Source organism: Ornithinibacillus halotolerans (assembly GCF_014637405.1).
Taxonomy (GTDB): Bacteria; Bacillota; Bacilli; order Bacillales; family Amphibacillaceae; genus Ornithinibacillus; species Ornithinibacillus halotolerans.
In genome coordinates this window covers 57,672-102,885 of sequence record NZ_BMEY01000012.1, presented here as the reverse complement: position 1 = coordinate 102,885, position 45,214 = coordinate 57,672, and the positions used below count along the sequence as shown (strand labels likewise).

Below are 45,214 nucleotides of genomic sequence, written 5' to 3'. Positions count from 1 at the left end.
ATATATTTATTACTACAATAACGAACGAATTAAAGCAAAATTAGCTGGTTTAAGTCCAGTACAATACCGAACTCAAACCAGCCAATCAGCTGCATAATAAAAACTCTAACTTTTGGGGGTCACCACCTATTTCCGGGGCTAATGTGGTGATTGTTCGTTTTTTATTCCCTTTGTTTTAGTTTTGTCCCCTATGTACTACAAATAAATATCTAGAAAACACTTACCTTTCTATCGATTTCTCTTCTCTCAAAGTAGTCAACCTGTTTATTCTTATATACAAAATGGTGTTCATAAATGTCTTCTTCTCTCAACATTATAGGAAGATAATAATGCAGATTGGCAACACCAGTATTTTCGGAATGAAAAATCCAGTCTAGCTTTTTCCAATCAAGGATACCTTCAACAGTTTTAATTGGTGTCTCCAACTCATATGCATCCGGAAGTTCACCAATAAAAGCATACATTCCATTATAGTCGCCACTAGTAGATACCCACGTGACTTTACCTTTATATTGCATGGAATGAAGGCTAATCCCCGTCTCCTCAAATACTTCCCTTGTAATACTCTCTAATGGTGTTTCACCTTTCTCTATTTTTCCACCGACCCCATTCCAACTACCCATCCAGGAAGGAGATTCTCGGTTTAATAACAGTATTTCGTCTGCTCGTTTAATAAAACCAATGGTGTATGTAAGCATGCTAATCCCCTTTTTCTATATAAAGATTTTTCCCCATAATAACGTAATCATCATCATTATTATTTGGTAGAAAATGATCTTGAATGACTTCCCAACCTAATGATACATATAGTGCACGTGCTGCATTATTTTCGTTTTGTGTTGTGAGGATTGCTGTTTTATTAGGTGCATCATCTACTAGTTGAGTTGCAAGTTTTGCACCTAGTTTATTCCTTCTGTATGAAGGATGCACAGCAAGCTCAACGAATTCAAAACAATCTCCTAACCAGTTAGTTTGATCTTTTGGGGAAAGAGCCTTTCGAAGTAGTTCATGATAATATTGGCCTTTTATCGATGAGTAACCATATGCAAAGCCAATGATATCTTGATCATGAACGGCAATAATTCCACGGAAGTTTGGATACGTTTCATGTCTTTTTATTCTGCTTACGAAATCTTCTGGACTAGCATTCCATATAGTCTCATACAAATTTGCTACTGCCTTTAGCTCTTGTTCATTAGTCCTTATTTTTCTAATGTTCAACGGTATCTACTCCCAACTCCTTAAGTCTTATTAATCCTAAATGGGCACATGATTCGATATAACCTATTATTTGCTGGAAAGTAAACACATTTAGTTCTGCATCTAGATGTTCCTTAGGATAATTCATATCTTCTAAAACGTATGGAACAAACGCTTCTACATCCGCTTTCTTCACCTCATCTAGATCTGGGATGTTATTAAAATCCAGGTTATTAAGTAGGCCATGATCAAGTTGATAGTAGTTAAGTAATTTCGCATTTAATACTCGAAAATCCCCATGGTACCTTTGGTAAAGCGTTTCATCCGCATTCATCCGATTTTTCAACCATCCAAAATAAAACCCATGAATCCATAAATGGTCTGCAATTAAATGAGTATAGTAGCCTAATAGATAATCTGTTTTCTCAGGATATTTCTTAAAGAATTTTTCAAATTCAATTTTTGTTGAAAAGTCTTTGTCACTTCCCTTATAAAAGTGAGAACGCACCTTTGGATGTACTGCATCAGGTGCAATGCCACCAAGGAGGAAGGTCTGTTTGTCTTGAATTTTTGTTTTTCCAGCAATTTGATTGGCAATAATCAGATGCATAATTCGAGATCCCATGTAGAAAGCTCCTTTAATCTAACATTCTATTTACTTCGTATACTGTAAAAACTTTTCTAAAATACTATTAAATATTTCCGGTTGCTGCCACTGTGGTAAGTGACCAGCAAATGGAATAACTGCTACATGAATATTTTTATTTTGCTTCGGATAAATCATCGCTCCAATTACTTCAGCCGGATTCTCCTCCCCAACTAAAAATAAAGTAGGCATAGATAATGAGGATAAGTCTTTCGTTTCCTCAAAAGGATACCAATTATTTTGTTGGGAGAATTTTAATAAGCCGACCCAATCCCCTTGATGTATTGTATTTAAATAATCTACTGTTTCCTTTTCTTCTATGACTTTATTTTGCACGGCAGTTTGCTCAGCTAGAAGTTGGTCCCAGTTCTCTGGTTGCTCGGGGAATATACCTGTTATTACTAAACTTTTTACCTTATTTGGGAATCTTTTAGCAAAGACTAATCCAACTAATGATCCAAGGGAACTACCAACGATATGCGCTTTCTCAATTTCTAAATAATTTAGAGTTTCGCTTAAATCAACTGCAGACTTTTCAAAGTAATCGTCAAAGTCATTCGTTACGGATTTACCATGCCCTCGTAAATCTACTTGAATGACTTGATATACTTTACTAAATGCTTCCCTTTGCTCCTGAAAATCTGTATCTCCTGTCTGTAACCCTTGATGTAATAATATGATTGGTTCACCAGTTCCAGTTGAAATACTATGTAAGATCATCCTTATCTCTCCTTTTTTGAATAAGTTATCCAAACTGTTTCTTTTGGAAATTGGAATTTATGTAATACTTCCATTGCATAAGGATCTGTTGTATCGAACTCACCTTCCAAATACTGATAATTGTTTTGCTTGGCGTAATTAATTTGCAAGGATACTAACGTATGTAGAGATTGAATATATGACTTACTTCGTGATCCTATCCACCCTAGTTCTACTTTGTTTTCTTCTTCTGATTTATGAAGGAATGAGTAGGATAGCACTTCATCATTATCATTAAGATAAATGAAACTTCCATCGAGAAGTAAATCCTCTGCAAAAATTAGTTCTTCCCATGTTTCTAAGTCAAATTCTGCTACTGGATTTACAAGATGGGTTTCTTCGTATACGTTCTTTACAAGTCGTGTCAGTTCGTTCACTAACAAATGGTTATGTCGAATTTCCCTAACAGTTTTAATATCATGGGTTTTAAAAGGTAACAATTCTACGTTTGATAATTTAATAGTTGGTAAATACGTTTCACGGATAATTTCAAAATTATTTTTCTGATAGTAATTGGATAAATCTTTTCCCCCATCTACTCCAGTTAAAAGAGGGTAATCTTTTTCCGTTAGACTATCTTCTAGTGCATCTAGTAATTGTATGAATGAATCATGATTTTCTGACTGAATAACGATTCTGAAATACGTACAATGGGGATGAAAACTACTTTTCCAAGCAACGATCCATCCTACTATTTCATCTTCCATATAGGACAAAAATGACGATACATAGTTTGGATTTTTAGGAATCTCTATTAAATCTATTTCTGAATTTGTAGATATAATTAATTGTTTAAGTTTTTGTTCATCTTTTTGGGTGTAAGTTTTTATCATGTTTACTCCTTCTGATTTTGGACTACCTTGTAGGTCCTGATACAATATGCCAATGTAAATGTTTCGACTCTTGATAACGACCTAAATTAGTTATTACTCGACATGCACCATACTTCTCTTCCACATCAGCTGCAACACGCTGTATGACTTCCATTAGTTCAAACAAAATTCCCTTATCGCTTTCCTCCATATTCGTAAGAGATGGAATATGTTTCTTCGGAATCGCCACAATATGAACTTCGTAAAATGGCCGTGTATGATAATAAGCTAGTACATTTTCTGTCTCATGGACGATATCAACTTTCGTTTTCCCACTTAGGACCTCATCACAATAAAAATCATTAGTCATTAATATCCCTCCAAAAAGTGACAATTTTATAAACATTATAACATTTACTATGATATGATAAAGTCAAAATTGCATCGTTTTAAGGGGGATTTTCATGGATGTATGGGAGTATCTAGTAGAAAATTGGACGTTATCCGTTCAATCTTCTAGTCGGGGGGAATTTGAAGCAGAGTTAAATGAATACGGAAAAGATGGTTGGGAATTAGTATCCATCGTTCCTCAATCAAATCCAAATGACTTTTCCTCAAATAGAAATCAGTTAGTTTTTAAGAGGAGAGTTGTTCCAGAATAGATTGAAAGAAAACAATAAAAGGAGCAACGGTAACATTTATGCTCCTTTTATATTGATAAACTATTTCTTTCTATTTTAAATCCATCATTAGAATTATTAACCACAATATCAAAGTTTTCATGATAATGATGCATGAAAAGCTCGTATTGTATTCTTCGTTGTTTGTGGGAATCGTTTAGGAAGGAAATGTTTGCCCCGCGCTCTTCCACATCACGAACAGTACGCCTTGAAAATTCTGTATCTCCATCCGTGTACAAGAATATTTTTAAATCAAAAAGGCTTGGATCCACAAAAGCTACGGACATTCCTTCAATGATAATTACGTTTCTGCTTGCCGATATCAATTCACTTTCCCTGTAGTGTGTGCCAATCGTATACATATCTAATCCATCTCGTAGCATTGTTATATCTCTTGCCAATGCTAATGTATGATGTGCACCTGGGTGACAGGCAGTCATTTTATAAAGGTACGATTCACCCTCATATTCATATTCAATTTTAGAATACTTTCTTATCGTTGTATCAATGTATGGGTCTGTGTTCATATAGGTTACATCTTGTTCTAATAATTCCATCAGCTTGGTCGCAAATGTTGTTTTACCTGAAGCCCCATGACCAGATATGCCAATAATTAATTTTTCGTTATGTTTCCTAATGTATTTTACTAGTTGTTGTAATAATTCTTCCAACCGTCCATCTTCCTCTCAAAGGGGGACTGTCCCCCTATAAAGTTGCTAAATATAGTGCTAATTCTCTAATTCTCTCATCCGTTTCATCCATTATTTGATCTGCATGTTCATCTCGCTGGTAGAAAGTTTCTCCTTGAATAATATGATCCGATAAATTTAACAAACCAATTGCTTTTCTATTAAAATACTTGGAAATCGCAAATGTAGTCGCTGTTTCCATATCTACTCCGAGATGTCCATCTTCTGACCAATTTCGTACAATGTCAGTTGTTTCCATATACATAGCACTAGTCGACATAACAGAGCCAGTAACATAGGAATAGCCTCTTTGCTCACAGAAATCGATTGCAGCTTCTACTAAACGTTGATCCGCATGGACGAATGTATCCTGTGGTAAATACCACTGGGAAACCCCATCCTCCATATAAGCACCTGTCACAATTAGAATATCACCATAGTTTACTTCATGTGATAATCCACCAAAATAGCCTGTCTGTATAAACTTTTCAGTACCAAGAATACCAAATCTGTGAGCAATTACTGATGCTTGTGGACCCCCAAATACATTGGAAAAACCGATTCTTTTATTTTTGAAGTTTCCTATCACAGTGTTCCATACTGGCAACCACTGATTTTCAGTTAACAAATTTCTCCAGTCTGTTAAATTTTCTTGATGTTCCCATTCTCCATGGAGAATCATTGTATTTGGTATATTTTTTTCTTCTATTTTCAGTGCTTCTAGCCAGTCTTCCCTTGTAAAGTCACCATATAACTTCATGGTTATGCACCTCTTCGCTTTATAATTTTTGTAAACTGAAAAATAGCAATTCCCAAACTGAACATACTTAGAATCCAACTTACGCCAGCCATTCCGATAAGAAAGGAATGCTCCTCAGATGCCATCGGCTGTGGTGGATTAGTTGTGATTGCCTGATAACCATAATAAAAAGTGACCGTTAATAGAATAAAATGTATGATTACCCAAATAAAAGCAGGAGTGACTTTTCGATTCCAAAGAAATAAGGTAAACAAGGTTAAGCCAGTTATTATCGTTACAAATCCTGCGATAAGAAATCCTGGAATAGCTTCTTCTAATGGCATATTATACCTCCTTTAGTCGGCTCATTAAATAAGATTTAACCATGTAATAAGCACTAACCGTAAATAATTGATTAATTTTCCCTGTAGCAATAAGATTCTCCATCTGATCAATGTCGATGATGTGAATATCTATAATCTCTGTTGGATCCAACGCTTGTGTATATTCCTGAAATGCATCGAGGATAAGGTATGAAATTACTTTATTCGTTTGTGTTGCTGGATTGACAAAGAACTCTCCTAACTTTATCGGCCTTTGCTCTGATGTGAATCCTGTTTCTTCTTCCACCTCGCGAAGTATTGCTTCTTCATAAGTCTCGCCCTTCTCTACTTTCCCTGCAGGTATTTCAAGAAAACAATCTCCAGCTGCATGACGATATTGCTGCACTAAGACAATTTTTCGTTCTTTTGTTAATACAACTGCATTCACCCAATCGTCATACTCATTCACATAATAATTGTTAATCTTATGTCCATCCGGTAGTTCTACACAATCTTTGCGATGATTACCAAATGGCGATTTGTACATATATTCTGATGATAATGTCTTCCATTTCTGCATCCATACCACCCCTTATGTCGCTAATATTCTATTAATTCGACAACCTTTACTAGTTTTCCTTTATTTTTTTCCGACTTTGCCCACACCCCTACTTCCTATGACACATAAAATAATACAGGGCTGAAGGGAGGTTAGAAACCAATGAAGAAGTATGAACTGATCACCCTGATTAGTTTAATTATTGTAGTCACAATCCCTATAATCCTCCTCTCTATACTGAATTCATCTAAACCAGGAGATGCAGTAAATGATACCAATTCAGAAGAGCAACAGAATGATGATCAGAATACAAACGATAATGCTAACAAGGATAAAGATAAGGATAATGGTAATGGGAACAAGGATAATGGAAATGATGGAGACAAGAATAACGGAAACAAGGATAACGAGGATGAAGGAAGTAAGAATAATGAGGGATCAGAGAACAATGATGATGCTAATAAAGAGGACAAAAGTGATGAGATTCATTGGGGTGTTGATTCTGCAACCTACACAGATGAGGATTTCCTCGGTTGTGTAGTAGACAATTACGGTCAGCCTGCTATTTGGGGACGGTACCTTGGTGATAAAGAAGATGTGTCTTTCGGACTTGATAAAGAAGAGGTAGAATTGCTTCACGACAATGATATTAAAATTCTCGTAATCTACAATCATGTAGAAGATGCCCGCGGATATGATAACGGAGTTGCCCACGCTGAAGAAGCAATTGCTATGGCGAGTGATTTAGGTATCCCTGAAGGTGTAGCAATTTTCGTTGACATTGAGCCTGACTATCCAGTAGATGCTGAATTTATGGAAGGATGGTATGATGCAATGTCCGATTCTGATTACGAGCCTGGTGTCTATGGTGTCTTCAGTGAAGAGAATGATATTTTTGCAGCATATGAATCTATGAAAAATGAAGCCCAAGAAAACACTATCGTTTGGACTGCCTTTCCACAAGCGGAAATAACTACGAAAGAAGACGCACCAGAATTTGATCCAACCGGACCAGAAAAATCAAAACTTTACGGTTGGCAATATGCCATTGACGGGGAAACCTGTAATATAGATACGAATTTATTTAACGGGAATATGATGGAATTCTTATGGTAATGAGAAGAAGAGCAGACTTTGGGGTCTGCTCTTTTTGGGTTGGGCTTTTTTTGGCTGTATGGGTGGTAGAATTTGGTGTGGACTGCCTATTATGAAGGTGGATTTGCCTGTTTTGCGCTAAAAAATGGTTGGTTGACATAATCTTTAGCTAGAATTGAGGAAACTTTAGCAACTTTGTAGTTAACTTTAGCAAGTTTAAGAGAATCTTTAGCAACTTTCCACTAATCTTTAGCATCTCACCAAAACATCAAAAAAAGTAGGGGCATACGCACCTACTTTTTTTAGACTAATCTGCATTAAAATCAAAATCTAGCAAATATTTTCTTGCGCTCGTTACCCCGCTTTGTTTAAACCCACTCTTTTTCATCAGGTGTTTAGCAACATGAATAGAATCTACCTTTAAAAATTCTCTAATTTCTCGGTTCCCAATCTCCTTACTAACCAATAATGCATAATCCTTCAACGCTGTTATGTGTGCATCTTTTGAAGTAAACCCACAATCGAGGCATTTCCAAGCTCCATATATCCGAATCATGATAGCCGCGTTACATTTTTCACAAAATACACCTTTGATCAATTGCTCTTTTGTAATCTCATATTTTTCGAGTATGTTTACACTCTTTGGAGTATGGGCAACCAATAAACGTTTAATAATCCGGTTTAATTGTCTGGTTGTTAAGCTAGCTTCTTCATATTTACTTTCAAGCCTTGCTAATTTAGAAAATAATCTATCTTCATGAATGACAATATTAGAGAGAGATTTTTCATTGGTGAGATTTCTAAGGATTGTACCGCTATTACTAAAGACGACAAAACGCTCTATCGGAAATAAGGGCAAGCGCATCTCCTTCAGCCACTTTTTCAGCCGATATTCCTGTTTTCCAACTTGTTCAATCGGATTACGGAAACCTTCCTCTTCCTCACCAATACTGCGGATCATTTGCCCCATATTATCAAAGGTTACTGTTCCATATATATTTTTCACTTCAGATAATACAGCATAGTGACAGTTAATAATCATATTATCAATCTGGAAATAGCCATATGAATCAGGGATTCGTAAATTATGAAGGATTTTGATAGATGGATTATCAATTAATGAAAGGGTGAAGGATAAGGTCCTTTCGCCATTGTAGCCTGCTCGGAGGATTCGAGCATCATTTTGTACAGTATCTTTCATCTTGTGGTTTGGAGGTAACCTTTTGTTAAGTGCTTCTGTTTGGAGGAGTATTAGCTGGGGTTTTAATGGTTTTACAATCAAAATATCATCCACCTTTCTATTCTTACATGTTAATATACTAGATTTGTTGGGAAAATCCTTCTTTTTTGGAGAAAATTTTGAGTACATTTTATGAGTTGACATAATCTTTAGCTAGTTCATGTAAAACTTTAGCCACTTTGCTGTCATCTTTAGCCAGTTAAGGTGAAACTTTAGCCACATTACGCAAAACTTTAGCTTCTAACCAAAACCACCTAAAATAAGCAACAAAAAACCAGCCTCACGACAAGACTGGTTTATTCCATCACTTTATTCCGCTGCAAAGATGGTGGACAAGCAAAATTATATGCTTTAATCTTTTCATTTATTTCTTGCACCAATTCTTTTCTAGCTTCACCGGCCAGACTAGGTAACTTTTCCTTCATTGCATCAATTTCATTTGCAAGTTCGATCCAATCTGGTAGGACATGATTATCTTTCAATGTTTTGTACAATTGGGCTTCGGAAGGATTGACATAGCTTGGGCCGAGGTCGAGTGGTTTCCCTTTTCCTGCAAGCTGATCAAAGTCTCCTGCTTTTTCCGAGCGCTTGACTATCTCGGTTAGATGATCCCTGTACACTACTGGAGCATCGTCTTCATATCTTCTTCGTCTCCATTCTGGCTTTAACAAAGATAATACATTAGCATCATGTGACTGGTCACGTTGGAATAAGTATCCCCGCAAAATTCCTTCTTGTGTAAAACCTATCTTCTCTAATAATCGGTTTGAAGCTTCATTAGCAGGAAAAGTAATCGCACCAATTCGGTGGACACCAAGGTCGACAAAGCCATATTCTAGAACATTATTAAGTGCTTCGCTCAAATAGCCTTTTCTCCAATGTGAAGGATGAATCTCAAATCCTACTTCTGCTCTCTTCATAGTCGGAATATAGTTATGAAAACCAATTGTTCCTATTAATTCATTTGTTTTCTTAAGTTTAATTCCCCATCGAATGCCACGGCCACTTTGAAATAGCATTTGAAAATGACCTATTAATTCCGCTGCCTCGTCCATGGATTCCATCGGTTCTCTACCATAATACTTCATCACTTCATGCCGAGACATCGTATCAAAAATCGCATCCCGGTGTTCTTCATTAATCTCTATCAGCTGAAGTCTAGTAGTAAATCGTACTGGAAATAATTTCACAGTCATCGCCTCTCCTATCCATAAGATCACTGCTTCACTAAACGATAGTTTTCAGGTAGCTTTACTAATAAATTCATCCAATTCTAGTTCTGGAATGATCAATATCTACTATATTCGCGATATTTCAAGAAAATCCTGCATCACTTTACGAATTCCAATAATCAGGGTCAGACATACGTAACTCTTCGCCCATCTCATCTAAATCAAAAGGAGTAATCAAATAAATAGGATAATCTTTTGATGCACGTTTTGCCTCTTCATAGAAAAACTTATTGCTTCCTGGGTATTCTTCATCAAGTAATAATAAACAGCCGTCACTTTTTTCAACTAGCCACTTATTCTTTGCTCTAAACTGATATGGTCCTTTATACTCCCCTTTGTAAAGTGGTTGGTAAAAGTCTGCAACCATCTTTAATTCCTCATACTTAAACTTTAAATCTTCTGGCCAGCGTTCATCCTGATTTTCGAATGGGGGTATGATAGCAATTTGAATGTCATATTCTTCTTTTAAATCTAAGGCTACTTCTGCTGCCCAAAGTTCGACCCCCATTTGTCCTGAAATAAGAATCCATTCTAATCCTTCTTCTATAAATCCTATTAATTTCTTTTGTAACGCCGCTTTGATAATTGCTATTTTCGGGTCATTCTCTTTAAATATATTAATTTCACGAGGTTTATATCCTGTTATCGTTAAAACTTTCATATGTAACACTTCCTTAATTGATTCTTTCAATCTAGATAAAACTACTACACTAATCTTACCATGAAGAATACAATATCCTAAAAAAAGAAAAAGAGCTAGCTATTACGCCAGCTCCTTGCAAGATTAGCACCATTTCTTAGGAGGCTTTTGGCCCATACCTGGTCCCATTTGACCCATGCCTGGATCAGTTGCTCCTGCTACTTGAGTCGGTGAACACATGTTGCCTTGACCTGGACCTGCCATACCTGGTCCCATTTGTCCTGGCCCCATCATACCCGGACCCATGCCTGGTCCCATTGGTCCCATACCCGGATCCATTGCTCCTGCTACTTGAGTCGGTGTTCCTGGTCCCATCATGCCAGGCCCCATTCCCATTCCTGGTCCAGCTGGTACATTAAATGATGGCCCCATTATGTCAACGCTATTTACTGTATTTTGAACGGAAGTAGAATGTGGGAATACGTGCTGGTTCTTAATTAAATGATGATTCATAACCGTTGTATGGGACGGATGAACATGTTGGATTGTTTCTTCTGTACAGTGATGCACTACATTATGCTTTGTCGGATAAACAACGCATTTTGGGCATCCACAATTTCTAGGATGTCTCATAATTTTTCCCCTTTCTTGTGTTAGATACACTATTAACCTATGACAGGTGACTGATACTTGTATCAGACAGTAACCTATTTTAAAGGAAAAAGTTTGATATTTAACCTATTTTTGCGTCCACCTCAATAAATGCTTGCCTATATCCAGCTAATAAAAATGGTATTAGCTTCTACAGCCAATACCATTTTTATTAATAATGTGCAAGTAATCCTTTTTGCATTGCAAATCGCTCACAACGTAGGAATACAAACAATCCTATTCCAAAATAAAATACTGCATTAAATACTAAAATTAATATATCTGCCAGTGCAAATTGACTTAGTGTCATTCCATTTATCATAATTCCTCGTACCATATCTATCCCTTTCACGAACGGGAAAAATGCAAGGAATGGTGCAACTGATAATGGTACAAAAGTTAAGCCAGCAAGAAGAAACTGTAAGATTTGTAAGAATGCTTGAATTTGCTTCAAAATCATAGTGAATCCTGCAATAATAAGTCCTAATCCAAACATACTAATAAGCGTTAAAATGAGAATCGGTAATATAGAAAGTACATCCACATTTAACCATTGACCTGCTGTAAACATACTTAAGTATAGTAATCCGATGATAATAATAAATTCTATAAGTGTTGTGGAAAGCAATCGTGAAAGCATAATTTTCCAAATACCCATTGGTGACATCCCTAATTGCTCCAGCGTTCCTTGTGTTGCTTCATTCGTAATTTGCCAACCAATGTCATTGACGACAACCATAGCTAAAAACCAAAAGATGTAATTGACGATGACATATTGAATATTAGTATCTTGTGTACTTGGATCCCCAATCAACGAAATTCCAGCAAACATTCCTAAAAATAATACATAAAACGTAATTAACATAGCAATTGTGTTTGGTAAATACCGTTTCAATAAGATATATTCTCTACGAATATTAGCATTAAGCACGTTGAGAAACTGCAACTTTATCCCTCCCATTAACAATTTTCAAAAATACTTGTTCAAAATTAATCGTTTTACGATCAATTGTATCTACTGGAATTTGTTCCAATTTTAAGATATCAAACAGTTCATAAATGTCCTGACTTTGAGTTAGATCAACTTCTAAGATGGAATGTACTGTATCCGGTTTATATTCTAAAAGTGGAAACTTCTCTAACAATAATTGATGCTGTTCCTCACTCAAGTGGCCTTCCAGTTTTATTGCATAAGCACGGACTTCAAACAACTTCAACAAGTTCTCCACTCGATCGTTTGTAACAACTTTTCCATTATTAATAATGACTGTCCGTTCACATAGATCTTGAATTACATCCATATCATGAGATGTAATAATGATTGTCTTTTGCTCATTTCTCACGATTTCTCGGAGAAGCTCCCTCACTTCATATCCCGTTTCGATATCAAGACCGAGCGTTGGTTCATCTAGTAAAATAACATCACTACCAGCAAGCATCGCTACTGCAATGGCAAGCTTTTGCTGCATTCCACGTGAAAGTCGATTAACCATTTCATTTTCTTTATCTTTTAATCGGAACTGTTGTAATAACTCATCAATTCGACTAGCAACTTCTTTTCTCGACTTCCCGCGGTTCCCGGCAAAATACTCCATGTTCTCTCTTACCGTTAATCGCCAATATAAATTACGATTTCCTTCTAAAACAGCACTAATATGTTCTTGTGCTTGTAATCTCTTCTGTTGGTTATCAATTCCACTAATTGAAACAGACCCACTGTCTGGTCGTACTAAACCACAAATCATTTTTATCGTAGTCGTTTTCCCAGCACCATTAGGACCAAGCAGTCCAAGAATTTCACCCTTGTTAACTGTAAAAGAAATATCATTTACAGCTGTAATCCATTCTTTTGTTTTCCTTTTCTTATAAGACTTTTTCAAGTTCTGCACTTCAATGATTGGTGTTGTCACATCTTCACTCTCCCTATTCATTATTAACTAACTATAGTTTATAAGAATTTTCTTATAGTTCCTACGGGCTGGGGGTCTATTAAGTTTCAGACTTTAGACGGAGGGGATTTATCAAACACATTTAAACAGAATTTTATCTTTAAATAAACTTGAGATTACTTATCAAGCTCATTTCCATTGAATTTTATTTCAAAATAAACTTGAGATCGCTTATCAAGCTCATTTCCATTGAATTTTAATTCAAAATCAACTTGAGACCGCTTATCAAACTCTTTTTCATTGAATTTTAATTCAAAATAAACTTGAGACCGCTTATCAAGCTCTTTTCCATTGAATTTTAATTCAAAATCAACTTGAGACCGCTTATCAAACTCATTTCCATTGAATTTTAATTCAAAATCAACTTGAGACCGCTTATCAAGCTCATTTCCATTGAATTTTAATTCAAAATCAACTTGAGACCGCTTATCAAACTCTTTTCCATTGAATTTTAATTCAAAATAAACTTGAGACCGCTTATCAAGCTCATTTCCATTGAATTTTAATTCAAAATTAACTTGATAACGATTATCAAGCTCACATCATCCATTTTCCACTCCAAAATCAACTCGACAATCTCCTAAAGTCCAATTCCATTAATTCCGTCCCAATAAAAAAGGTAGCCTAGACTAAAATCCAGCTACCATTAAAAAAATACACTATTAAATTAATTTTCTTTAAAACTGTATACTAAATGATTTAAATTGATGTACCCCAGTTCCATGTCTGACTACATCTTTACGGCGTAGTTCATATACTGCATCTTGCACTTCCCATAGTATGCTTGGGTCAATCCCTACAGTATTATGGGCACCGAAGATTCGTGATACTTGTAATAAAGAGATACGCTCTAATGAGTTTAATAATGCTTCCGGATCTGTTGTTGGATAAAAGGCGTAAATTGGGGTACCTACATAAAATAAGTCACCAGTAAATAAATACTCGCGGTCATTATCCAAAATACATATATGGCCTGGTGAATGGCCTGGCGTATGAAAAATGGATAATAAACGGTCACCTAAATCGATTAAATCCCCATCAGATAGTAATGCAGTTGGTTTGCCAGTAAATGGTGTATAAGTTGACGGGTCAAAACTTGCTGGTGTTGGTTTCGTGATGTCTCTTCCAATATCTTTTCGAATTTGTTCAATTGATAACTTTTTAATCCCATTTACAAGCCAATCTTCCTCTGCTTGATGAACTAAAATAGTATCATACAGGCCGTGACCTCCGATATGATCAGCATGCACATGCGTAGTTATCACTACAATCGGCAAGTCGGTTAGCTGGTCAGTAATGCGCTTTATATTATCAATACCGAGTCCCGTATCAATAAGTGCCGCTTTTTCTTTTCCTATTAATAAAAACGAATGAACCTTTTCCCAATGCCCATATTCACTGATAGCAAATGTCGTTGAATCAATTTCTTCCATCGTAAACCATGGATCATTTATCTGCTTCATCCTTCTTCCCCCTGTTACATTTACATTTTTTTATTTTGTTCTAATAACAGATCGCGAATTTCCGTTAACAGTTTCTCTTGTGGATCAATTTTTGGCGCTTCTTCTTTTACTTCTTCTACTTTCTTTTTACGCTTCAATCTTGCTAGTAATCGGATAAAAATAAATATAGATAGTGCTATAACAAAGAAATCAAATACGGATTGGATGAAGACTCCATATTGAATTTCTACTCCTCGGATTAACCACACTTCATTTTTAAAATCTACCCCATTAAATAGAATTCCAACTAAAGGGGTTATAATATTTGCTACTAATGAGTTAACAATTGCGCTAAATGCTGTACCAATTACTACCGCAACGGCTAAGTCCAGGACATTCCCTTTGAGTGCAAATACTTTAAACTCTTCCCAAAACTTTTTCATAAACATTCCCTCTCTATTCTATTATCTTTTCAATCATAGGGTAAATGAAATAAAATCGCAATTAATCCATAACTTTCAATTAAAAATTAGGAGGAAATGCCCAGTTTAGAAACTAGACAGTCCTCCTATTAATTACATACCGTGATGTGGGTTATGTTTTTGTCTTGAATGATTTTTGTTCTTCACTTTCTTTGAACCATCTAACCCTTCTCCTAATGGTAAATCAGGTGATTTAGGAAGATTAGGTTGTTTCTGTTGTTTCGGTCCTTTTGGATTTGGGGCCATTATTTCTCCTCCTTTCTATGTACGTAGTTAGTTTTATAGTGTACGTATGTTTTTATTCATAAAGTAAAAAACGTAGTGCCTATCACGATGATAGGCACTACCTTTTCTATAGAAAGAGGGAATTAAAATTGTAGGACCAAATATCTACTTAAGTCAATGCCGAAACTAGGGCAATTAATAGGATAATTGGTGTGAAGATGATGAACCAAAAAAATAGAAGTAATAACGCTCCAATCATTAACGAACACCCCCTAATATCTACTTTGAGGCCTCACATTAATAAACTATGTCATCTAAATTTTTAAGGTTGGACGAAATGACCCCTCTATTAAAAAATGGTTATATTGAGTAGGTTTCTTATCCGTTTTTTTCCTTTTCTAGTAGGCAAGCATGTATTTAAATAGCAAAAATAGACTCGCGCACTTACCAACCTTTCCTATATCGCGTACGTTGTAACGTAAGGTAAAAACAAAGGTGGTGAATTATATGAGTTATAATCAGTACTGTAAAAAAGGTGTTGGACAATACCGACATCAGACAACGGCCAACCATCCTTCCTATCGATCTGCTTCCATGTCAATCCCTACTCAAAGTAGCCCTTCTCAAACTAGTGAAAATAATAGCACATTACCTACCTCGAATAATTTATTGGAACAGATCCGTACAGAGTGGCGTCAAAAAAATATAAACACAGAGGAACTAGATAAGTTAGAAGGTGTTTGGAATGCGCTCAGAAGTGAAGTGGGTAGAGAACAGATTACTAATGTTATTAACCGCATAAAACCTATAGTCGAAAAAATACCATTAAGAGGGGTGATGAATGCCATGTCAAACAATGATAAGCTTAATGAATTATTAAATAACCTCAGTTCTGATGCAACTAATTCAGATGTATTACAAAATATGCTGAAGGATCCAAACTTAAGAAAAACTGCATTGGATATGATGCAAAACATCATGAGTGATGAAAAAAAGATAGCAGAGATGACAGAATTGATGTCTAAAATGCTTAATTCAGATAATAAATAATTTCAGTTAACCTATTTTCTATCTCATTTAATAGAAGTTGGATAAACACACGAACATTCTCTACCTTCTTTCATAATCTATTTAGTAGAAAGGAGGTAAAATGTTGCAAGATTTAAGAGAAAGTTTAACTAACTAAATGAATCAGGCAAGTGGTAATCTTAGCCAAAATTTGGAGGAATTTCGTTCTCTAGTTAATTCATCTACTAATGTTAATTTATCTTCTGCACAGCAAAGTCTTCAAGAAGTTATTAACCGCTAGACACTTATGCTATCTCTCCTATTGGAAAAGCTTTGAGATGTACTCAAAGCTTTTTTTGTTTGATGAGGAGAAATTACATAGAAAGTTGTATTTCATTTTTCATTTCTTAGAGAAATCTGATACTAAATGATGAATGGGCGCCACTCATTTATCAACTCTTAGGGAAATACATGGCAAAATGACGGATGGGAGCAGCTCATTTAACATTTTGAAGACAAAACAAACACAAAATGATGAATGGCTCCCCCACTTTGCAAAAAAAACCACCCTTAACCTAAGCCAAGGGTGATATTTACAATTTTAATTTTTTATTTTGTGAAAGCGTCTGTTAATGCTGTCACTATTTGCTTTTTACGAGAAACTACACCTTTTAATAGTGCTCGATTGTTAGCATCTAATTCCACATTAAACGCTTCGCCAACTTTTGCACTGCTTTCGCCACGTGCTAATACTTCCGAGTCGTTGTTTAAAATATCAGTTACAACGAATAGGAATAGATCAAGTCCTTTATCAGCGATTGCTTTATCCATTACCTCTTCTAGTTCAGCTTGAAGCTCGTACACTTTTGCTGCATCAACTGTATTTACTTGTGCTATTTCAACTTTTGCATCACCCATAGCGAATTCTTTTGCATCCATCGTAATTAATTCTTGAGGTGATTTATCACTTAAGTCTGCACCAGCTTGTAGCATATCTAGTCCGTATTTCTCTAGCTCAACTCCAGCGATTCCAGCAAGCTCATGTGCTGCTTCCACATCTTGCTCTGTACATGTTGGTGATTTTAATAATAAAGAATCCGAAATGATAGCAGAAAGTAGCAATCCTGCGATTTCTTTCGTAACTTCTACACCATTTTCTTTGTACATTTTATTTAAAATTGTAGCTGTACATCCTACTGGTTCTGCACGGAAGTACAGTGGCTCTTTTGTTTCAAAGTTGGATACACGGTGATGATCAATCACTTCCGTAATACGAACATCTTTAATGTTGCTTACACTCTGTTGGAATTCGTTATGGTCAACTAATATAACATCTTTTACTTCTGCAGGAACTTCCTCAATAAACTGAGGTGCATCTACTTTAAAATAATCTAATGCAAATTGCGTTTCCTTGTTCACCTCACCTAGGCGAGCAGGTTCTGCATTCACGCCTAGTTTATTTTTTAAATTTGCATAAGCAATTGCTGAACAAATTGTATCTGTATCTGGGTTCTTATGACCAAAAACTAAAGTTTTTTCCATCGTTATTCTATCTCCTTTTATGTAGTTTCTATTTGTAAAAGACCGTCTATAATCACGAATTTAGGTAGACCTAGTCTTAACATGAATATCCACATACAAGATTATCATAAATAATTGTTAGAATAAATTCTTTTACATAAGCAATTTTACTTTTCATGTAAAAATTTTTATAGTTAATTTATATCATAAATAAAGTAGGGATTAGAAATGAAACAATATATTGTTGTGGGAGCAGGAATATTAGGTGCAACTACTGCTTATAAACTAGCAAAATCAGGGACAAAAGTACTCATCATTGATAAACAAGGAATTGGACAAGCAACCGAAGCAGCCGCAGGGGTAATTTGCCCGTGGTTATCCCAACGGAGAAATAAAGCTTGGTACCATTTAGCTAAAAACGGAGCACGTATTTATCCAGAATTAATAAAAGAGCTTGAGGAAGACGGCATTACAGAAACAGGCTATGCCCAAGTAGGTGCGATCAGTTTGCATCAAGATGAAGGAAAAATTCTAGCTATGAAAGAGCGAGCACTCAAACGTAGAGAAGATGCACCCGAAATTGGGGAAATTACAATTTTAAATCCAGAAGAAACGAGAAACCTCGTTCCAATTATTGCAGAAGGATACGCAGCCGTACATATTAGTGGAGCTGGTCGAGTAGACGGCAGCCTTTTTCGTAATGCGTTAATACGAGCTGCTGAAAAACATGGGGCAAAATTTATCGAAGGAGAAGCTATTCTATCGCCAACGGGACAAGCAGTCACTGTTAATGGTGAAACATACGAAGCTGATAAAATTATTGCAGCATGTGGTGCATGGATGAATGAATTTCTAGCGCCACTTGGAATTGACTTTCAATCAACTGGACAAAAAGGACAACTTATTCATTTACAATTGCAAAACATGGATTCATCAACATGGCCTGTGATGATACCTCCAACAAGTCAATCCATTGTCCCTTTTGAGAATCATTTTGTAGTAGGAGCAACACATGAAGATGATGTTGGATTTGATCATAGAATTACTGCTGGCGGTGTTCATACAATTTTAACGAAAGCTATTGAAGTATTTCCCGAACTAGCTAACAGTACTTTCTTAGGGGCTAAGGTTGGATTTAGACCGTTCACTCCAGGATATCTTCCTGTAATTGGTGAACTACCAGCAAATGAACAAATACTTGTAGCTAATGGACTTGGTTCTTCTGGTTTAACAACAGGACCTTTTGTCGGTATTCAATTAGCAAAACTGGCATTAGGTAAAGAACTCGACATTTCATTAGAGGACTATGACATACTAGGAGCAATTAACTAATTATTGTATTTACATTCATAACAAGATTTGCTAGTCTAAAATTAGTATTTATGAGCGTAAAGGGATGGGATTTATGAAGGGGAAAGTTGCTGTACTAATTATGCTTGTTGCAACGATAGTAATGGTAGTTTTAGCTTTATATTTATTAAAGGTTTACTCTTAATAGATGCTTCGGAAGGTATATTCCTTCTGAAGTATCTTTTTTTCTAACAATTCGTTGGCATATTTTCCTTATCCAATTAATTTCTTCCAAATAAATAATAATTTTAAAATTTTTAAAAACTATGTTACACTCGAATTGACTACTTAATTCGACATTTTTTGACAGGTGAATGTATATGACAAAAATCAGCTTAAAAAGCATCCCAGTTACGCTCTGGATTATTGGTATTTTAATTCTTGGAATATCTGTCTCTATTGAAGTAATTGGTACAATTGAATTAACCGGTCTTCTTTGGACAGCAAATATTATTATGATTACCATTTTTTCATATTATAGTGGATTACTTGGTGGTCTCCTCTATTTACTTACATTTGCGGGATTACATCTATTCATAAATTTATTATTTTCACCAAGTGATTTATCGTTACAAAGTATATTTCCGTACATACTTGGCATCGTAATTGCACTTTGTGTAGGGGTGCTTGGTTGGAGGATTAGACGATATGAACATCATATGGAAAAGATACTAGAAAATAACGATATCTCATTTTGGGCATGGGATTTAGAAACAGATGAGTTAACATTTTCAGAAGGGTACGCAAGAATTTATGGAGTTTCAAGTGAATCAATCAAAGGATCACCTAATTTTTGGATTGATGTTGTTCACCCAGATGATAAACATATTGTGATAGATGCTAATAAACAACAAAAAGAAGGTAAAAAAACAAACATAACCTACCGCTTTTTCCATAGCAATGGAGAAATACGATGGCTGCAAGATCGAGCAACACCACATGTTAATAAATATGGAATTATTAGTCGTGTGGATGGAGTGATCTTTGATATCACGAATCAAATACAAGCAGAACAAAAAATGAATGAACTCATTCATTATGATTCCTTAACTGGACTGACAAATCGCCTTTGGTTTCAAAGTTTTTTAGACACTGCACTACAAACTGCTAATAAATTTAATCGCTCTATTGCAGTCATGTTTATTGATTTTGATAATTTTAAGCGAGTGAATGATACTCTTGGCCATAGTGCTGGTGATGAACTATTAATTCAAATTGCAAATCGATTACAACATTGCATCCGTAATAATGATATCGTTTCAAGACAAAGCGGAGATGAATTCCTTTTACTAGCAGAAAACAGAAGCATGGAAGAAATCGAGACATTAGCAAAAGACATCATCAATGTAATGAACAAGCCATTTTCTCTTCATGGGACTGAAATCATTTCAACACCGAGTATTGGAATTAGTGTCAATCATGACCTTGAAGATGATGCAGAAGCTTTGATAAAAAAAGCAGACTTTGCCATGTTTTTAGCAAAAGAAAACGGAAAAAACAATTACGAATTTTATAATGAAGAACTAAATCAACAATTAAAACGAAGAATGATTATTGAATCCTACTTACATAAAGCAATTGAAAACAATGAATTTAGCATTCATTATCAACCACAATTCAATATTCGTTCATTTGACATGACTGGTGCAGAAGCATTACTTCGATGGGATTGTGAATTAGGGAAAATTCCTCCCGACGAGTTCATATCCATTGCCGAGGAGACAGGATTAATTATCCCAATTGGAGAATGGGTATTAAGACAAGCATGTAAAGACATTCACCAATTTAAGGAACATGGACTAAAAGCATTTCCTATTTCCGTCAATATCTCAACAAGACAACTCATGACACCTAACTTTATTGAGCGTGTGAGAGCCATCATTACAGAAGAAAAAGTTGATGCCAAATTGATTACATTGGAAATTACGGAAAGTGCTTTCCTGTATTATGAAGATGCAAAAGATAATATTTCTGAACTTAAGAAGCTTGGTGTTCGAATATCATTAGATGACTTCGGAATTGGGTATTCTTCCTTAAGTATGATTCGAAATATTGAAATCGATGAATTAAAAATCGATCGTTCTTTCTTACATGATTCAATTACAAATGAACGAGTATATTCCTTACTCGATACAATTATTCAAATTGGAAAAAAACTCGATACAAAAGTCATTGTAGAAGGTATTGAAACAGAAGAACAAATTGGTATGTTATCCAACTACCATGTTTATGGTCAAGGATATGTATACAGTAAACCAATAGCTTTAGATCAATTATTTAAATGGTATAAACGTACATTTGAAAAAGCGAAGAGCATCTAACTCTTCGCTTTTACTCATTTTTCTTTCTTCCCAAGAGAGCTTCTCATCGTCTTCAATGATTCCAAGTACAACATCACCAATTACTGGTTCCCTTAATAATTTATCTGCCAACTGGAATTTAATATCATCCGCTTGAGCCAGTGTTAAACCTTTCACCAACTCCACTGTCACTTCCACATGATACGTTCTACCTTCCTGAATTACACGCATTTTATAAATATCAACAACCGTTTCTTCTGCTAACAAATCAGACGCAATTTTATTCTCCACATCGATAGGTGCTGCAACTCCAATTAGGCCAACCATATTATCATAACCGACTCGAAACGCAACATATAACATAAGAATTCCGATAATGATGGAAATATAGCCATCCGCTTGTAGGATATTATAATATTGAGCTAACAAAATTTCGATAATGGCAAGAATCGCACTAAGTGTAGCAACTAAGTCTTCGTAAAACACTAAGCGAGTGGCCGGAGCAGCTTTTCTTGCCCCTTTAAAAGCGGATACGAATAAATTACCTCCGTCTTCAATCTTAGATTCATGTTTAATTTCTTTCATTGCCTTCACTAATATAAACCCATCTACTAAAAACGCAGCTACTAAAATCCCTATATTTAGCCAAAGATTTGTTGATTCTTGCGGATGTTGAATTAAATGCCATCCTTCTTTAATTGTCTCATATGCCATCACGGTCACGACAATAACTGCAACCATACAGAATATGTTAATGACTCGTCCGAAACCAGTTGGAAACCGTTTGGAAGGTTTCATTTCAGACAACACACTTCCAAAGAAAACAAATCCCTGGTTCACCGCATCAGCGAACGAATGCATAGAAGAAGCAAACATCGTTCCACTTCCACTAATGCCAGCAGCAACTGCTTTAATAATTGCCAAAAACACATTCCCAATCGCGGCGATACCTGAAGATGTATTCCCTTTTTTTACTAGTTGGATAAAACTCATAGGATATTCCCCCCTTGTTCAAATGATTTTTAATTAATATTACAAAGTTTTGGTTTAAATTTACTTTCATTAATTGTATGAGTGACGTTTGCTTGGGACTTGGATTGCGATGGGCTTTTATTCGGTTAATTAGTGACTGTTGACTCTTGGTTTTTAGTCCTTAGGGCACTCATTCCCTTTATGAGTGACCGTTGACTCTTGGTTTTACTCCCTAACGGCACTCATTCGGCCTATGAGTGACCGTTGACTCTCATTTTTACTTCCTAACGGCACTCATTCGGCCTATGAGTGACCGTTGACTCTCATTTTTACTTCCTAACGGCACTCATTCGTTCTATGAGTGACCGTTGACTCTCATTTTTACTTCCTAACGGCACTCATTCGTTCTATGAGTGACTGTTGACTCTCATTTTTACTTCCTTACGGCACTCATTCGGCCTATGAGTGACCGTTGACTCTCATTTTTACTCCCTAACGTCACTCATGCACTCTATGAGTGACCGTTGGCTCGCGAATTTTAGTCCTAAGGGCACTCATGCACTCTATGAGTGACCGTTGGCTCTAAATATTACACACTAAGTCCGCTCATTTCCTCTATAAGTGACCTTAACCAACTTCTTAACAGCATTCATAAAATATTTATCACAATTAAACACAAAAATCCCTATAAAAATCCTATTTAAATCTTCATTTATTTTCCCCTCTGCCTTCCTTTTCATGTGCTTGAAATCTCAGTCGGAATTGCTAATTTATAACTCGAATCAAAAGCACTCCTAGCGCACAACGTAAGAACAAAGGGAGGGATTAAACTGATAAAAAGAACAACATTCATTATATTATTTCTTCTCCTTGTTGGTTGTACTACAGAACAAGGAGCGACTTTAGAAGAAGAACAAAAACAGCTGGAAGTACATTCTGGCGATCAAATAGATGGCATCAATCATATTGGACATAGTCCTACCGGAACATCCGAAGCTCCTGATAATTATGTACGAAAGATATCTCCTATCCATGACACAACGAAAGATAATTTTTCATTAAAGCATGCAGAAGAAAAACCTAAACCTCCAAAAACCGAAGTACAAAAGCCAGAAAAAGTTGATGTCAGAGGAATTTATTTAAATCGTACATCGATTACAGAAAACAACGTACAAAAATATATTGACCTCATTAAAGACAGCAACCTCAATGCAGCTGTTATCGATATAAAAGATGACCATGGAAAACTAACGTATGACTCCAATATTACACTTGCCAATAAAATTGGTGCTGATTCAAACCCTGCTACAAAAGATTTAAAATCACTTATCCAACAGTTTAAAGACGCTGGTATCTACACAATTGCACGAATTGTCGTATTTAAAGATCCATTCTTAGCCAAACAAAAAAATGAATATGCAATAAAACGTAAGGACGGATCTGTATGGCAAGATGCTTCAGGCACGAAATGGATTGACCCTCACAAAAAAGAAGTGTGGAACTATATTACCTCCATTGCCAAAGAGGCTAGTGACAGTGGATTTGATGAAATTCAGTACGATTATATTCGCTTTCCAGAACGCGCAAAACAAGTTGACAAAGAAGTACAGTATGACAATCCAAAAGGTCTTTCAAAATCAGAGAATATACTTTCTTTCCTAAAGTATTCAAAAAGTCAATTGAAAGAATACCCGGTTTATGTTTCAGCCGATGTATTTGGACTCGTTACGACCGCTTCCGATGATATGGGTATTGGTCAGATTTGGGAACAGATTTCGCCCAATGTCGATTATATTTCACCGATGACATACCCATCTCATTATGCACCTGGAACTTATGGTGTTACGAACCCAGACCGGGCACCTTATGAAATTATGCTCCAAGCAATGATTGATGCAAAAGAACGGAACGCAAAAATTAAAAAAGCTGGCAAGGATACTGCGATTATCCGACCATGGGTGCAGGACTTTGATTATAAAAGTAATTACACGGCTGACGATGTAAGAAAACAAATCCAAGCTTTAGATGAACAAGGTATCACACAATATTTAATATGGAATGCAGGTAATATTTATACTGTTGAAGCATTTAAATAATATGCAAAAAACCGCTGAATTATATCAGCGGTTTTTTCGTTAATTATGTACAGGCTCAAATCCATTTTGACCTACATTTTAATGTTAATGAATTTGAGAATATATATCGAGTTTATTCTAAGCTATTTTTTATTGCTAATAAACTTGAAAAGCCGTTTCAAGTTTATTTCAAGGGAATTTTTAGTGCTAATAAACTTGAGAACCCTTATCAAGTTCATTTTAACTGTATTTTTGTTCCTAATAAACTTGAGAACATACATCGATATCATATCAAGCAAATTTTTAATCCCTAATAAACTTAAGAACCTCTACCAAGTTCAATTCAAACTAAATTCTGCGGCAATAAAACTTGAATAATAACCCATAATTAATTCCACATAAGCTTCAACAATACATCCTTCTAAGAAGCATTTCCCAACTCACTCTGCCTCTTCTTGAACTTCAACTCACTCATCATCGTTGAGCCTAAAATAAAGACTCCTCCAACAATTTGTAACGCACCCATATTTTCATTTAGGAAAATGGCAGCCATTGCAACTGCTGAAATTGGATCAATGTAACTTAATACAGCAATTGTTTGGCCTTTTAATTTTTTCATGGATGAGAAATATAACAAATAGGCGATACCAGTATGGACAATACCAAATATAGCGATTAACAGAATAGACTTCATTCCTAAACTTGAATAATTCATTTCCTCTGTCATGAACACATATGGAAACATCACAATGGTGGCAATTGTTAATTGCAGAATGGTCGTTTCAAAATCAGCTAAATTTCGAATAAATTTATTAATTAGAATAACACTAGCATAAAGAGCTGCTGCAACTAATCCATATCCGATTCCAACAGGATGATTATACGCATCACCTAAAATTAATCCACCAGGCTGTACGACTAAAAATAATCCAATAAATGCTAATGCAATACTAATTGCTTTTTTAATTGTCCAATTTTCTTTTAATAAAAATGGCGCAAGCACCATAACAAATATTGGTGCAAAATAATAACTTAATGTCGCATTAGGGATGGTAGTGTATCGATAAGCTTCAAATAAAAATATCCAATTAAATCCCATTGCAGCACCAGATAATACGAGTAATATCAAATTCCGCTTCGATATTAATTTCAAATTCACTTTTTGTTTAATAAAAAAGCTAGCCCCAATTAAGAAGACACTTCCAATTGCCCCACGGAATAGAGCGATTTCGCTGGAAGAAAGATCGATATTTTTCACAAATAAACCTAAACTTCCAAATATAAGCATAACTAGTATAAATGTTGCTTTTGCCCCCATACGACGTCCCCCCTAATCTTTTGCTGTATATTTTCATATTACATACGATAATAGCACAAAATAATATATGGAAGGAGAATTTCAAGTGGACAATAACAAAAAAATAACCGTTGCTGGTACAGATATTGAAGAAGTAAAGCGTAAAAATGCACAGTCTGGACTTTCTTATAACGAGGTCAAAGCCCTACTTGCACAAACAGGTGGCTACGGGACAAGTAAATATAGTGACACAAATTCAGATGAAATAAGAAATCAACTTAAGAATTAAATAGGAGGTTCTCCTAATGTCTGAAAAAGATTTTGAACAGATTTATAATGAATACCGAAATCAATCCGAGAGTCAATCTACCCCATCTCAAGCAAATGCAGAAGGAAAAGAACAAATTGTAGCAGTTCGTAAAAACGATGATGGTGATCTAATTGCCTTTAAAACCGCTTCTGGACGTGAACTGGATTATATTACGGCACTGGAAGAGGCCAAAAATGGCAATTTAGCTCATGTAGATGTTTTCCATAAATATGGACGCGACATTATCCGAAGTGAACCAGATGGGATGAAAGAGAATAATTTAGATCAGTTGCCAGAGTTTTAATGAGAAGGATAGCGAATAATGCTATCCTTTTCTAATTACCTTCTCCCCTCCAATTAAATGCCACGGATCTACTACTTTATGTTAAAATTATCTTTGTATTTCTAAACAGCAAGGAGTATACAGATGGAATCACAATCCTATTTCTATCAATTTCTAAAACCAATCTCTAAGGAACTTGCCTTTGTCGCTCGTGAATTAGAGTTTAGTATATTTCAAAGTCCACGAACAATGTTAACCCATGCTCGTGTTTTTGTAGAAAATATTTTACAACATGTCATCGTATTAGAAAAACTACCACAAAGTGATTTTCCAACATTAAAGGAACAAATTAATACGTTATATGAACATGGAATTATTGAATCTGACATGCGAGATGCACTTCACCTAGTTCGAACATCAGGAAACAAAGCAGCACATGATGCACGGCTCTTTCGCTTCTCAGAAGCTTTATTATCATGGGAGGCCGTCTACAAAATTGTCAAATGGTATGTCGAAGTATATGGTCCTGTAGAACTGAAAGTACCGGACTACCAAGATCCGAAACCTCAAGAAACGGTATCCTACGATATAACCGAAGTTCAAGAAAGACTACGTGTCCTGGAAGAATTATTAATTGCTTCCATGAATTCTAACGATGTTCATCAAGCAGAAGATGAGGTTGCCAGTACAACTGACCCAGCAACTATGTTGGAAGAAACCATACCACCAGGATTCACTACCATTCGAAAACTTTTTTATAAAGATGAATCAATTGAAGTACCCCACTTTTTACGAGATTCCTTCTTATTACCACAGCGTTTTACGAAGTCAGAAACGTTCCTTATTCGTCTTGGAGCTAATCAACAAGCGCGAATTATGAGTGAACTACCAACGAACTTAGAAGGTTTGCATAAACATGTAAAACGGTACAATGATAAAAATGATGAAAATCTCTTTTACGAGTTGAAAGTATTTATAGAAGAAGAAAAGAAACGTAGACAAACTATACTTGAACGGCCTGGTGAAATTTTCCTATTTTATAAAACCGATTACGTAATCGTGACGGAAGAATTAGCAAATACAGAAATAACATCTGACATCTTCACAGGAATTCCAAGCTTAATTAGACAATTAAAAGAAGACCAAATTCAAACAGTTGGTCAACTACCAAAAGAGCTTGTGATTCTAGCAAAATATGAAAATGTTGGAATAGGGACTGTTGAGAACTTGTTTGAGCAGTTAAAGAATATACAAGGAAAAAGGTAGATTATAAAACTCTTGGATAATTAACATCCGAGGGTTTTTATTTTATGATAAGGTAGTAGTAGTAGGTACATAGGGGGAAGTCATGTATGCATAGAAAGAAAAAAACAGCGAAAGATTGGATTACATTTGCTATTATAACTTTTATCATAATAGGTGGAGCCGTATACTATGTTCTTTTTTTCACGCCAAAAAATTCATTAGAACTATACCAAGAACTACATTTTGCTGATAATTTTGAGGATGTTCAAAAGCATATGCTAGAAGGTTACGAGGATAATTTTTCAGAGGAAGACTTTAATTATATTCAAAATAATGTCGCTAAAAGTGTCAGTCAATACACTGTATTTGAATACAATCAAAAATCTTATATTATCATGACTTCACCAGGCACCGAGAGGCTTAAAATTCTCACAGTAGAAGAATTGCCCGAAGAAGTAAGACAGTTTTTCTTGGAATTATCAAGATAAGATAGGGTATTGTATCTTTGTTAATACATAGTAAAGAAGACCGAATCTAATAGGATCTCGGTCTTCTTTATTGGAAAATCTGAAGAACTTCCATTTCACTAAATTACGCTATTCCTTTCCATATCTTTGCATACTTCTTTTTATATTTTTCGTCCTCTTCCGTATCAATCAAGCGAAGTGCCAGCTCTTTAATTTCATTGTCCTTTGTCTCATCATATAGATATCTTAATCCTTGAATAATATCAAAACGAATAAGTGTATAATTTTTCTCGTTTGTACATTCTTTAAATCGATTAGCAAAGAACTCCTTCACTACTTCTCTCTGTTGTTCTCCACCCAGGCCTATTTTCCAGATGGATTGCAACGTATGTCTTGCTGTGACGAATTTTTCATCATAGGTAACTTCCCATACCGCTCCAAAATCGTTTAGAATTCGTTTATCAGTGTCACTTTTTGCTGCAAGACCACACAGGAATTGTGCAGCACGGGAACGCTCATGATTATTTTTATGCTCAAGTTTTTTTACAAGGTCGTCCCACACAACATAAGCCCAGTCCACCTCTTGCTCAATTGCTTCGATAATATTTTGATATGCTTCATATTGTTCCTCTTTATTTTCAGAATGGAGATTTTCAAAGTTACGTTTCATTACAGCATCCATTAGTTAACTCTCCTTATTTCTATATATCAATTATTTCCCTTTAGCTTGGAGTCAATATCTGATGTATCAACCTGTTCCCCAAACCATTTTTCCAGTTTCTCTCTTGCCTTAGCTTTGACTTCATCATCTACATAGACTGCTACTTGTAACAGTGCAGCTGTTAGAATGCCTAAATCGTCAATAAATCCCGCTCCAAATGCAACATCCGGAATAAGATCAATCGGTAAAATAAAATATCCTAATGCTCCAACTATCGTTGCCTTAACTTTTTTCGGAACTTCTGGTTTTTGTAATGTGTAATAAAGAATAAGTACGACATAAATTACCGATGAACCAGCTTTCTTAGCAAACTTCCCTATCTTGCTCCAAAGTTTGTCATCGGAATAATGTTCACTATGTTTTTCAATGTCTTCCTCTTTCATTTGCTCTACTTCCTCTTTTACTTTATCAATATGTGCCTTGTCTACCTTTTTCTTTTTCCATTTTTCAAACATATCAATCGCCTCAAATCGATTATTATTTATCCTACTTAAATCTTAGTAGTTTATTGAGTTATAGTAAAGCGAAGTTTGTCTAAATATGAAATAATACTTGCCAAGTTCTATTGTATTTTGTGGTTTTTTTCTTATAATATAGACAAGGAGGTGAAAACATGGAAGAAAAAACAGTACTAAATGAATTCGTTCACGTATTAAAAACTTTCTCACAAGAAGTAAACCAAAAGCTAGAACAAATAGATAAGCGGATTGAAAAAACATCTCAAAAGATGGATACTCGGTTTCGAGAAATGGATAAACGATTCCAAGATATAGATAAACGATTCCAAGATATAGATAAACGTTTTCTAGAAATGGATACGCGTTTTGATCGCCTTGAAACAAAAGTTGATGGAATTCGAATTGATTTAACAAATGTACAAAAAACTACAAACTTCCTACTTGAAAAAGTAGCAATCCACGACGCCAAGCTTCTAGAACTCACCAATCAGCAAAAGTAATTCCCATCGCTGTATATACCAGTAATAGATACCTTCACTCTTTTATATACTGGGTGAAGGTGTTAAAATAATTGTTTCGAAAAACCTCCATTCTAGATGCACCCTTTAGCCCTCTACTGTTTTCAATCAAACCCATAATGAGTGATGTTCTTACGTATAGTATAATAAGATTGCATAAAATAAGGGACTTAATACACCATCCATACAATTTTAAGCTAATCACTTTTATCCAATGCGCTTTTTGTTCATACTGTATACAAATAGTTAAAGAAATAAGGGGTGAAACCCATGCCAAAGTTAAGAACAATAATTTTTTTGTTACTACTGTTCTTTCTCTTTTCCCATTTTTACGGAGAAACGTTTAAGCAGTCTGGTGTTGTTGCGACGTTTAAAGAGATAAAAAGTGATGTAACAGATATTATCGAGCATCCAAACGTTTCAGCGTTTTTTGATTCTGTTAAGCAAGAAATTGAAATTTTATGGAATGATGTAAAAAAAGACGATAACAAGGAACAAACAAATCCAGCACCATCTCCTCCCACTTTAAATGAGCCAAAGAGTCAAACCTTCTCCATTCATAATATTGAAATTGGAGATACCCGAGAATCGGTAGAAGAAAAAATTGGTGAACCAAAACGAACTACCAAAAATGAGTACGGAGTAAATTGGCATACGTATCATGAGAATTACCATAACTTTGTTAAGGTAGCTTATGACCAGAACGATACGGTTGCAGCTATATATACGAACCAAGACTTATTATCTTCTAAACTCGGAATAACGTTTACTAGTTCAAGAGATGAAATACTAGAGACATTGGAAGATCCAATTGAAGCAATTCGGAAAGGAAATGTCCTCTATAAAGTGCAAAATAATGATGAGTATGACGTCTTTTTAATAGATAATAATTACATCACTATGTTCTATGATGTTCATGAAAGTAATACATTAACTGCCATTCAAATCATTACTGCAGATTTAGAGAAACAAAAGAAAGGGCATTTTGGTGTTCCTGACAAAGAGTTACAAGAAGGATTTGAATACCAATTATTTGATCTTACGAATGCGGCTAGAATAAACCATGGACTACCGATATTAACTTGGGAGGAGCCGTTGCTAAAAACTGCAAGAGACCATAGTTTAGATATGGCTGAAAATAATTACTTCAGCCATGATAACCTAGAAGGCCAATCTCCCTATGACCGAATGACTGAAGACGCCATCAGTTTCCGAACTGCAGGAGAAAATCTAGCTGCGGGTCAGTCTAGTAGTATATTCGCTCATGAAGGACTAATGAATTCACTTGGACATAGGAAAAATATACTCCAAACTTCTTTTGAATCTCTAGCAGTTGGTGTTGCATTTAATGAAGAGGATCAGCCTTATTTTACAGAGAATTTTATTACAAAATAAAACAAGTAGATTTTTAAAATGTAGTGTTATTTCAATTAACACTACATTTTTTGTTTACTCCCTAGTTACAAAAACTATTGATGATAACTAATTCTTATAGCTACCAATAGGATAATAGTATTTTAAATTATCAGAACTTAATATTATACTAAAATAACAATAAATAAAAATACACAAAGGAAGTGGATAAAATGGAAATTCAATTATTAACGCTGCAATCTAATAATTTGAGTAAAATGAGAACTTTTTACATAGAAACGTTAGGATTTCCTTTAATTGCCGAAGATGATCATAGTTTTCGAATTGGGGTTGGCTCCAGTCAACTAGAATTCACATCGAAAAATGTTAAAAGAAACCCATATTACCATTTCGCAATTAATATACCCTCTAATCTATTCCAAGAAGCTAAAGCATGGCTAAAAGGAAAGGTTAATCTCTTATTAGAAGATGATGATGATGAAGCATATTTTTCCTTTTGGCAAGCATATGCGTGTTATTTTGAAGATCCTTCAGGTAATATCGTTGAACTTATTACCCGGACTAAAGAGAATCCCAAAAGCAATTCTCCTTTTTCCATTCGTCACATGCTAAACATCAGTGAAATTGGTTTAGTAGTAAAAGATGCGCCAAAGGTTGGAGAATTATTAAAGGAATTCAACATCTATGAAAGAGATAATGATCCCATTACGAATTCTTCCTTAAGCTTTATGCAAGATCAAAAGAATGGTGTTTTTATTCTATTAACAGGAACTGGTAGAAGATGGTTATTCTCAGAAAAGAAATCTGAAATTTTTTCTATGAAAATAACTCTTGATACTAACATTACTTTAGGTGTAGATGATGAACTTGAATTTTTCGTGGCTAATAGTAATTACAAAGTTACTTGAGTACAAAATCTATTATATAAAGACAACATATCTAATTTGGATCACTTTCAATCCATTAAATCATACCATTGATTTTTGGTAGGGAAAAATGCAAGTCAAAATTCAGGGAAATATATTTTGAATAATCTTTATCTTTTTCCGAAACATTTTATAAACCTTAATCGTATGGATAAATATAACTAGAGAAAAAGGTTCAAAGGAGCAAATAATGACTTACTTCGATCGGTTAAAAGAAATCCAAAAACTACAGTGGGAATTATTTATTGATTATTGGTATGTACACATAGGACTAATTATAGTTGGATTAGTAATTGTTATTTGGTGGGTTTTAAGGAAGTGATGTACCACCTAACTAGCACAACAATTCTAGATTGGAGGCTTGTTATGGATCATATTTCACGAAATCATGTTAACCTTGGCATGCTCCTTGGTGTCCTGTTTGGAGTGAGCTTCGTTGCTGGGATTTACTACAAGTTTTTGCTCATCTTTACTGGTATATGTTTGATTTCCTACATCATATTAGATAAAAAGAAATTACGATGTCCTCATTGCCATAGCTTCGAGAATCTAGACCGCTTACATTATGCTAAAAACAATATTCACCACTGTAGAAGATGTGGGAATCGAATTGTCGTTCTTTAGGTACTGAATAAAAAGTGAGGTGGTTCAATTGTATTTTCCCTCTAAAAAAGATGTTTTATTTTTTATTATCATTTGGGGTTCTATCCTAGCTACTATATTTGTAGCCTTTTATAGAATAGAAGTTCCTAGTAGTGTGGGAAGTATTTTAGGAAAAATATTTCTACTTTTAATTACCGTTCTATTATTATGGACTTGGTTTAACACTGGTTATACAATTAAGGATTCTAAATTAACTATTCGTTCTGGTCCGTTTAAAAAGAAAATAAAAGTTGAAGATATCACGAAAATCACTAAAGTAAAGCATCCATTAGCAGCACCAGCTTTATCCATCGACCGATTAGAAATCATGTATAGCAATTATAACCTCATCCTCATATCTCCTAAGAATGAACAAGAATTAATAGATCAATTATTAACTGAAAATCCCCAAATAAGAATTGGGTAAAATTCCTTATCAATGAAAAAAGAGACTTGTCCAATAGTATCATCGTATGGAGTGGGCCGTTAAGCTAGTAACTGGCCATTCTTTAGTCTTCAGCTTTTCCCTACTCCGTGTGATATAATGAATGAAATTAGTAAAAGCTATATTGAAAAGTAATATACATAAAAGGAGAATTTAAACATGTCTATTGTAGGTGTAGAAATTGATTTTGTCGTCGAAGATAGCTTGAAAGCATTAAATCTATATGAAACGATTTTTGACAGCATTGAACGTGTCGAAGTTTCTGATCTTCCAAAAGGCACTAATGAAGCTGTGTTTACACTTTACGGTGTACGTTTACATATGTTAGATGAGAATCCAGAGTATCAGCTGATTGCACCAACTACTGATGATCCTAAAACAATGTGGTTTAACATCGCTGTTCCAGACATTAAAGAAACATACACAAAAGCAATCAATGCAGGTTGTACCGAAGTACAGCCGGTTACAGATATGCCTGACTACGGTATTTCCAATGCTATATTTATGGACCCCTTCGGCTACGTTTGGATGCTACATCAAATACATGAGGTAGTTAGCCATGAAGAGCGAATCCGCCTTTGGGAAGAAAGTAAGAATAAAGAATAAGAAGAAACATAATGATCCAAAAACAGCACCCTTCACCTAATATAGGAATGAAGGGTGTTTTTTGTTATTATTAGGTAGATACCTCTGCCCCTCTAATCCGATACAGACGATCAACCACATCCCGCTTCTCAATAAATTCCAAAATTCCCTCAGAAACGAGATTTTCTAACAACGTGCATACATCGGGAAATATCTTGTACCGACCACTCGAAAAACGCTCTGTAGATGCACCATGATTTTCAATCAGGTCTTTACATACATCACTTGCTAAAAACTCCGGATCCGTTAAATTTTCTAAAAATACAAAAGTAGCAACAATTAATTCCCGCTTAAGTGAACTAATGGAAGCAAGTTGTTGGGATTTATTTCTTAATTTCTCAACAACAAATTCTTTTTGTTTCGCATACACTAACTCCCTTTGTTCTTTATGAATCACCTCTTCGCGAAGAAGTTCCTCCACGCGCTTTCTCTTCTTTTCCTTCCAATAATCAGCAATTCTCTGTTTCACTCTATTAACTTGCCTATCTAATAACGGCAACTCTAAATTTAATTGTTCCCCGATATCTCTAGGAAGTTCTATCTCTTTTGGGATGGATACTAGTCCAACATCGGTAAGAGACCAACCATAAGAAAACTTCTGTAATATCTCATCAAGTTCATAATCAATTCGCTCAATACCTTTCACAATTTCTCTCGCTAACTGAGGCGAAATACCCGTATGCTCTTGAAAATGCGTCATCCCAAACCTCTTTATCTCGCCCGTTACATTATTTTGAACAACATATTGATAACGTAAAGGCCTTCCACATTCACAATAAAGCTGTGAATTTTGTTGCCAATTTGGACCAGCATCTAAATAATCCATAAGCTCCCATTGATCAGCAACTATCTCCATATTTCCATCAGCAAGTACTCCCGCCTTTTCCTTTGCTAATACATTTGCAAAAGCTGTTCTCTTACCCCTTTTTAACAACTCATGAACAAACTTTCGTTGCTCTTCATTTAATTGTGCTAATAAAGCATCCCTTTCTCTTTGTGTTAATGTATCATTAGGGCGTATCATATAATCCCTCCTATCTTCCAATAACAATTATTTCCTACTATGTTAATTCGCTAGAAAGTTGAAAAATCCTTTAATTTGCAGGGAAAACATCCTATCAACCATTTATACAAGTTTATTTCCTCGGAAATAATAGAATCATGTCGAATGAGTTTGTTGAGCAATTAGTAATTCAGAAGGAACTATGCAATTCTAGCAATAAATATGATATATTGAGAACAGATATTCGTTGGGGTATTATCATGAAAGTAGAAAAAAGCTTAAGAATTTGTGAACGAGGAAATAAGTATACAAAAGTAGTGATTGTCCTAGTTGCCCAACTTGTGATAAAGAAATTAAGCCAGAAAGTGGTTTTTTATCAAAATTAAGCTCACCCGCGAGAAATGCGGTAATCCAAAATGGTATTCATACGTTACAAAAGCTCTCTGAGCATACGGAAAAAGAAATATTAAAGATCCATGGTATTGGACCAGCATCCATACCAACAATGAAAAAATTATTAGAAGAAGAAGGGCTTTTATTTAGAAGTTAAGATTTAAAACTACCTAATGGGACAATGATTCTGTTCCCCCCTTCTGAATAGGTGATATGATGATAAATACTGTGAGAATCTCAGTTAGAAATTTAGTAGAATATGTGTATCGAAGTGGAAGTATTGAGTCTGGTTTTCGTACCGCTTCTACGATGACAGAAGGAACTAGAATTCATCAAGCAATCCAAAAAGGATATCGGGAACAAGATGAAAAAGAAGTATTCGTTGAGACGAAAATTCTATATGAAGATTTTGTCATTCGTGTAGACGGCCGATGTGATGGGCTCCTTAAAGATGGTGATTCTATCACTATAGATGAGATTAAGTCTACTGTTCATCCTATCGATGACATACATGAAGATACACATCCTGTTCACTGGGCACAGGCTATTTTTTATGGATATATTTACGCCTTAGACAACGATTTACAAGAAGTGACCATACAACTTACTTATGTACAAGTAAAAACAGAAGAACAAAAGCAATTTCAACGGGTAATGTCATTTGCTGAAATGAAGTCTTTCGTTGATCAAGTAGTTGAAGAATATGCTAGATTTTTAAAAGTATTGCTTAAACATAAAAACAAACGAAATGAAACGAGTAAAGCACTTGAATTCCCATTTTCAACCTATCGAGAAGGCCAACGTAAACTAGCGGGAACAGTCTATAAAACGATCGTCGATAAAAAAGTGTTGTTCGCTAACGCTTCTACTGGTATTGGGAAAACAATCTCCACTATTTTCCCTGCTGTAAAAGCTATAGGTGAAGGCAAATTGGATAAATTATTTTATTTAACGGCAAAAACGATTACAAGAACTGCTGCAGAGGATGCCTTTCGATTATTAATTGAACAAGGGCTTGATATTCATGTTCTAACATTAACTGCTAAGGATAAAATTTGCTTTCAAGAGAAACCGATTTGTACAAGTATTGATTGTCCATTTGCCAACGGGTTTTACGATCGGATTAATGATGCAATTATTGATATTTTAACGAATGAAAAGTTAATGAATCGAAGTGTCATTGAACTATATGCGAGAAAACATCGGGTTTGTCCATTTGAGTTTTCGATTGAATTAGCCTATGTCGCGGATGTCGTTATTTGTGATTATAATTATATTTTCGATCCGAGAGTATCTTTGAAGCGATTAATGGAAGAACAGAAAAGGAAAACCGCTATTCTAGTAGACGAGGCACATAACTTAGTAGACCGTGCTAGAGAAATGTATTCAGCTGAAATTTATAAATCAAACTTCTTACAAGTTAAGCGAGAGTTTAAAACAGGCTCCCTTGCAACAGCCGCTAAAGCAATTAATGATTACTTACTTACAGTAAAAAAATCGGAGGAATATTTACGAAAAGAATTAGATGAAGAAATAATCGATTTACTAGAAGTATTTATTACGGAAGCCGAAGTTGAACTTGTCCAACACGATAACGAATTATTGCTAGATACGTATTTTTCTGCTCAAACCTTTGTAAAGATTGCTAAATTTTACAATGAACAATTTGTAACTTATATCGAAGTACACAAGAGTGAAGTAAAGATGAAATTATTTTGCTTAGACCCTTCTGAGCAAATTATGAAGATGGGAAAAGGATTTAGAGCGAGAGTATTCTTTTCAGCAACATTAATTCCTGCTGATTATTATAAATCATTACTAGGAGGCCAAGATGACGACTATGGTATTTCCATCCCTTCCCCTTTTAAACGAGAACATGCAGAAGTTATTATCCGTCCGTTATCAACTAGATATCGTGATCGAGAAAACACACTGCTACCAATGGTACATTTCTTCAAAGATGTGTTAGACAAAAAAGATGGCAATTTCCTCATTTTCTTCCCTTCCTACCAATATATGCGTGATGCGTACGAACAATTTATGGAACATTACCCAGATGTTCGCACAATGATTCAAGATGTTGGTATGTCGGAAGAAGAAAGAGAAGAATTCTTAGCAGCATTTGAATCAAATCTACCGAATAGATTAGTAGGTTTTGCTGTACTCGGTGGAATTTTTTCCGAAGGTGTCGATTTAAAAGGAGACCGATTGGAAGGGGTTATCGTAGTAGGAGTTGGCATGCCCCAAATCGGTTTTGAAAGAAATATAATGAAAGACTACTTCCAATCAGTTGGTAAAAATGGATTTGATTATGCATATGTATATCCTGGCATGAATAAAGTACTTCAAGCTGGTGGAAGACTCATTCGTTCCGATACAGACACTGGCATCATCGCACTAGTGGATGATCGTTTTTTACAACAAAAGTACCAAGCATTACTACCATATGAATGGCAACATTACACGATTAAACGCGGGATAGAGAATTAGTTCTTTATCTCGCTGCTTTTTTTCTATTTCATGAAAGCAAGAATTTCCCCCTTATCAAAGATCCCACATATGTCGTCATCTTCACCGACTGCACTCATCCCTAATTTAAGGGTGCCAATATTTGCCCTCTATTCTAAATTACCCTTGACAATATTCGCTACTCTGTAATACTATATAGTGGTAATAAGTATTACAGAGTAGCATAAAATAAAATTGCATATACTAATCACCACAATACAAAATGGAGGAACAAACTTGGATAATATTACAGAAATGCTAAAAGGGGTGCTTGAAGGTTGTGTACTTGAAATAATTAGCCGCGGAGAAACGTATGGTTATGAAATTACACAACAATTGCGAGCACTTGGATTCACTGATGTAGTTGAAGGTACCGTATACACCATTACGATGCGTCTGGAGAAAAATAATTTAGTAAACATCGAGAAAAAACGTTCAAGTATGGGGCCACCGAGAAAATTTTACACACTTAATGCTGATGGTCAAAAAGAACTCGAACTCTTTTGGAAAAAATGGGAATTCGTTTCCAGCAAAATTAATGAACTCAAAACAAAAACGGAGAAAAAGGAGAATTAGTATGAGTATTTTTGAGAAATTAATAGGTAGCCTAGAGGAAAAGCGTGAATGGAAAGCAATGGAAGCACGTGCGAAGGAACTTCCAAGTGAATACAGCAATGCATATGATGCGATCAAAAAATATATGTGGACAACAAGTGGTCTTTCTGAATGGAAAGATATCAAGCGTATTTTCAGCAGTATTCTTGAACTGTTTGAGGAAGGTGCAGCCAGTGGCAAGAAAGTAACTGATCTAACAGGTGAAAATGTAGCTGCATTCTGTGACGAACTAGTTAAGGATACGAATACGTGGATGGATAAATACCGTGAGAAGTTAAACAATAAAATAAATTACAAGTAAATTATATTAATAGTATGAACATAAAGTGACTTAGTAATGGGTCACTTTTTTTGTTTTAGGGTGATTATTCAAATTTAGAAGAGGAGCTAGTGTTCCGGTTCTACCTATAATTATAGCTAAAGACTTCTCATGGGGGTGATGAGTGACTTTATTAATCTTTTAAATTAGGCTACGGGCGCTCATGTTTGGAATGAGTGACCGTTGCTACCTCAAATTCTCCGCTATGGGCATTCATCAAGGCGAGGAGTGACCGTTGCTACCTTAATTTCTCCGCTATGGGCACTCATCAAGGCGATGAGTGACCGTTACAGCCTTAAATACTCCGCTATGGGCACTCATCAAGGCAATGAGTGACCGTTGCTACCTTAATTTCTCCGCTATGGGCATTCATTAGGGAAATGAGTGACTGTTGCAACCTTAATTTCTCCGCTATGGGCATTCATTAGGGAAATGAGTGACTGTTGCAACCTTAATTTCTCCGCTATGGGCACTCATCAAGGCAATGAGTGACCGTTGCTACCTTAATTTCTTCGCTATGGGCATTCATCAGGGTGATGAGTGACCGTTACAGCCTTAAAATTTCCGCTACGGGCATTCATCAGCGCGATGAGTGACCGTTGCTACCTTAATTTCTTCGCAACCGTCATTCATCAGGGCGATGAGTGACCGTTGCTACCTTAATTTCTCCGCTATGGGCATTCATTAGGGAAATGAGTGACTGTTGCAACCTTAATTTCTCCGCTACAGTCACTCATCAAAGCGATGAGTGACCGTTGCTACCTTAATTTCTCCGCTAAGGGCATTCAGTCAGAGCAATGAGTGACTGTTGCAATCTCCAAAACTCCGCTAAGGGCATTCATTCCCTCATCCCCCACCTCCACTCCCCTTCCCTCCTTGACATATTTTCATAAAAGATATAATTTTAAGTAAAATCAAAAAAATAAGACGGAGAATCTATAAATGGTGCCTTTTCCACACATGTTCTTCCTTGGACAATGCTACCAGATGTTGTCGATATAAATGAATATCAAACAGGTGCACGGCGTGAAGGACTATATGCAGGGCTTATGACTTTCTTTATGAAAATAACAAACTCGATCGCTATCTTCCTTATTGGATTGATTCTAGAATTCTCAGGCTATGTTGCTAACGAGATTCAAAATGCAACTACAATGACAACGATACAATGGACAATGGCAGTCGCACCTGGCATCTTTGTCATTATTGCAATAATCGCTACAACACTTTATCCTTATTCAAAAGAAGATCATAGGAACATTCGCATGGAACTAGAAAGAACCGGGACGTAAAGATTTACATTGTAATTTATAGAAGTTGAGTGGACAAAGGAGGTAATTTATGCGACAAATCATTGCCATGGGTGGTGGTGGATTTTCTATGGAACCTGAGAACCCTTTACTAGATAGATATATTCTCTCCCAATCCAAAAATGAGAATCCCAAAATCTGCTTTATTCCAACAGCAAGTGGAGACTCCGATAATTACATCACGAGATTTTATGTATTCTTTCGGAAAGAGAACTGCCAACCATCTCACTTATCTCTATTTAAACCACCAACTAGAGACCTAGAGAGCTTTTTATTAGAAAAAGATATTATCTATGTCGGTGGTGGAAATACAAGGAATTTACTAGCTTTGTGGAAGGAATGGGGTGTTGATACGATCCTAAGAAAGGCTTGGGAGCAAGGCACAATATTAGCAGGAATAAGTGCAGGTTCCATTTGTTGGTTCGAAGAAGGTGTTACTGATTCATATGGCGATCGGTTAGAACCAATACATTGTTTAGGTTTCTTAAAAGGAAGTAATTGTCCTCATTATGATGGAGAGGTGATTCGCAGACCTGCTTTTCAGCAATTAATAGCTGATGGCTTGATTCAATCTGGATATGCTACTGACGATGGGGTTGCACTTCACTTTCACGATTTAGAATTGACCGAGATTGTTAGTTCAAGACCTAACGCCAAGGCTTATCACGTTTATTTTGACAATAAGGTAAAAGAGATTGAATTAGAGACAAAGTATTTAGAGATGTAGCATTGTTGTACTGGAGGTGATATTAATGGACATCCAAATATGGGTTTTGGCATTTATTATGATCTTTATGCTTCATAATTTAGAAGAAATTATTACGGTGGAAAGATGGATGAAAAAGACGTATCCACAGATAAGAAGTAAAATACCATCCTTCGCTCAATCAGAAATTGAAAAGAATAAAGATATTACATCTGCACAGTTTGCTGTCGTAGTGTTAGCACTCTCTGTTTTAGCGTCTGCCTTTTTATTAGTAGCAGTGTTAACAGAACAATATTATTTGTTTTTAGGAATAGCTCTAGTGTTTGCCGTAAATATCTTTAGCCATCCACTACAGTCCCTATTCTTACGATGCTACACTCCAGGAGTTGTGACATCTATTGTTCTAGTTATTCCCTTCTACAGTCTATTTTTCTATCAATTTTACAATACAGATTTATTTTCTATGAGCAATATAATTGGTGCTATTATTGTCATTATCATTTTTATCCCGGTATTTCTTATCAGTCATAAATTAGGAAAGATGTGGAAATAAAAGAATCAAAAAGGAGGGCTTTATATGGAGGAAAGTGTAAAAGCATTAAAAAGAGAAATGAGTAGTGAACTCATTCAATTACAACTAGAACAAAAAGCGTTTAAGCGACGTGTGAGTACGACTGCGAATTTATTTGTTCCAGGTATTGGGTTTATTCTTTACAATGGTTCGATATTAAAGGGATTGATAACATTATTACTTTTTGTATTATACAATTTTATCTACTTTAATAATGAAGTCTATAGTATGGGAGACTGGTTTTTAACCTTCGTATTTTACGTTCCAGCCATAGCTATTTGGCTTGTAAGTACCATTATGGTTGCTAGTTTAGATGATTAAGTGGTATGTGAAATCCCTCCTCCCTCCCACTATAGTTTTCAACAAATAGTATGGTAGTATTATTGTAGAATATTTAGCTAACGCATTTAGGAGTGATTAATTGTATACTATTAAATTTTGGCTTTTTTGGACGCTCGGTGTAGCTGCCGCTGCAATTATTTTAAGCCTCTTTAAAAACGAAGGAATTAACTGGGGATTAATAGCTACATTAAGCATTGCAGGTCTAATAGGTTCCATGATATCTGCACGTTTAAAGAAAGCTGCAAAAAAAGATGTAAACTGAGGATGATTAGTTGTATGATACATGTTCATGATCACCAAATCATTTCATATTCTGTCCATCTCGAAAAAAAAACGATAAATCTTCAAACCCAATCACAATCAGGTGGGAGCCTACATATTGTTTTTTCACACGTGTTAGCTCATTTGTTTGAAAACCATTTACCTGGAAGTATCATATTAGACATAGAGAAAAGTAACATCGAACTTTTTCTTCATGAAAATAAGGAATTATTAGAGGAGAACAAAGATTACTCTTGGCCGATAGATTATAATGAACTGAACGAATTAAAAGTTAGATTAATAGAGGAAGAGTATAATTATTACATACTCTCAGCTTCTTACGGAATGTCTGGTTGGGTATTGGCTAAAGACGTGGATCTTTTATAGATGAGGATACATAATTAAAAATAGCCTCTCTTATTCGGTTCTAAAAGGGGTAACTATGATGAATCTTTTACAAATACTTTCAGTGATTATTATAGTTGTTATTATTAAATCAATCTTAAATAAAAAAGGAATTTCGATAGGCAACTATAAGAAGAATTTCCCTTTAAAATTTTTCCTATTTCTCTTTTCACTTGGTATTTTCCTAAAAATTAATTCTATATATGTAGAGTATGAATACTTTTTAAAAGAAGTAATTGAACCAACTATAATTATCGTCTTTATCTATATTATCATCGCCCTTTTAAATCGGAAGAATTTACTTAATAAAATCCATATTAATGACATTACAGGAGCATTATTAATTACGTTAGGTGTCTTGAGTTTTATATTTTTTCTAATGATTTAGCGGGACTGAGACAAAAAGCTTTTCTGCATGGTAAAGTTCGGACTATATAGTTTGGGTGCAACTAACCCGCTCCGGAAATATACTTCGCTTTCCGCGGGCGGCTGGTGAGCCTCCTCGTGCTAACGCACTGTGGGGTCTCACCGATGCCTTGCTTCCCGCAGGAGTCTACGTATATTTCCGGAGCTAATAAATTTAATTGTTCGGCCCAAAATTTAGATATTTAGTTCAGTACCTGCCTCTCCTTTCTCTCCCTCAATCCTTCTTCACAGCATGTATATAATTAATAGTCTCAAACGCTGTTAAATAATCGGTTCTATTAGCAAAGAATAGCTCATTGATTCTAGTAGGTGTTAAATGTTCATAAATAAGTAAGCCTGCCTCTTCTAGCATTCTCTCTATTTCTTCATAAGTGAAGCATGCCTTCATCGGCTCACCACTCGCAGCAGCCAAGTTCACCATATTGGCGACTCGATTATACTTTCCTTTCTCACTAAAGAGTGTTTCGTCTGCATAATCAAAAACAATCGAGCTCCCCACTGGAACATTTACAAATAATTGTTTAATTAATGCTTCATTTTCCTCTTTCATTAAATAATAAGAGACACCTAGTAAACTAAAGAACGTCTTCTGATATGAAAATCCATTATCTACTAAATCTTGATTTGAAAACCTTTTGGTGAAGTCCATTGGTACGAAATGAAGATTAGTTGGGATAGAAAGATTCGCTTCCGCTATTTTTTTCTTTTTAAATGTTTGTGTCTGTGGATGATCCACTTCATATATTTCTAGTTTATGTTCTAACTCCGGATACCGAAAAGCAAATGTGTCTAACCCAGCCCCAAGAATTGCATACTGTTTTACCCCTAAAGTTAATTCGTTTTGTAACACACTTTCGCAATAAGCTGAACGAGCTAAAGGTGTTGGGGAAAGTTGAACTTGTGTTATCCATTTTAGTATTTCATCTGGGTTATCTTGATACCTTTGTGCGATTTCTGGATTAAAAAAATGGATTCCTTTTGTCATGTTCATGCTGACAGCCCTAAACTCTTTTTCTGTCATTAACCTATCTGCAATAAAATCATCAAATATTTTTGGTGAGTCATACCTACTATGATACGCTCGACCGAATGCCGATACTAAGGAAGTCATACTGGACTCATTTTGTTTCATAGCCTATTCCTCCCTATACAAAAATAAGATTCCCCTGGCCAGGAGAATCCTATTATAACCAATAAAATTATAACTGTAAATTGTAGCATAAATAAATTATTTTGTCAAGTTTTCAATCTATAAATACATAGTAATTTATATCCAATTTCATAAGGCATATCCTTTCCCAACAAAGTAAATTACGATATGATTATCTTATTAGATGGGGGGACTGTCCCCCTAAAAGGAGATAGACATGCTAAAAAGATTACAAGGTTGGCGTGACCTAACATTCTTATTATCTTCCATTGGAATTGCTAGTATTGGAGATTTTATCTATCTAGTGGCAATTAATATTATTGTTTTTCAACTAACTGGATCCGCGGCAGCAGTTGCTGGTCTATGGATTGTTAGTCCGTTAACGAATATTATTACGAAGTTCTGGACTGGTAGTTTCATTGATTATCGGAGTAAACGAAAAGTCATGATTACTACGTATATTATTCGAGCAGTATTTATCTTTCTTATTCCATTTGCACCAAACATGCTAGTAATATATGGTATCTTAGTTATTTTAAGTGTAGCTAAAGCTTTCTTTAATCCCGCTTCAACAACTTACATAACAATGCTTGTACCGAAAGAAAAACGGAAACGATTCAATTCCATTCGCTCCTTTGCCAGTTCAGGGGCATTTATTATCGGACCAGCAATTGGTGGGTCACTAATTTTATTAACTTCCATCAATGTTACACTGTGGATCAATGCCGTATTCTTTTTAATCGCTGCATGCCTTTTACTATTTCTACCAGACAGAGAAAAAATTAATAAAGAAACAATCCCATCGTTAACAATCTCGCAAGTAATTCAGGATTTTACAGTCGTTCAAAAATTTATGAAACAAAATAAATACATTTCGTTTATCTACTTTGCATTTATTATCGTCATGATTTTCACGTTTGCGATGGACGCACAAGAAGTTGTATTTACACAACAAGTAATTGGTCTATCCGAAATAGATTATAGTTTATTAGTTAGTATTACTGGGATTGGTTCTGTAACTGGTGCTTTACTACTTTCCCTATTTAGCAATTCCATCTCCATTCGTTTCATGATTACGATAGGGATAATAATGACCTCTCTAGGATATGTCATCTATGCCTTTTCGTGGTCCTTTGCATCAATTGTTGTTGGATTTGTTATTTTGGGATTCTTTAATGTATACCTAAATGCGGGCATGATGACTTTCTATCAAAATAACGTGCCTGTGGAAGTAATGGGAAGAGTAACGAGTATTTTTCAGTTAATTCAAAGTGCAATTCAAGTC

The 45,214-nt window shown here is 35.3% G+C and carries 55 protein-coding genes and 2 pseudogenes (1 of these 57 running past the window's edge); 30 read left to right on the top strand and 27 right to left on the bottom strand.

The window, feature by feature from the left end; translation table 11 throughout:
* On the top strand, window positions 1-97 hold a 97-nt coding region (locus IEV35_RS12715; protein WP_188385031.1), incomplete at its 5' end, for an IS3 family transposase.
* A gap of 112 nt (window positions 98-209) precedes the next feature.
* Here IEV35_RS12715 and IEV35_RS12710 read toward each other — a convergent pair.
* Genes IEV35_RS12710 through IEV35_RS12685 form a run of 6 tightly spaced genes read right to left on the bottom strand, consistent with a single transcriptional unit; the run spans window position 210 to window position 3,787 of the window.
* Window positions 210-698 (bottom strand): NUDIX hydrolase, encoded by a 489-nt coding sequence (locus IEV35_RS12710; RefSeq protein ID WP_188385030.1) that lies wholly within the window; start codon window positions 696-698, stop codon window positions 210-212.
* 1 nt (window position 699) lies between these two features.
* On the bottom strand, window positions 700-1,221 hold the full coding sequence (locus IEV35_RS12705) for a GNAT family N-acetyltransferase (RefSeq protein WP_188385029.1): 522 nt from the start codon (window positions 1,219-1,221) through the stop codon (window positions 700-702).
* Window positions 1,211-1,825, bottom strand: coding sequence for a zinc dependent phospholipase C family protein (locus IEV35_RS12700; protein ID WP_188385028.1), 615 nt, complete (start codon window positions 1,823-1,825; stop codon window positions 1,211-1,213). Before IEV35_RS12700 ends, IEV35_RS12705 begins: the two co-directional genes overlap by 11 nt.
* 30 nt (window positions 1,826-1,855) lie before the next feature.
* The gene (locus tag IEV35_RS12695; RefSeq protein WP_188385027.1) at window positions 1,856-2,566 is read right to left on the bottom strand and encodes an alpha/beta fold hydrolase; all 711 of its coding nucleotides are present in this window, start codon (window positions 2,564-2,566) and stop codon (window positions 1,856-1,858) included.
* A 2-nt stretch (window positions 2,567-2,568) separates the two neighbouring features.
* Window positions 2,569-3,438 carry a GNAT family N-acetyltransferase gene (locus IEV35_RS12690; RefSeq protein WP_188385026.1) on the bottom strand — a complete coding sequence of 290 codons (870 nt, stop codon included), beginning with the start codon at window positions 3,436-3,438 and terminating at the stop codon, window positions 2,569-2,571.
* 22 nt (window positions 3,439-3,460) lie between these two features.
* Entirely contained in the window at window positions 3,461-3,787 is a 327-nt protein-coding gene (locus IEV35_RS12685) for an HIT domain-containing protein (protein WP_188385025.1), read from the bottom strand.
* A 94-nt stretch (window positions 3,788-3,881) separates the two neighbouring features.
* Between IEV35_RS12685 and IEV35_RS12680 the strand changes: the two genes are divergently transcribed.
* Window positions 3,882-4,079: a DUF4177 domain-containing protein gene (locus IEV35_RS12680; RefSeq protein ID WP_188385024.1), complete on the top strand. Its 198-nt coding sequence runs from the start codon at window positions 3,882-3,884 to the stop codon at window positions 4,077-4,079.
* Between the two features lie 47 nt (window positions 4,080-4,126).
* On the opposite strand, the gene IEV35_RS12675 is transcribed toward IEV35_RS12680, so the two are convergent.
* The 4 genes from IEV35_RS12675 to IEV35_RS12660 are packed head-to-tail and all read right to left on the bottom strand — an operon-like array spanning window position 4,127 to window position 6,428.
* Window positions 4,127-4,768, bottom strand: coding sequence for a uridine kinase family protein (locus IEV35_RS12675; protein WP_188385023.1), 642 nt, complete (start codon window positions 4,766-4,768; stop codon window positions 4,127-4,129).
* Window positions 4,769-4,802: 34 nt separating this feature from the next.
* Window positions 4,803-5,546, bottom strand: a complete 744-nt coding sequence (locus IEV35_RS12670) for a nucleoside phosphorylase (RefSeq protein ID WP_188385022.1) — start codon at window positions 5,544-5,546, stop codon at window positions 4,803-4,805.
* 2 nt (window positions 5,547-5,548) lie between these two features.
* The gene (locus IEV35_RS12665; protein WP_188385021.1) at window positions 5,549-5,869 is read right to left on the bottom strand and encodes a hypothetical protein; all 321 of its coding nucleotides are present in this window, start codon (window positions 5,867-5,869) and stop codon (window positions 5,549-5,551) included.
* Window position 5,870: 1 nt separating this feature from the next.
* Entirely contained in the window at window positions 5,871-6,428 is a 558-nt protein-coding gene (locus tag IEV35_RS12660) for an NUDIX hydrolase (protein WP_188385020.1), read from the bottom strand.
* Between the two features lie 141 nt (window positions 6,429-6,569).
* Here IEV35_RS12660 and IEV35_RS12655 point away from each other — a divergent pair, with 141 nt between their 5' ends.
* Window positions 6,570-7,523, top strand: coding sequence for a glycoside hydrolase domain-containing protein (locus tag IEV35_RS12655; protein WP_188385019.1), 954 nt, complete (start codon window positions 6,570-6,572; stop codon window positions 7,521-7,523).
* Window positions 7,524-7,809: 286 nt separating this feature from the next.
* Here the strand turns inward: IEV35_RS12655 and IEV35_RS12650 are convergent, their stop codons facing one another.
* The 10 genes and pseudogenes from IEV35_RS12650 to IEV35_RS12610 all read right to left on the bottom strand — a co-directional run bounded on the left by IEV35_RS12650 (window position 7,810) and on the right by IEV35_RS12610 (window position 15,384).
* Window positions 7,810-8,784, bottom strand: coding sequence for a nuclease-related domain-containing protein (locus tag IEV35_RS12650; protein ID WP_188385018.1), 975 nt, complete (start codon window positions 8,782-8,784; stop codon window positions 7,810-7,812).
* A 254-nt stretch (window positions 8,785-9,038) separates the two neighbouring features.
* On the bottom strand, window positions 9,039-9,362 hold the full coding sequence (locus IEV35_RS20205; protein ID WP_229740751.1) for a DnaJ family domain-containing protein: 324 nt from the start codon (window positions 9,360-9,362) through the stop codon (window positions 9,039-9,041).
* A 39-nt stretch (window positions 9,363-9,401) separates the two neighbouring features.
* A pseudogene (locus tag IEV35_RS20200) lies at window positions 9,402-9,938 on the bottom strand (GNAT family N-acetyltransferase); the annotation flags it as partial.
* Between the two features lie 139 nt (window positions 9,939-10,077).
* Entirely contained in the window at window positions 10,078-10,635 is a 558-nt protein-coding gene (locus tag IEV35_RS12640; RefSeq protein WP_188385016.1) for an SLOG family protein, read from the bottom strand.
* 123 nt (window positions 10,636-10,758) lie between these two features.
* Entirely contained in the window at window positions 10,759-11,247 is a 489-nt protein-coding gene (locus tag IEV35_RS12635; protein ID WP_188385015.1) for a CotD family spore coat protein, read from the bottom strand.
* 190 nt (window positions 11,248-11,437) lie between these two features.
* Window positions 11,438-12,211: an ABC transporter permease gene (locus IEV35_RS12630; RefSeq protein ID WP_188385014.1), complete on the bottom strand. Its 774-nt coding sequence runs from the start codon at window positions 12,209-12,211 to the stop codon at window positions 11,438-11,440.
* A complete protein-coding gene (locus tag IEV35_RS12625; RefSeq protein ID WP_188385013.1) occupies window positions 12,189-13,196 on the bottom strand; it encodes an ABC transporter ATP-binding protein in 1,008 nt (335 codons plus the stop codon). Before IEV35_RS12625 ends, IEV35_RS12630 begins: the two co-directional genes overlap by 23 nt.
* A 695-nt stretch (window positions 13,197-13,891) precedes the next feature.
* Complete coding sequence (locus IEV35_RS12620; RefSeq protein ID WP_188385012.1) at window positions 13,892-14,677, bottom strand: MBL fold metallo-hydrolase; 786 nt, start codon at window positions 14,675-14,677, stop codon at window positions 13,892-13,894.
* A gap of 20 nt (window positions 14,678-14,697) precedes the next feature.
* Entirely contained in the window at window positions 14,698-15,099 is a 402-nt protein-coding gene (gene mscL, locus IEV35_RS12615; protein ID WP_188385011.1) for a large conductance mechanosensitive channel protein MscL, read from the bottom strand.
* 132 nt (window positions 15,100-15,231) lie between these two features.
* On the bottom strand, window positions 15,232-15,384 hold the full coding sequence (locus IEV35_RS12610; RefSeq protein ID WP_188385010.1) for a small acid-soluble spore protein P: 153 nt from the start codon (window positions 15,382-15,384) through the stop codon (window positions 15,232-15,234).
* A gap of 486 nt (window positions 15,385-15,870) precedes the next feature.
* Between IEV35_RS12610 and IEV35_RS12605 the strand changes: the two genes are divergently transcribed.
* Entirely contained in the window at window positions 15,871-16,413 is a 543-nt protein-coding gene (locus IEV35_RS12605) for a hypothetical protein (protein WP_188385009.1), read from the top strand.
* Window positions 16,414-16,980: 567 nt separating this feature from the next.
* On the opposite strand, the gene IEV35_RS12600 is transcribed toward IEV35_RS12605, so the two are convergent.
* Window positions 16,981-17,913 carry a manganese-dependent inorganic pyrophosphatase gene (locus tag IEV35_RS12600; RefSeq protein WP_188385008.1) on the bottom strand — a complete coding sequence of 311 codons (933 nt, stop codon included), beginning with the start codon at window positions 17,911-17,913 and terminating at the stop codon, window positions 16,981-16,983.
* 207 nt (window positions 17,914-18,120) lie between these two features.
* Between IEV35_RS12600 and IEV35_RS12595 the strand changes: the two genes are divergently transcribed.
* Both IEV35_RS12595 and IEV35_RS12590 read left to right on the top strand, forming a co-directional pair.
* Complete coding sequence (locus tag IEV35_RS12595) at window positions 18,121-19,224, top strand: NAD(P)/FAD-dependent oxidoreductase (RefSeq protein WP_188385007.1); 1,104 nt, start codon at window positions 18,121-18,123, stop codon at window positions 19,222-19,224.
* A gap of 338 nt (window positions 19,225-19,562) precedes the next feature.
* Window positions 19,563-21,563 (top strand): bifunctional diguanylate cyclase/phosphodiesterase, encoded by a 2,001-nt coding sequence (locus IEV35_RS12590; RefSeq protein ID WP_188385006.1) that lies wholly within the window; start codon window positions 19,563-19,565, stop codon window positions 21,561-21,563.
* On the opposite strand, the gene IEV35_RS12585 is transcribed toward IEV35_RS12590, so the two are convergent.
* Window positions 21,516-22,535, bottom strand: coding sequence for a cation diffusion facilitator family transporter (locus tag IEV35_RS12585; RefSeq protein ID WP_188385005.1), 1,020 nt, complete (start codon window positions 22,533-22,535; stop codon window positions 21,516-21,518). The genes IEV35_RS12590 and IEV35_RS12585 overlap by 48 nt on opposite strands.
* Before the next feature lie 803 nt (window positions 22,536-23,338).
* Here IEV35_RS12585 and IEV35_RS12580 point away from each other — a divergent pair.
* On the top strand, window positions 23,339-24,610 hold the full coding sequence (locus tag IEV35_RS12580; protein WP_188385036.1) for a putative glycoside hydrolase: 1,272 nt from the start codon (window positions 23,339-23,341) through the stop codon (window positions 24,608-24,610).
* 400 nt (window positions 24,611-25,010) lie between these two features.
* Here IEV35_RS12580 and IEV35_RS12575 read toward each other — a convergent pair whose 3' ends face one another.
* Window positions 25,011-25,907 carry a DMT family transporter gene (locus tag IEV35_RS12575; protein ID WP_188385004.1) on the bottom strand — a complete coding sequence of 299 codons (897 nt, stop codon included), beginning with the start codon at window positions 25,905-25,907 and terminating at the stop codon, window positions 25,011-25,013.
* Between the two features lie 85 nt (window positions 25,908-25,992).
* On the opposite strand from IEV35_RS12575, the gene IEV35_RS12570 reads away from it, so the two are divergent.
* The 4 genes from IEV35_RS12570 (at window position 25,993) to IEV35_RS12555 (ending at window position 28,212) form a co-directional block, all read left to right on the top strand.
* A complete protein-coding gene (locus IEV35_RS12570; protein WP_229740747.1) occupies window positions 25,993-26,175 on the top strand; it encodes a gamma-type small acid-soluble spore protein in 183 nt (60 codons plus the stop codon).
* 16 nt (window positions 26,176-26,191) lie between these two features.
* Window positions 26,192-26,500 (top strand): DUF3892 domain-containing protein, encoded by a 309-nt coding sequence (locus tag IEV35_RS12565; protein ID WP_188385002.1) that lies wholly within the window; start codon window positions 26,192-26,194, stop codon window positions 26,498-26,500.
* 123 nt (window positions 26,501-26,623) lie between these two features.
* Window positions 26,624-27,745, top strand: a complete 1,122-nt coding sequence (locus IEV35_RS12560) for a DUF4145 domain-containing protein (RefSeq protein ID WP_188385001.1) — start codon at window positions 26,624-26,626, stop codon at window positions 27,743-27,745.
* Window positions 27,746-27,831: 86 nt separating this feature from the next.
* Complete coding sequence (locus IEV35_RS12555) at window positions 27,832-28,212, top strand: hypothetical protein (protein ID WP_188385000.1); 381 nt, start codon at window positions 27,832-27,834, stop codon at window positions 28,210-28,212.
* A 103-nt stretch (window positions 28,213-28,315) separates the two neighbouring features.
* Here IEV35_RS12555 and IEV35_RS12550 read toward each other — a convergent pair whose 3' ends face one another.
* Window positions 28,316-28,873, bottom strand: a complete 558-nt coding sequence (locus tag IEV35_RS12550; protein WP_188384999.1) for a hypothetical protein — start codon at window positions 28,871-28,873, stop codon at window positions 28,316-28,318.
* 26 nt (window positions 28,874-28,899) lie between these two features.
* Complete coding sequence (locus tag IEV35_RS12545) at window positions 28,900-29,367, bottom strand: YkvA family protein (protein ID WP_188384998.1); 468 nt, start codon at window positions 29,365-29,367, stop codon at window positions 28,900-28,902.
* Window positions 29,368-29,525: 158 nt separating this feature from the next.
* On the opposite strand from IEV35_RS12545, the gene IEV35_RS12540 reads away from it, so the two are divergent.
* The 7 genes from IEV35_RS12540 (at window position 29,526) to IEV35_RS12515 (ending at window position 33,881) form a co-directional block, all read left to right on the top strand.
* Window positions 29,526-29,870, top strand: coding sequence for a coiled-coil domain-containing protein (locus tag IEV35_RS12540; RefSeq protein WP_188384997.1), 345 nt, complete (start codon window positions 29,526-29,528; stop codon window positions 29,868-29,870).
* A 288-nt stretch (window positions 29,871-30,158) separates the two neighbouring features.
* Complete coding sequence (locus IEV35_RS12535; RefSeq protein WP_188384996.1) at window positions 30,159-31,283, top strand: CAP domain-containing protein; 1,125 nt, start codon at window positions 30,159-30,161, stop codon at window positions 31,281-31,283.
* A gap of 191 nt (window positions 31,284-31,474) precedes the next feature.
* Window positions 31,475-32,170, top strand: a complete 696-nt coding sequence (locus IEV35_RS12530) for a toxoflavin lyase-like VOC family protein (protein ID WP_188384995.1) — start codon at window positions 31,475-31,477, stop codon at window positions 32,168-32,170.
* A gap of 208 nt (window positions 32,171-32,378) precedes the next feature.
* The gene (locus IEV35_RS20340) at window positions 32,379-32,510 is read left to right on the top strand and encodes a hypothetical protein (RefSeq protein ID WP_268237925.1); all 132 of its coding nucleotides are present in this window, start codon (window positions 32,379-32,381) and stop codon (window positions 32,508-32,510) included.
* A 44-nt stretch (window positions 32,511-32,554) separates the two neighbouring features.
* Window positions 32,555-32,812: a hypothetical protein gene (locus tag IEV35_RS12525; protein ID WP_188384994.1), complete on the top strand. Its 258-nt coding sequence runs from the start codon at window positions 32,555-32,557 to the stop codon at window positions 32,810-32,812.
* A gap of 28 nt (window positions 32,813-32,840) precedes the next feature.
* Window positions 32,841-33,257 (top strand): PH domain-containing protein, encoded by a 417-nt coding sequence (locus IEV35_RS12520; protein WP_188384993.1) that lies wholly within the window; start codon window positions 32,841-32,843, stop codon window positions 33,255-33,257.
* Window positions 33,258-33,440: 183 nt separating this feature from the next.
* Window positions 33,441-33,881 carry a VOC family protein gene (locus IEV35_RS12515; RefSeq protein WP_188385035.1) on the top strand — a complete coding sequence of 147 codons (441 nt, stop codon included), beginning with the start codon at window positions 33,441-33,443 and terminating at the stop codon, window positions 33,879-33,881.
* Between the two features lie 70 nt (window positions 33,882-33,951).
* On the opposite strand, the gene IEV35_RS12510 is transcribed toward IEV35_RS12515, so the two are convergent.
* On the bottom strand, window positions 33,952-34,944 hold the full coding sequence (locus tag IEV35_RS12510) for a DUF3895 domain-containing protein (RefSeq protein WP_188384992.1): 993 nt from the start codon (window positions 34,942-34,944) through the stop codon (window positions 33,952-33,954).
* A gap of 239 nt (window positions 34,945-35,183) precedes the next feature.
* Here IEV35_RS12510 and IEV35_RS12505 point away from each other — a divergent pair.
* The 11 genes and pseudogenes from IEV35_RS12505 (at window position 35,184) to IEV35_RS12455 (ending at window position 42,741) form a co-directional block, all read left to right on the top strand.
* Window positions 35,184-35,473: pseudogene (locus IEV35_RS12505) on the top strand (RNA polymerase alpha subunit C-terminal domain-containing protein).
* A 59-nt stretch (window positions 35,474-35,532) separates the two neighbouring features.
* The gene (locus IEV35_RS12500) at window positions 35,533-37,806 is read left to right on the top strand and encodes an ATP-dependent DNA helicase (protein ID WP_188384991.1); all 2,274 of its coding nucleotides are present in this window, start codon (window positions 35,533-35,535) and stop codon (window positions 37,804-37,806) included.
* A gap of 255 nt (window positions 37,807-38,061) precedes the next feature.
* Entirely contained in the window at window positions 38,062-38,400 is a 339-nt protein-coding gene (locus IEV35_RS12495; RefSeq protein ID WP_188384990.1) for a PadR family transcriptional regulator, read from the top strand.
* Window position 38,401: 1 nt separating this feature from the next.
* A complete protein-coding gene (locus IEV35_RS12490) occupies window positions 38,402-38,740 on the top strand; it encodes a DUF1048 domain-containing protein (RefSeq protein ID WP_188384989.1) in 339 nt (112 codons plus the stop codon).
* 956 nt (window positions 38,741-39,696) lie between these two features.
* Window positions 39,697-40,050: an MFS transporter gene (locus tag IEV35_RS12485; protein WP_268237927.1), complete on the top strand. Its 354-nt coding sequence runs from the start codon at window positions 39,697-39,699 to the stop codon at window positions 40,048-40,050.
* A gap of 49 nt (window positions 40,051-40,099) precedes the next feature.
* The gene (locus IEV35_RS12480; protein ID WP_188384987.1) at window positions 40,100-40,795 is read left to right on the top strand and encodes a Type 1 glutamine amidotransferase-like domain-containing protein; all 696 of its coding nucleotides are present in this window, start codon (window positions 40,100-40,102) and stop codon (window positions 40,793-40,795) included.
* A 25-nt stretch (window positions 40,796-40,820) separates the two neighbouring features.
* Window positions 40,821-41,327, top strand: coding sequence for an HXXEE domain-containing protein (locus tag IEV35_RS12475; protein ID WP_188384986.1), 507 nt, complete (start codon window positions 40,821-40,823; stop codon window positions 41,325-41,327).
* 24 nt (window positions 41,328-41,351) lie between these two features.
* Window positions 41,352-41,666: a hypothetical protein gene (locus IEV35_RS12470; protein WP_188384985.1), complete on the top strand. Its 315-nt coding sequence runs from the start codon at window positions 41,352-41,354 to the stop codon at window positions 41,664-41,666.
* A 100-nt stretch (window positions 41,667-41,766) separates the two neighbouring features.
* Complete coding sequence (locus IEV35_RS12465; RefSeq protein WP_188384984.1) at window positions 41,767-41,949, top strand: hypothetical protein; 183 nt, start codon at window positions 41,767-41,769, stop codon at window positions 41,947-41,949.
* A gap of 14 nt (window positions 41,950-41,963) precedes the next feature.
* Entirely contained in the window at window positions 41,964-42,335 is a 372-nt protein-coding gene (locus IEV35_RS12460; protein WP_188384983.1) for a hypothetical protein, read from the top strand.
* 58 nt (window positions 42,336-42,393) lie between these two features.
* Window positions 42,394-42,741 carry a hypothetical protein gene (locus IEV35_RS12455; protein WP_188384982.1) on the top strand — a complete coding sequence of 116 codons (348 nt, stop codon included), beginning with the start codon at window positions 42,394-42,396 and terminating at the stop codon, window positions 42,739-42,741.
* A gap of 252 nt (window positions 42,742-42,993) precedes the next feature.
* Here IEV35_RS12455 and IEV35_RS12450 read toward each other — a convergent pair whose 3' ends face one another.
* Window positions 42,994-43,911 carry a class I SAM-dependent methyltransferase gene (locus IEV35_RS12450; RefSeq protein ID WP_188384981.1) on the bottom strand — a complete coding sequence of 306 codons (918 nt, stop codon included), beginning with the start codon at window positions 43,909-43,911 and terminating at the stop codon, window positions 42,994-42,996.
* Between the two features lie 235 nt (window positions 43,912-44,146).
* On the opposite strand from IEV35_RS12450, the gene IEV35_RS12445 reads away from it, so the two are divergent.
* Window positions 44,147-45,214 carry the 5' portion of an MFS transporter gene (locus tag IEV35_RS12445; protein WP_188384980.1) on the top strand. The gene runs 150 nt beyond the window's last position, so only the first 1,068 of its 1,218 coding nucleotides appear in the window; it begins with the start codon at window positions 44,147-44,149; the stop codon falls past the right edge of the window.

Bases quoted from the DNA above. Each gene is read 5' to 3' on its own strand.
- IEV35_RS12710 (WP_188385030.1), bottom strand. From the start codon at position 698: ATGCTTACATACACCATTGGTTTTATTAAACGAGCAGACGAAATACTG.
- IEV35_RS12700 (WP_188385028.1), bottom strand. From the start codon at position 1,825: ATGGGATCTCGAATTATGCATCTGATTATTGCCAATCAAATTGCTGGA.
- IEV35_RS12695 (WP_188385027.1), bottom strand. From the start codon at position 2,566: ATGATCTTACATAGTATTTCAACTGGAACTGGTGAACCAATCATATTA.
- IEV35_RS12690 (WP_188385026.1), bottom strand. From the start codon at position 3,438: ATGATAAAAACTTACACCCAAAAAGATGAACAAAAACTTAAACAATTA.
- IEV35_RS12685 (WP_188385025.1), bottom strand. From the start codon at position 3,787: ATGACTAATGATTTTTATTGTGATGAGGTCCTAAGTGGGAAAACGAAA.
- IEV35_RS12680 (WP_188385024.1), top strand. From the start codon at position 3,882: ATGGATGTATGGGAGTATCTAGTAGAAAATTGGACGTTATCCGTTCAA.
- IEV35_RS12670 (WP_188385022.1), bottom strand. From the start codon at position 5,546: ATGAAGTTATATGGTGACTTTACAAGGGAAGACTGGCTAGAAGCACTG.
- IEV35_RS12665 (WP_188385021.1), bottom strand. From the start codon at position 5,869: ATGCCATTAGAAGAAGCTATTCCAGGATTTCTTATCGCAGGATTTGTA.
- IEV35_RS12660 (WP_188385020.1), bottom strand. From the start codon at position 6,428: ATGCAGAAATGGAAGACATTATCATCAGAATATATGTACAAATCGCCA.
- IEV35_RS12655 (WP_188385019.1), top strand. From the start codon at position 6,570: ATGAAGAAGTATGAACTGATCACCCTGATTAGTTTAATTATTGTAGTC.
- IEV35_RS12640 (WP_188385016.1), bottom strand. From the start codon at position 10,635: ATGAAAGTTTTAACGATAACAGGATATAAACCTCGTGAAATTAATATA.
- IEV35_RS12635 (WP_188385015.1), bottom strand. From the start codon at position 11,247: ATGAGACATCCTAGAAATTGTGGATGCCCAAAATGCGTTGTTTATCCG.
- IEV35_RS12625 (WP_188385013.1), bottom strand. From the start codon at position 13,196: ATGAATAGGGAGAGTGAAGATGTGACAACACCAATCATTGAAGTGCAG.
- IEV35_RS12620 (WP_188385012.1), bottom strand. From the start codon at position 14,677: ATGAAGCAGATAAATGATCCATGGTTTACGATGGAAGAAATTGATTCA.
- mscL (WP_188385011.1), bottom strand. From the start codon at position 15,099: ATGAAAAAGTTTTGGGAAGAGTTTAAAGTATTTGCACTCAAAGGGAAT.
- IEV35_RS12610 (WP_188385010.1), bottom strand. From the start codon at position 15,384: ATGGCCCCAAATCCAAAAGGACCGAAACAACAGAAACAACCTAATCTT.
- IEV35_RS12605 (WP_188385009.1), top strand. From the start codon at position 15,871: ATGAGTTATAATCAGTACTGTAAAAAAGGTGTTGGACAATACCGACAT.
- IEV35_RS12600 (WP_188385008.1), bottom strand. From the start codon at position 17,913: ATGGAAAAAACTTTAGTTTTTGGTCATAAGAACCCAGATACAGATACA.
- IEV35_RS12595 (WP_188385007.1), top strand. From the start codon at position 18,121: ATGAAACAATATATTGTTGTGGGAGCAGGAATATTAGGTGCAACTACT.
- IEV35_RS12590 (WP_188385006.1), top strand. From the start codon at position 19,563: ATGACAAAAATCAGCTTAAAAAGCATCCCAGTTACGCTCTGGATTATT.
- IEV35_RS12585 (WP_188385005.1), bottom strand. From the start codon at position 22,535: ATGAGTTTTATCCAACTAGTAAAAAAAGGGAATACATCTTCAGGTATC.
- IEV35_RS12575 (WP_188385004.1), bottom strand. From the start codon at position 25,907: ATGGGGGCAAAAGCAACATTTATACTAGTTATGCTTATATTTGGAAGT.
- IEV35_RS12565 (WP_188385002.1), top strand. From the start codon at position 26,192: ATGTCTGAAAAAGATTTTGAACAGATTTATAATGAATACCGAAATCAA.
- IEV35_RS12560 (WP_188385001.1), top strand. From the start codon at position 26,624: ATGGAATCACAATCCTATTTCTATCAATTTCTAAAACCAATCTCTAAG.
- IEV35_RS12555 (WP_188385000.1), top strand. From the start codon at position 27,832: ATGCATAGAAAGAAAAAAACAGCGAAAGATTGGATTACATTTGCTATT.
- IEV35_RS12550 (WP_188384999.1), bottom strand. From the start codon at position 28,873: ATGGATGCTGTAATGAAACGTAACTTTGAAAATCTCCATTCTGAAAAT.
- IEV35_RS12545 (WP_188384998.1), bottom strand. From the start codon at position 29,367: ATGTTTGAAAAATGGAAAAAGAAAAAGGTAGACAAGGCACATATTGAT.
- IEV35_RS12540 (WP_188384997.1), top strand. From the start codon at position 29,526: ATGGAAGAAAAAACAGTACTAAATGAATTCGTTCACGTATTAAAAACT.
- IEV35_RS12535 (WP_188384996.1), top strand. From the start codon at position 30,159: ATGCCAAAGTTAAGAACAATAATTTTTTTGTTACTACTGTTCTTTCTC.
- IEV35_RS12530 (WP_188384995.1), top strand. From the start codon at position 31,475: ATGGAAATTCAATTATTAACGCTGCAATCTAATAATTTGAGTAAAATG.
- IEV35_RS20340 (WP_268237925.1), top strand. From the start codon at position 32,379: ATGACTTACTTCGATCGGTTAAAAGAAATCCAAAAACTACAGTGGGAA.
- IEV35_RS12525 (WP_188384994.1), top strand. From the start codon at position 32,555: ATGGATCATATTTCACGAAATCATGTTAACCTTGGCATGCTCCTTGGT.
- IEV35_RS12510 (WP_188384992.1), bottom strand. From the start codon at position 34,944: ATGATACGCCCTAATGATACATTAACACAAAGAGAAAGGGATGCTTTA.
- IEV35_RS12500 (WP_188384991.1), top strand. From the start codon at position 35,533: ATGATAAATACTGTGAGAATCTCAGTTAGAAATTTAGTAGAATATGTG.
- IEV35_RS12490 (WP_188384989.1), top strand. From the start codon at position 38,402: ATGAGTATTTTTGAGAAATTAATAGGTAGCCTAGAGGAAAAGCGTGAA.
- IEV35_RS12480 (WP_188384987.1), top strand. From the start codon at position 40,100: ATGCGACAAATCATTGCCATGGGTGGTGGTGGATTTTCTATGGAACCT.
- IEV35_RS12475 (WP_188384986.1), top strand. From the start codon at position 40,821: ATGGACATCCAAATATGGGTTTTGGCATTTATTATGATCTTTATGCTT.
- IEV35_RS12470 (WP_188384985.1), top strand. From the start codon at position 41,352: ATGGAGGAAAGTGTAAAAGCATTAAAAAGAGAAATGAGTAGTGAACTC.
- IEV35_RS12460 (WP_188384983.1), top strand. From the start codon at position 41,964: ATGATACATGTTCATGATCACCAAATCATTTCATATTCTGTCCATCTC.
- IEV35_RS12455 (WP_188384982.1), top strand. From the start codon at position 42,394: ATGAATCTTTTACAAATACTTTCAGTGATTATTATAGTTGTTATTATT.
- IEV35_RS12450 (WP_188384981.1), bottom strand. From the start codon at position 43,911: ATGAAACAAAATGAGTCCAGTATGACTTCCTTAGTATCGGCATTCGGT.